Annotated in this window: 54 protein-coding genes and 1 riboswitch (1 of these 55 running past the window's edge); of the genes, 26 read left to right on the forward strand and 28 right to left on the reverse strand. The window is 72.6% G+C overall.

Annotation, left to right across the window (positions count from 1 at the left end; translation table 11 throughout):
• From ALMP_RS24575 to ALMP_RS24590, 4 genes are all read left to right on the forward strand, one after another.
• On the forward strand, positions 1-1,112 hold a 1,112-nt coding region (locus ALMP_RS24575; protein ID WP_264931814.1), incomplete at its 5' end, for a pectinesterase family protein.
• Positions 1,112-2,137 carry a pectinesterase family protein gene (locus ALMP_RS24580; protein WP_264931816.1) on the forward strand — a complete coding sequence of 342 codons (1,026 nt, stop codon included), beginning with the start codon at positions 1,112-1,114 and terminating at the stop codon, positions 2,135-2,137. The genes ALMP_RS24575 and ALMP_RS24580, both read left to right, overlap by 1 nt.
• Entirely contained in the window at positions 2,124-3,281 is a 1,158-nt protein-coding gene (locus tag ALMP_RS24585) for a dienelactone hydrolase family protein (protein WP_264931818.1), read from the forward strand. Before ALMP_RS24580 ends, ALMP_RS24585 begins: the two co-directional genes overlap by 14 nt.
• 84 nt (positions 3,282-3,365) lie before the next feature.
• A complete protein-coding gene (locus ALMP_RS24590) occupies positions 3,366-4,478 on the forward strand; it encodes a chondroitinase-B domain-containing protein (RefSeq protein WP_264931820.1) in 1,113 nt (370 codons plus the stop codon).
• A 5-nt stretch (positions 4,479-4,483) separates the two neighbouring features.
• Here ALMP_RS24590 and ALMP_RS24595 read toward each other — a convergent pair whose 3' ends face one another.
• Entirely contained in the window at positions 4,484-6,703 is a 2,220-nt protein-coding gene (locus tag ALMP_RS24595; protein ID WP_264931822.1) for a family 43 glycosylhydrolase, read from the reverse strand.
• 229 nt (positions 6,704-6,932) lie between these two features.
• On the opposite strand from ALMP_RS24595, the gene ALMP_RS24600 reads away from it, so the two are divergent.
• A complete protein-coding gene (locus tag ALMP_RS24600) occupies positions 6,933-8,087 on the forward strand; it encodes a right-handed parallel beta-helix repeat-containing protein (RefSeq protein WP_264931824.1) in 1,155 nt (384 codons plus the stop codon).
• 54 nt (positions 8,088-8,141) lie between these two features.
• On the opposite strand, the gene ALMP_RS24605 is transcribed toward ALMP_RS24600, so the two are convergent.
• Both ALMP_RS24605 and ALMP_RS24610 read right to left on the reverse strand, forming a co-directional pair.
• The gene (locus ALMP_RS24605) at positions 8,142-9,002 is read right to left on the reverse strand and encodes a hypothetical protein (RefSeq protein WP_264931825.1); all 861 of its coding nucleotides are present in this window, start codon (positions 9,000-9,002) and stop codon (positions 8,142-8,144) included.
• A complete protein-coding gene (locus ALMP_RS24610; protein ID WP_264931826.1) occupies positions 8,999-9,568 on the reverse strand; it encodes a SigE family RNA polymerase sigma factor in 570 nt (189 codons plus the stop codon). Before ALMP_RS24610 ends, ALMP_RS24605 begins: the two co-directional genes overlap by 4 nt.
• 296 nt (positions 9,569-9,864) lie before the next feature.
• Here ALMP_RS24610 and ALMP_RS24615 point away from each other — a divergent pair, with 296 nt between their 5' ends.
• Positions 9,865-11,316, forward strand: coding sequence for an NCS2 family permease (locus ALMP_RS24615; RefSeq protein ID WP_264931827.1), 1,452 nt, complete (start codon positions 9,865-9,867; stop codon positions 11,314-11,316).
• Between the two features lie 48 nt (positions 11,317-11,364).
• On the opposite strand, the gene ALMP_RS24620 is transcribed toward ALMP_RS24615, so the two are convergent.
• The 3 genes from ALMP_RS24620 to ALMP_RS24630 all read right to left on the reverse strand — a co-directional run bounded on the left by ALMP_RS24620 (position 11,365) and on the right by ALMP_RS24630 (position 14,141).
• The gene (locus ALMP_RS24620) at positions 11,365-12,813 is read right to left on the reverse strand and encodes a penicillin-binding protein 2 (protein WP_264931829.1); all 1,449 of its coding nucleotides are present in this window, start codon (positions 12,811-12,813) and stop codon (positions 11,365-11,367) included.
• An 81-nt stretch (positions 12,814-12,894) separates the two neighbouring features.
• On the reverse strand, positions 12,895-13,365 hold the full coding sequence (locus ALMP_RS24625; protein WP_264931831.1) for a GNAT family N-acetyltransferase: 471 nt from the start codon (positions 13,363-13,365) through the stop codon (positions 12,895-12,897).
• A 2-nt stretch (positions 13,366-13,367) separates the two neighbouring features.
• Positions 13,368-14,141, reverse strand: a complete 774-nt coding sequence (locus ALMP_RS24630) for an IclR family transcriptional regulator (RefSeq protein WP_264931833.1) — start codon at positions 14,139-14,141, stop codon at positions 13,368-13,370.
• A gap of 110 nt (positions 14,142-14,251) precedes the next feature.
• On the opposite strand from ALMP_RS24630, the gene ALMP_RS24635 reads away from it, so the two are divergent.
• From ALMP_RS24635 to ALMP_RS24650, 4 genes are all read left to right on the forward strand, one after another.
• A complete protein-coding gene (locus ALMP_RS24635; protein ID WP_264931835.1) occupies positions 14,252-15,781 on the forward strand; it encodes an aldehyde dehydrogenase (NADP(+)) in 1,530 nt (509 codons plus the stop codon).
• 2 nt (positions 15,782-15,783) lie between these two features.
• A complete protein-coding gene (locus ALMP_RS24640; protein WP_264931837.1) occupies positions 15,784-16,401 on the forward strand; it encodes a DUF1349 domain-containing protein in 618 nt (205 codons plus the stop codon).
• 147 nt (positions 16,402-16,548) lie between these two features.
• The gene (locus ALMP_RS24645; RefSeq protein WP_264931838.1) at positions 16,549-17,265 is read left to right on the forward strand and encodes a DsbA family oxidoreductase; all 717 of its coding nucleotides are present in this window, start codon (positions 16,549-16,551) and stop codon (positions 17,263-17,265) included.
• Positions 17,266-17,363: 98 nt separating this feature from the next.
• Positions 17,364-18,425: an aminotransferase class V-fold PLP-dependent enzyme gene (locus ALMP_RS24650; RefSeq protein WP_264931841.1), complete on the forward strand. Its 1,062-nt coding sequence runs from the start codon at positions 17,364-17,366 to the stop codon at positions 18,423-18,425.
• 51 nt (positions 18,426-18,476) lie between these two features.
• Here the strand turns inward: ALMP_RS24650 and thpD are convergent, their stop codons facing one another.
• The 5 genes from thpD to ALMP_RS24675 all read right to left on the reverse strand — a co-directional run bounded on the left by thpD (position 18,477) and on the right by ALMP_RS24675 (position 23,184).
• Entirely contained in the window at positions 18,477-19,379 is a 903-nt protein-coding gene (gene thpD / locus ALMP_RS24655; RefSeq protein WP_264931842.1) for an ectoine hydroxylase, read from the reverse strand.
• A gap of 7 nt (positions 19,380-19,386) precedes the next feature.
• On the reverse strand, positions 19,387-19,821 hold the full coding sequence (locus ALMP_RS24660) for an ectoine synthase (RefSeq protein ID WP_264931844.1): 435 nt from the start codon (positions 19,819-19,821) through the stop codon (positions 19,387-19,389).
• A gap of 40 nt (positions 19,822-19,861) precedes the next feature.
• A complete protein-coding gene (gene ectB / locus ALMP_RS24665) occupies positions 19,862-21,133 on the reverse strand; it encodes a diaminobutyrate--2-oxoglutarate transaminase (RefSeq protein WP_264931845.1) in 1,272 nt (423 codons plus the stop codon).
• Between the two features lie 73 nt (positions 21,134-21,206).
• Entirely contained in the window at positions 21,207-21,722 is a 516-nt protein-coding gene (gene ectA / locus ALMP_RS24670) for a diaminobutyrate acetyltransferase (RefSeq protein ID WP_264931847.1), read from the reverse strand.
• A gap of 361 nt (positions 21,723-22,083) precedes the next feature.
• A complete protein-coding gene (locus ALMP_RS24675) occupies positions 22,084-23,184 on the reverse strand; it encodes an alanine--glyoxylate aminotransferase family protein (RefSeq protein WP_264931849.1) in 1,101 nt (366 codons plus the stop codon).
• Between the two features lie 176 nt (positions 23,185-23,360).
• Between ALMP_RS24675 and ALMP_RS24680 the strand changes: the two genes are divergently transcribed.
• The 4 genes from ALMP_RS24680 to ALMP_RS24695 are packed head-to-tail and all read left to right on the forward strand — an operon-like array spanning position 23,361 to position 26,939.
• On the forward strand, positions 23,361-24,212 hold the full coding sequence (locus tag ALMP_RS24680; protein WP_264931852.1) for a transporter substrate-binding domain-containing protein: 852 nt from the start codon (positions 23,361-23,363) through the stop codon (positions 24,210-24,212).
• Positions 24,209-25,045: an amino acid ABC transporter permease gene (locus ALMP_RS24685; protein ID WP_264931854.1), complete on the forward strand. Its 837-nt coding sequence runs from the start codon at positions 24,209-24,211 to the stop codon at positions 25,043-25,045. The genes ALMP_RS24680 and ALMP_RS24685 overlap by 4 nt, the downstream gene beginning before the upstream one ends.
• Entirely contained in the window at positions 25,042-25,833 is a 792-nt protein-coding gene (locus ALMP_RS24690) for an amino acid ABC transporter ATP-binding protein (RefSeq protein ID WP_264931856.1), read from the forward strand. Before ALMP_RS24685 ends, ALMP_RS24690 begins: the two co-directional genes overlap by 4 nt.
• 14 nt (positions 25,834-25,847) lie before the next feature.
• Positions 25,848-26,939 carry an amidohydrolase family protein gene (locus ALMP_RS24695; protein ID WP_264931857.1) on the forward strand — a complete coding sequence of 364 codons (1,092 nt, stop codon included), beginning with the start codon at positions 25,848-25,850 and terminating at the stop codon, positions 26,937-26,939.
• A 49-nt stretch (positions 26,940-26,988) separates the two neighbouring features.
• On the opposite strand, the gene cobC is transcribed toward ALMP_RS24695, so the two are convergent.
• Genes cobC through cobM form a run of 6 tightly spaced genes read right to left on the reverse strand, consistent with a single transcriptional unit; the run spans position 26,989 to position 33,327 of the window.
• Positions 26,989-28,050 carry an Rv2231c family pyridoxal phosphate-dependent protein CobC gene (gene cobC / locus ALMP_RS24700; protein ID WP_264931966.1) on the reverse strand — a complete coding sequence of 354 codons (1,062 nt, stop codon included), beginning with the start codon at positions 28,048-28,050 and terminating at the stop codon, positions 26,989-26,991.
• Positions 28,040-28,972 (reverse strand): sirohydrochlorin chelatase, encoded by a 933-nt coding sequence (locus ALMP_RS24705; RefSeq protein WP_264931858.1) that lies wholly within the window; start codon positions 28,970-28,972, stop codon positions 28,040-28,042. Before ALMP_RS24705 ends, cobC begins: the two co-directional genes overlap by 11 nt.
• Entirely contained in the window at positions 28,969-29,559 is a 591-nt protein-coding gene (locus ALMP_RS24710) for a precorrin-8X methylmutase (protein ID WP_264931860.1), read from the reverse strand. Before ALMP_RS24710 ends, ALMP_RS24705 begins: the two co-directional genes overlap by 4 nt.
• The gene (gene cobJ / locus ALMP_RS24715; RefSeq protein WP_264931862.1) at positions 29,556-31,253 is read right to left on the reverse strand and encodes a precorrin-3B C(17)-methyltransferase; all 1,698 of its coding nucleotides are present in this window, start codon (positions 31,251-31,253) and stop codon (positions 29,556-29,558) included. Before cobJ ends, ALMP_RS24710 begins: the two co-directional genes overlap by 4 nt.
• Positions 31,250-32,512: a precorrin-6y C5,15-methyltransferase (decarboxylating) subunit CbiE gene (cbiE, locus tag ALMP_RS24720; RefSeq protein ID WP_264931864.1), complete on the reverse strand. Its 1,263-nt coding sequence runs from the start codon at positions 32,510-32,512 to the stop codon at positions 31,250-31,252. The genes cobJ and cbiE overlap by 4 nt, the downstream gene beginning before the upstream one ends.
• Complete coding sequence (gene cobM / locus ALMP_RS24725; RefSeq protein WP_264931866.1) at positions 32,509-33,327, reverse strand: precorrin-4 C(11)-methyltransferase; 819 nt, start codon at positions 33,325-33,327, stop codon at positions 32,509-32,511. Before cobM ends, cbiE begins: the two co-directional genes overlap by 4 nt.
• Positions 33,328-33,412: 85 nt before the next feature.
• Between cobM and ALMP_RS24730 the strand changes: the two genes are divergently transcribed.
• Positions 33,413-33,763, forward strand: coding sequence for a hypothetical protein (locus ALMP_RS24730; protein WP_264931868.1), 351 nt, complete (start codon positions 33,413-33,415; stop codon positions 33,761-33,763).
• On the opposite strand, the gene cobI is transcribed toward ALMP_RS24730, so the two are convergent.
• The 9 genes from cobI to ALMP_RS24775 all read right to left on the reverse strand — a co-directional run bounded on the left by cobI (position 33,703) and on the right by ALMP_RS24775 (position 46,364).
• On the reverse strand, positions 33,703-34,434 hold the full coding sequence (gene cobI, locus ALMP_RS24735; RefSeq protein WP_264931869.1) for a precorrin-2 C(20)-methyltransferase: 732 nt from the start codon (positions 34,432-34,434) through the stop codon (positions 33,703-33,705). The two genes, ALMP_RS24730 and cobI, sit on opposite strands and share 61 nt — an antisense overlap.
• Positions 34,431-35,798 (reverse strand): cobyrinate a,c-diamide synthase, encoded by a 1,368-nt coding sequence (locus tag ALMP_RS24740; protein ID WP_264931870.1) that lies wholly within the window; start codon positions 35,796-35,798, stop codon positions 34,431-34,433. The genes cobI and ALMP_RS24740 overlap by 4 nt, the downstream gene beginning before the upstream one ends.
• Positions 35,795-36,394 (reverse strand): cob(I)yrinic acid a,c-diamide adenosyltransferase, encoded by a 600-nt coding sequence (gene cobO / locus ALMP_RS24745; protein ID WP_264931872.1) that lies wholly within the window; start codon positions 36,392-36,394, stop codon positions 35,795-35,797. Before cobO ends, ALMP_RS24740 begins: the two co-directional genes overlap by 4 nt.
• Entirely contained in the window at positions 36,394-38,394 is a 2,001-nt protein-coding gene (locus ALMP_RS24750; protein WP_264931873.1) for a putative cobaltochelatase, read from the reverse strand. Before ALMP_RS24750 ends, cobO begins: the two co-directional genes overlap by 1 nt.
• Positions 38,391-42,044, reverse strand: a complete 3,654-nt coding sequence (gene cobN, locus ALMP_RS24755) for a cobaltochelatase subunit CobN (RefSeq protein ID WP_264931874.1) — start codon at positions 42,042-42,044, stop codon at positions 38,391-38,393. The genes ALMP_RS24750 and cobN overlap by 4 nt, the downstream gene beginning before the upstream one ends.
• Complete coding sequence (locus tag ALMP_RS24760) at positions 42,041-43,552, reverse strand: cobyric acid synthase (protein ID WP_264931875.1); 1,512 nt, start codon at positions 43,550-43,552, stop codon at positions 42,041-42,043. Before ALMP_RS24760 ends, cobN begins: the two co-directional genes overlap by 4 nt.
• Positions 43,549-44,493 carry a cobalamin biosynthesis protein gene (locus tag ALMP_RS24765; RefSeq protein WP_264931876.1) on the reverse strand — a complete coding sequence of 315 codons (945 nt, stop codon included), beginning with the start codon at positions 44,491-44,493 and terminating at the stop codon, positions 43,549-43,551. Before ALMP_RS24765 ends, ALMP_RS24760 begins: the two co-directional genes overlap by 4 nt.
• A 102-nt stretch (positions 44,494-44,595) precedes the next feature.
• Positions 44,596-44,737, reverse strand: a riboswitch (cobalamin riboswitch).
• 129 nt (positions 44,738-44,866) lie between these two features.
• The gene (locus tag ALMP_RS24770; RefSeq protein WP_264931877.1) at positions 44,867-45,088 is read right to left on the reverse strand and encodes a hypothetical protein; all 222 of its coding nucleotides are present in this window, start codon (positions 45,086-45,088) and stop codon (positions 44,867-44,869) included.
• A gap of 34 nt (positions 45,089-45,122) precedes the next feature.
• Positions 45,123-46,364, reverse strand: a complete 1,242-nt coding sequence (locus ALMP_RS24775) for an inorganic phosphate transporter (RefSeq protein WP_264931878.1) — start codon at positions 46,362-46,364, stop codon at positions 45,123-45,125.
• Between the two features lie 204 nt (positions 46,365-46,568).
• Here ALMP_RS24775 and ALMP_RS24780 point away from each other — a divergent pair, with 204 nt between their 5' ends.
• From ALMP_RS24780 to ALMP_RS24790, 3 genes are all read left to right on the forward strand, one after another.
• Positions 46,569-47,315 (forward strand): class II aldolase/adducin family protein, encoded by a 747-nt coding sequence (locus ALMP_RS24780; protein ID WP_264931880.1) that lies wholly within the window; start codon positions 46,569-46,571, stop codon positions 47,313-47,315.
• A 113-nt stretch (positions 47,316-47,428) separates the two neighbouring features.
• Complete coding sequence (locus ALMP_RS24785) at positions 47,429-48,556, forward strand: alpha/beta hydrolase (protein ID WP_264931882.1); 1,128 nt, start codon at positions 47,429-47,431, stop codon at positions 48,554-48,556.
• A gap of 162 nt (positions 48,557-48,718) precedes the next feature.
• Positions 48,719-50,149: a hypothetical protein gene (locus ALMP_RS24790; RefSeq protein WP_264931883.1), complete on the forward strand. Its 1,431-nt coding sequence runs from the start codon at positions 48,719-48,721 to the stop codon at positions 50,147-50,149.
• Between the two features lie 16 nt (positions 50,150-50,165).
• On the opposite strand, the gene ALMP_RS24795 is transcribed toward ALMP_RS24790, so the two are convergent.
• Positions 50,166-50,579, reverse strand: coding sequence for a VOC family protein (locus tag ALMP_RS24795; protein WP_264931885.1), 414 nt, complete (start codon positions 50,577-50,579; stop codon positions 50,166-50,168).
• 272 nt (positions 50,580-50,851) lie between these two features.
• On the opposite strand from ALMP_RS24795, the gene ALMP_RS24800 reads away from it, so the two are divergent.
• From ALMP_RS24800 to ALMP_RS24810, 3 genes are all read left to right on the forward strand, one after another.
• Positions 50,852-52,450 (forward strand): ABC-F family ATP-binding cassette domain-containing protein, encoded by a 1,599-nt coding sequence (locus ALMP_RS24800; RefSeq protein WP_309299530.1) that lies wholly within the window; start codon positions 50,852-50,854, stop codon positions 52,448-52,450.
• A gap of 335 nt (positions 52,451-52,785) precedes the next feature.
• A complete protein-coding gene (locus ALMP_RS24805; protein ID WP_004002281.1) occupies positions 52,786-53,007 on the forward strand; it encodes a helix-turn-helix domain-containing protein in 222 nt (73 codons plus the stop codon).
• 124 nt (positions 53,008-53,131) lie between these two features.
• The gene (locus ALMP_RS24810) at positions 53,132-53,935 is read left to right on the forward strand and encodes an enoyl-CoA hydratase/isomerase family protein (RefSeq protein ID WP_264931917.1); all 804 of its coding nucleotides are present in this window, start codon (positions 53,132-53,134) and stop codon (positions 53,933-53,935) included.
• Positions 53,936-53,945: 10 nt separating this feature from the next.
• On the opposite strand, the gene ALMP_RS24815 is transcribed toward ALMP_RS24810, so the two are convergent.
• Complete coding sequence (locus ALMP_RS24815; protein WP_264931918.1) at positions 53,946-54,662, reverse strand: nucleopolyhedrovirus P10 family protein; 717 nt, start codon at positions 54,660-54,662, stop codon at positions 53,946-53,948.
• Positions 54,663-54,749: 87 nt separating this feature from the next.
• Between ALMP_RS24815 and ALMP_RS24820 the strand changes: the two genes are divergently transcribed.
• The 5 genes in view from ALMP_RS24820 to amaP are tightly spaced (at most 43 nt apart) and all read left to right on the forward strand, a layout consistent with a single transcriptional unit that may run on beyond the window.
• Entirely contained in the window at positions 54,750-55,232 is a 483-nt protein-coding gene (locus ALMP_RS24820) for an Asp23/Gls24 family envelope stress response protein (protein ID WP_264931919.1), read from the forward strand.
• 33 nt (positions 55,233-55,265) lie between these two features.
• Positions 55,266-55,451, forward strand: coding sequence for a hypothetical protein (locus ALMP_RS24825; RefSeq protein WP_264931920.1), 186 nt, complete (start codon positions 55,266-55,268; stop codon positions 55,449-55,451).
• A gap of 43 nt (positions 55,452-55,494) precedes the next feature.
• Entirely contained in the window at positions 55,495-55,866 is a 372-nt protein-coding gene (locus ALMP_RS24830; protein WP_264931969.1) for an Asp23/Gls24 family envelope stress response protein, read from the forward strand.
• Entirely contained in the window at positions 55,863-56,498 is a 636-nt protein-coding gene (locus ALMP_RS24835; RefSeq protein ID WP_264931921.1) for a DUF6286 domain-containing protein, read from the forward strand. The genes ALMP_RS24830 and ALMP_RS24835 overlap by 4 nt, the downstream gene beginning before the upstream one ends.
• A 5-nt stretch (positions 56,499-56,503) precedes the next feature.
• A protein-coding gene (gene amaP, locus ALMP_RS24840; RefSeq protein ID WP_375803526.1) for an alkaline shock response membrane anchor protein AmaP crosses the window boundary here: on the forward strand, positions 56,504-56,762 show its start. 320 nt of this gene lie beyond the right edge of the window; 259 of the gene's 579 nt are visible here — the first part of the coding sequence; the start codon lies at positions 56,504-56,506; its stop codon lies off the right edge, out of view.

Below are 56,762 nucleotides of genomic sequence, written 5' to 3' on the forward strand. Positions count from 1 at the left end.
CCCGACTTCCCCTGTCCCGAAGGGGATTCCTCACGGCGAGCGCCGGCGCGGGCGCCGCGCTGGGCCTCCTGGCCGGCCCCGCCCGCGCGGCCACCCGCCGGCCGTTCGGCCGCTTCGGCTCCCCGTCCGCCCGCCTCACCCCGCAGACCCTGTACGTCGACCCGCGGGGACGCGGCGACCACACCTCCGTCCGGGACGCCGTGACCGCGGCGACCGGCAGCGGCCGGACCCTCGTCCTCGCCCCCGGCACCTACCGGGAGACGGTCGCCGTCGACGTCACCCGCACGGACGCGACCTGGATCGGCGCCTCCGAGAACCCGCGTGACGTGGTGATCGTGTACGACAACGCGGCCGGCACCCCCAAGCCCGGCGGCGGCACATACGGCACCACCGGGTCGGCCACCACCACCGTGCAGGCCGACGGCTTCACCGCCCGCTGGATCACCTTCGCCAACGACTGGCTGCGCGCCGACCACCCCGACATCACCGGCACCCAGGCCGTCGCCATCAAGGTGCAGGGCGACCGCTCGGCCTTCCACCACTGCCGCTTCCTCGGCCACCAGGACACCCTCTACGCCGACTCGATCGCCCTCGGCACCTTCGCCCGCCAGTACTTCTCCCACTGCTACGCCGAGGGAGACGTCGACTTCGTCTTCGGCCGGGCCACCGCCGTCTTCGAGCACTGCCACTTCCGCACCCTGACCCGCACCGACCTGGCGGGCGCCCCGTACGGCTTCGTCTTCGCGCCCTCCACGGCCGGCGCCAACCCGCGCGGCTACCTGGTGACCGGGAGCCGGATCACGAGCGAGGCCCCGGACGCCTACTACAAGCTGGCCCGCCCCTGGGTGCCCAGCTCCGACACCACCGCCCGCCCGATGCTCACCGTCCGCGACACCCACCTCGGCCCCGGTATCGACGCGGTCGCCCCCTACACCAACATGTCGGCGTCCTTCCCGTGGCAGAACCAGCGCTTCGCCGAGTACCGCAACACCGGGCCCGGCGCGCGGATCACCGTCCCGGAGAACCGCCCCCAGCTCACCGCCGAGCAGGCCGAGTCCGCCACCCGCGAGGCCCACCTCGGTGCCTGGACGCCCTGGAAGGGGGCGTGCTGATGCGCAGGCGCACCCTCCTCGCGGCGGGCCTGGCCGGCGCCCTGGCCACCGCGACCCCCGCGCACGCCCACTCCCGCCGCGTGCTGCACGTGCGCCCCGGCGACTCGGTCCAGGCGGCCGTGGACGCGGTCGACGGCCCCGGCTGGACGATCGTCGTGCACCCGGGCACCTACCGCGAAGTCGTCGGCATCCCCGCCCACAAGGCCGAGCTGACCCTGCGCGGCGCCACCCGCGACGCCCGCGCCGCCGTCATCGTGTACGACAACGCCAACGGCACGAAGAAACCCGACGGCACCACCTACGGCACCGCCGGCTCCGCCACCTTCAGCTCCGCCGCCCCCGGCCTCACCGTCCGCGACCTCACCCTGGCCAACGACTGGCTGCGCGCCGACCACCCCGACATCACGGGCACCCAGGCGGTCGCCGCGTACATCACCGGCGACCGCTCGTCCTTCGACAACGTCCGCTTCCTCGCCCACCAGGACACCCTGTTCGCCGACACCACCGCGCTGGACGCCTTCGACCGGCAGTACTACCGCCGCTGCCACATCGAGGGCGACGTCGACTTCGTCTTCGGGCGGGCGCGGGCCGTCTTCGACACCTGCCGCTTCCACACCCTCCAGCGGGAGGTGACCTTCACCCCCAAGGGCATGGTCTTCGCCCCCGCCACCGCCCGCGCCAACCCCTACGGCTTCCTCGCCGTGCGCGGCCGGATCACCTCCGGCGCGGAGGACGGGGCGTACAAGCTGGCCCGGCCGTGGGTGCCGTCGTACGAGACGACCGCCTGGCCCGCGCTGGTCGTGCGTGACACCTGGATCGGGCCCGGCATCGACGCGGTCGCCCCCTACACCAACATGCGGGAGGCCCACCCCTGGCAGACCATGCGGTTCCGGGAGCACGGCAACCGGGGCCCCGGCGCGGTGATCTCCGATCCGGCCGAGCGGCCGCAGCTGACGGCGGCCGAGGCGAAGCTGCACACCCCGCGCACCTATCTCGGGGACTGGCGGCCGTATGCCCGCCCGTGAGCCGGTCGGACGGCGGGCGTTCGTGGCCGGGTCGGGGGCGGCCCTGCTGGCCGGGGGAGCCGCACCCGGCGCCCGGGCCGCGGTCGTCGACGGGCCGCTGCCCGACTTCCACCCGGCGCTCAAGGACGCCCTGACCTTCCCGCTCGCCTGGGGCAACTCCCCGATCCGCGACTTCCGCGCCTGGCGCCGGGCCGCCCGCGCCGCGGTCGAGGAGGCCCTGATCGTCGACCGGGAGGACGGGACCCCGTACGACCCCGAGTTCGGCCACCGCCACGAGCAGGACGGCTGCACGAGGGAGTCGGTCACCCTCTCCCTCACCCGTCACGAGCGGGTCCGCGCCGCCCTGCTCACCCCGCACGGCCCCGGCCCCTTCCCGGCGGTGCTGCTCCTGCACGACCACGGGGCGAAGTTCGACATCGGCAAGGAGAAGCTGGTCCGGCCCTGGTACGACACCGCGCGGCTCGCCTCCGCCCAGGCGTGGACGGAGAAGTACTTCAGCGGCCGGTTCGTCGGCGACGAGCTGGCCCGGCGGGGCTATGTGGTGCTGGCCGCCGACGCCCTCGGCTGGGGCGACCGCGGACCCGTCACCTACGACCAGCAGCAGGCCCTGGCCTCCAACTTCTACCACCTGGGCTCCTCCCTCGCCGGTCTGATGGCCCGCGAGGACGCCCGCGCCGCCGGTTTCCTCGCCCGGCTCGACCGGGTGGACCGGCGGCGGATCGCGGCCGTCGGCTTCTCCATGGGCGCCTTCCGCGCCTGGCAGACCGCCGCGCTCAGCGACGACATCGCGGCCGCCGCGAGCGTCTGCTGGATGACCGGCCTGAAGGAAATGATGGTGCCCGGCAACAACACCCTGCGCGGGCAGTCGTCCTACTACATGCTCCATCCGGGGCTGCCCCGCCATCTCGACTTCCCCGACGTGGCGAGCATCGCCGCACCCAGGCCGATGCTCTTCCTCAACGGCGCGCTGGACCCGCTCTTCCCCGCCGACGGCGTCCGGGTGGCCCACGACAAGCTGCGGGCCGTCTGGCGCTCCCGCCACGCCGAGGAGCGGTTGACCCTCCAGACCTGGCCCGACCTCGGCCATGTCTTCGTCGACCGCATGCAGGACGAGGTCTTCACCTGGCTCGACCGCGTCCTGTGAACACCCCATGCGAACACCCCGGTGAACACCCCCGTGTGAACACCCCCCACTCCCCACCCTGAACGGCGAAAGGACCCGCACTCCATGTCCCGTCGTACCGCTCTCACGGCCCTCACCACCCTCGCCCTCGGCGCCGGCCTGGCCGTCCTCCCCACCCAGGCGCAGGCCGCCACCGTGGTCGTCAGCAACTCCACGGACCTGTCCAACGCCCTGAAGAACGCCACCGCCGGCACCGTCATCCAGGTCCGCGGCGGCACCTACTACCCGACGGCCACCCTGGAAACCACGAAGAACGGCACCTCCTCCAGCCCGATCACCCTCACCGCGTACGGCTCGGAGACGGTGAAGATCGACGGCTCGAACCTCCCCGACGGCGACTGGATCTTCAAGCTGACCGCCGACTACTGGAACGTCTCCCACATCACCTTCCAGAACTCCCCGGACAGCGCGGTCGTCTGCCAGTCCTGCGCCGGCACCAACTGGAACAACATCAAGACCATCAACGGCGGCGACTCCGGCTTCACGCTCACCGGCGACGGAACCGTGAACAACACGGTCAGGAACATCGACTCCTACGGCCACTACGACCCCGCCAACCACGGCGAGAACGCCGACGGCATCGCGGTGAAGTACGGCTCCGGCACCGGCAACCTGATCACCGGCGCCCGCCTCTACAACAACTCCGACGACGGCCTGGACTTCTGGTCCTTCTCCTCGCCCGTCACCGTCGAGCACACCTGGGCCATGGGCAACGGCAAGAACCGCTGGGGCGACTCCGCGTTCGCGGGCGACGGCAACGGCTACAAGCTGGGCGGCGACGGCGAGGTCGTCGCGCACGTCGTCAACAACTCGGCCGCCTGGGACAACGCGGGCAACGGCTTCACCGAGAACTCCAACAAGGGTGCCATCGTCATCAACCGCACCACCGCCTACAAGAACGCCAAGTGGGGCTACTACTTCGCCACCGGCGCCGCCCGCCTCGGCAGGAACCTCGCCGTGGGCAACGGCGGCGGCCTGGTCAACAAGGGCTCCTCGGTGGTCTCGTCCGGCAACAACTGGGACTCGGGGATCGCCACCCCCGCCTTCCGGTCGACCGACGCCACCAGCACCTACAACGCCCGGCAGCCGGGCGGCGCGCTGCCCGTGACCACGTTCCTGACCACGGGCAGCACGACCATCGGCGCGACGATGGACTGACCCGGTCAGCGCCGCCGTACCGGCCGGATCGACTCCAGGGTCGGCACCACCGGCACGATCGTGCCGTCGGCGGCGAACCACAGGCGGTCGATCGTGGTCTCCCGGTGCATGCCGTCACCGCCCGGCCGGCCGGGGCCGTTCAGCGCGAACCGGTGGTAGACGGCGTACCACTCGTCGGTGCCGGGCACCCGCACCACGGAGTGGTGGCCGGTGGCGAGGATGCCGTACTCCGGGCGCTTGGACAGGATGGTGCCCCGCTTGGTCCACGGGCCGAGCGGGGACGGTCCCGTCGCGTAGGCCACGTGGTAGTTCTCGCTGCGGGTGTCGTCCTCCGACCACATGAAGTAGTAGGTGCCCTTGCGCTTCACGACGAAGGACCCCTCGCGGAAGTTGTCGGGGGTGATGTCCTTCACCTTCGCCGCGTCGAACGACACCATGTCGTCGTTCAGCGGGACGACGTACCCACGCCCGTTGCCCCAGTAGAGGTACGAGGTGCCGTCGTCGTCCGTGAAGACGGCCGGGTCGATCATCTGGCCGCTGAGGGCACCGCCCTTGGCGACCAGCGGTTTGCCGAGCGCGTCCTTGAAGGGGCCGGCCGGGGAGTCCGCGACCGCCACGCCGATCTGCTGTTCGGCGCAGAAGTAGAAGTAGTACCTGCCGTCCCGCTCGGCGATCGCGGGCGCCCACGCGTACGTGTCCGCCCAGGACACGTCGGGCCCCAGGTCGAGGATGACGCCGTGGTCCTTCCAGTGGACGAGGTCCTTCGAGGAGTACGCCTTGAACCGCGTCCCGCTCCAGCCCTGGAAGCCGTCGGTCGTCGGGTAGATCCAGTACTCGCCGTTCAGATAGTGCACGTCCGGGTCGGCGTTGAGGCCGGGCAGGACCGGGCTGCGGGTGGGCACGGCCTCCACGGTCCAGGTGCGCCGGGTCCCGTCGGCGGCGGTCACCGTGTACCGCTGCGGCGTGCGGAAGTCGCGGCGGGTGCCGGAGCGCGGGCTCACGGACGCGCCCTCGGCGAGCCACAGCTTCGGCGCGAGCCGGGACAGGTCGGCGCCGGGCTCCATCGGCAGGACGACCTTCGACGCCGACTCGGTGACGATCGCGTATCCCTTCTGGCCCTTCGCCGTCGCGTCCACGACCGAGGCGGGCGTCGTGGCGTACGTGGCCAGCAGCCGGTCGTACTCCGCCTGCGTCACCGGCAGGACCGTGCCGTGCCGGGGACTGGCCGGGAGCTGGTAGTCGGTGGACATCGTCCAGCGGCCCGAGTCGAGGTCGGTGGTCTCGAAGGGGACGTACCCGCGGCCGCCGTACTCGTCGATGAACAGGTACCACTTCTCCTCGGTGTTCGACTTGAACACCGTGGGCCCCTCTCCGCGGCTGATCGACCCGCTGCCGATGCAGTCGGCGACGAAGTCGTACGACGTGTCGGTCAGGGTCGTCGACTTCTCCGCGGTGATGAACTTCGAGCACGGCGAGCCGGACGTCGGGTCGCGCTCGTCCTTGGTGTAGCGGTAGTAGGTGTCCCGGTGCTCGACGACCGTCGAGTCGATGACGGAGTAGCCCGGGTCGTCCCAGACCTTCGGCTCACTGAAGGTGCGGAAGTCCTTCGTCGTCGCGTACAGCATCCTGTTGTACGTCGAGCCGGTGTGACCGGGGTCGTCGTCGGCGTACAGCTTGGACGCCCAGAAGACGACGTACGCGTCGAGGCTGTCGTCCCAGTAGGCCTCCGGCGCCCAGGTGTTGCCCGCGTTGTCGGGGGACACCTTCACCAGGCGCTGGTCGGTCCAGTGGACCAGGTCGGTGGACTCCCAGACCATGATCGACTTGCTGCCGTGGCGCTGGACCTCGTCCCAGCTGCCGCTGCTGTTCTGGTACATGCGCAGGTCGGTGGCGATGAGGTAGAACCTGTCGCCCTCGGGGGAGCGGATCACGAACGGGTCGCGCAGGCCCTTCTCGCCGATGGTGGACGTCAGCACCGGCTTGCCGCCGTTCAGCTCCCGCCAGTGCAGCGGGTCGTTGCCGCGGCTGAGGGCGTAGCGGATCTGCTCGCCGTCGGCGGTGCCCTCACCGGTGAAGTAGGCGAAGAGATAGCCGGCGTACTTCGGCTGGGTCACGGGGGGTGCTCCGGAGGTCGCGGTACTGGGAGGCGCGGTCAGCAGGGCCAGGAGGAGGGCGAAAAGGGGGAGGAGGGGGATCAGGAGCGTGCGGGCGGAGTGGGGGCGCATGACACTTCCTGTGTGAGTGTGGGGGTTTCTGTTGGAGGTGTGGTGCCCTCGGAGTGTTACCAGCGGGGATGCCGACGAGGGAGGGGCCGGAGGGGACCGAAACTTTCGATGCTCTTTCGCCGGAACCCGGCAACCTTTCTCCGGCCAGGCGGCGACTGCTGTGCGCAGACGGGCCGGGGCGGCCCCTCCGGCCCGTCTCCTTCCATCCCCTTCAGGAAAGGAACGCCCCGTGCGTTTGAGCACCGGACGTCACCGCAGGACGCGCACCCTCTCCATCGCCGCCTCGGTGGCCGTCGCCTCCGGGGCGGGCGGTGTCTACCTCGGCCTGACGGACGACGGCGCCCGGGCCGCCTCCCCGACGGTCACCGTCTCCACGACCGCCCAGCTGGAGTCGGCCGTGAAGAGCGCGACCGCCGGCACGGTCATCAAGGTGCGCGGCGGCACCTACCACCCGACGGCCACCCTGAAGTCGACGGCCAGCGGCACCCCCGCCCACCGGATCGTGCTCCAGGCGTACGGCGGTGAGAAGGTCAGGATCGACGGGTCGAAGCTGCCCGCCGGGTCCTGGCTCGCCGCGATCCACGGCAGTTACTGGACCGTGCAGAACCTGACCTTCCAGAAGTCCCCGGCCCAGGGACTGGTGGTGACCTCGTCGACGGGCGGCGTCTTCAAGAACCTCGTCACCGCGGACAACGGTGACTCCGGGTTCACACTGCGCGGCGACAACACCGTGAACAACCTCGTGCAGAACCTCGACAGCCACGGCAACTACGACGCCGCCGGGCACGGGCAGAACGCGGACGGGATCGCCGTGAAGTTCGGCTCCGGCACCGGCAACCGGATCACCGGGGCGCGCCTGTACGACAACTCCGACGACGGCCTCGACCTGTGGCAGTTCTCCACGCCGGTCACCGTCGAGCGCTCCTGGGCCTTCGGCAACGGCGAGAACCGGTGGAGCGACCCGGCCTTCGAGGGCAACGGCAACGGGTTCAAGCTGGGCGGCGGGGGTGTCGCGGTGGCGCACGTCGTCCGCTCCAACGCGGCCTGGGACAACACGCTGAACGGCTTCACCGAGAACTCCAACACCGGGGCCGTCGTCCTGCACCGCAACACCGCGTACGCCAACGCGGAGGCGGGCTTCTACTTCGCCACGGGCAAGGCCCGGCTGGCCCGCAATCTGGCGGTGGGCAACAAGGGCGGGCTGTCGAAGCTGGGACCGTCCACGGTGTCCACGGCGAACAACTGGGACAGCGGGGTGGCGACACCGGCCCTCAGGTCGACGGACACCACCACGGCGTACGGCGCCCGTGAGCCGGACGGATCGCTGCCCGCGACGACGTTCCTCACGACCGGCTCCACGGCCGTCGGTTCCCCGATGGACTGACTGCCGCCGCCGCCCACGCCCGCGGCGGGCGCGGGGAACGTCCCGCCGGCGTCCCTACGAGTCGCCCTCGCCGTCGCCGCGCGCCGCGAAGTCGCCGCCCACGGAGCTCTTCCCGCCGTCCGCCCGGCCGACGATCGTATAGCGGTCGTCCTTGGCGTCCCGGCCGCCGCGGTCGTGGTCGTACTGCCCGGCGAACACCCAGTCGCCCTTCGGCACCGTACGGCCCTCCTTGAGCACCCAGGTGTAGACCAGGAAGCCGTCCTCCTCGGCGACCGTGAAGGCGAAGTCGTCCTCGGGCAGCGAGCGCCAGGCGCCCGCCGAGGACACCCCGCCGGTCTGCGCGACCTTCAACTGCACGGTCAGCTCGGTGAGTTGCTCCGACGTCTTCAGCGTGACGTTGCTCTGCGCCCAGAAGTCGTTGCTGTGCGGGTCGACCGAGCCGTCCGACCACAGCGGGCCGTCCTCGCGGTCGTCGGTCTCCGGCAGCAGATCCGCGGCCGACGCCGACGGCGACTCCTCGGGGGACGCCGTCGGGGAGGCGCTCGGCTCGGGCGGTTCCGGTGCGTCGCCGCCGGCCGTCGCCTTCGGGGAGGCCGGCGGGCGGCTCGTGGCGTCCGGGGACTCCACCGGCGGGGGCGAGACGCTGACCGTCTGCCGCTGCGGCGGGTCGTCCTTCACCGCGGACGCCACCGCGTAACCGCCGACCGCGAGCATGCCCGCGACCGCCGCCGTGGCGCTCACGATCCGCGTCCAGCCCCACAGCGCCGGGCGGGTGGCCCGGTGGCTCTGCCGTTCCTCGCCCGCCATGCCCCGCTCGATCCGGGCCAGGATGCGCGCGCGGTCGGGCTGGTGCGCCTCGGCCGCCTCGTGCAGCCGGGCGCGCAGCTCGTCGTGCACGTCCCGCTGCATCGTCATCGGTCCCTTCCTCCGGCTTGGCCGGTGCGCGCCGCCATCACGGCGTGCACCTTCTGCGGGGCTCCCTTGGCGCCGAGCAGCTTCTGCAACTCGGCCATTCCCTTGGAGGTCTGGCTCTTCACCGTACCCACCGAGATCCCCAGGGCGAGCGCGGTGTCCTTCTCCGAGAGGTCGAAGGCGTGCCGGAGCACCACACAGGCCCGTTTGCGGAAGGGGAGTCTACGCAGCGCCGACTGGACGTCCACAACGCCCGCCACGTCCGGGTTCTCCGTCTTCTCCTCGCGCTGCGACCAGAACAGGGAGATCCTGCGGCGTTCACGGACGGTGCTGCGGATGCGGGTGCGAGCCAGGTTGGCGACGACGCCCCGGGCGTACGCCACCGGGTGGTCGGCCGCGCGCACCCGGTCCCAGCGGTGCCACAGCGCCAGCAGCGCGTCCGCCGCCAGATCGTCGGCTGCGTCCGCCTCACCCGTCAACAGATGGGCCAGACGGGAGAGTTCGGCGTAGTGGCGCTCGAAGAAGGCATGGAACTCCACGGAGGCGGCGTCGTCGACGACTGTGCCCACGGGTGAAACCTCTTCTCGGTGCGACGTCGGGCCCCCGACGGGGAGGGACGGTGTGTGTCACGTGAATGACATGGGGATCCCGGGGAGGTGGTCGGGACGAGATCGGGAAGCGTAGCAGTGATCGACAAGCCGGTTTGGTACGGGGGTTCGAGCGCATCGGTGCGGGGGGAGCGAACGCCGTAGGGCATCGTGAACCCGATTCCGTAACACGGTGAAAACCTGAAGCGGGTTCGACAAGGGAACAATCCAGCCAGCATCCGCACACTGAGCAACACAGGTCACGAGGAGTGTCCGCCATGTCCGAACCGCAGAAGGTGGCCGATCGGCCGATCCCTGCGCCCACCGCGGTGAACAGCGTCGACCGGTTCTTCAAGATCTCCGAACGGGGGTCGACCTTCGGCCGGGAGATACGCGGCGGCTTCGCCACGTTCTTCACCATGGCCTACATCCTTGTCCTGAATCCCATCATCCTGGGCAGCGCGAAGGACAAGTTCGGGGAGTCCCTGGACCCCGTCCAACTCACCACGGCCACCGCCCTCGTGGCCGCCGTCATGACGATCGTCATGGGCGTCGGCGGCAACCTGCCGCTGGCGCTCGCCGCGGGGCTCGGCCTGAACGCCGTCGTCGCCTTCCAGATCGCCCCGCTGATGAGCTGGGACGACGCGATGGGACTCATCGTCCTGGAAGGCCTGCTGATCTGCGTCCTGGTGCTGACCGGTCTGCGCGAGGCCGTCATGCACGCGATCCCGCAGCCGCTGAAGCAGGCGATCAGCGTCGGCATCGGCCTGTTCATCGCGTTCATCGGCTTCGTCGACGCCGGCTTCGTCAGCCGTATCCCCGACGCCGCCAACACCACCGTGCCGGTGCAGCTCGGCGGCTCCGGCACCCTCACCGGCTGGCCGATGCTCGTCTTCTGCCTCGGCGTGCTGCTGACCATCGGACTGCTCGCCCGCAAGGTCAAGGGCGCCATCCTGATCAGCATCGTGGCGATGACACTGCTCGCGCTCGTCATCAACTCGGTCGCGGACATCAAGTCCTGGGGCCTGACCACGCCCGAGTGGCCCGACAAGCTCGTCGACACCCCCGACTTCGGCCTGGTGGGTCAGTTCGACCTGTTCGGCGCGTTCGGCGAGACCACCGTCATCACGGTCGTCCTGCTCGTCTTCACACTGATCCTGTCCGACTTCTTCGACACCATGGGCACGGTCGTCGGCATCAGCGCCGAGGCGAACCTGCTCGACGAGGACGGCAAGGTGCCCAACCTGGGCCGGGTGCTGCTCATCGACGGCGCCGCGGCGGTGGCGGGCGGTGCGGCCTCGTCGTCCTCCGCGACCTCCTACATCGAGTCGGCGGCCGGCGTCGGCGAGGGCGCGCGCACCGGCTTCTCCAACCTGGTCACCGGCGGCCTGTTCGCCCTCGCCCTGTTCCTGACGCCGCTGCTGACGATCGTCCCGCTCCAGGCGGCGGCGCCCGCGCTGGTCGCGGTCGGCTTCCTGATGATGACCCAGGTCAAGCACATCGACTGGGACAGGTACGAGATCGCCATCCCCGCGTTCCTGACGATCGCCGTGATGCCGTTCACCTACTCCATCACCAACGGCATCGGCGCCGGCTTCCTCGCCTACGTCGTCATCAAGACCGTCCTGGGCAGGGCCAAGGAGGTCCACTGGCTGCTGTGGGGCGCCTCGGCGCTGTTCGTGGTGTACTTCGCGATCGACCCGATCGAGCAGATCCTGGGCGTGAAGTGAGGCCGGGGGCGGCCCCCCTCGGGGAGCCGCCCGCCCGTGGGGGCCCCGCTACTTCTCCAGCGCGGCCTCCATCATCGCCTTGGCCACCGGCGCCGCCAGCCCGTTGCCGCTGACCTCGGAGCGCGCCGCGTCCGACTGCTCCACCACCACCGCCACGGCGACCTGTTCGCCACCGGCCTCGCCGTACGAGGTGAACCAGGCGTACGGCGTCTTGCTGTTGTTCTCGCCGTGCTGGGCCGTGCCGGTCTTGCCGCCCACGGTGACGCCGTCGATGCGCGCGTTGCTGCCGGTGCCCTGCTCCACCACGGTCCGCATCGCCGACCGCAACTGCTCGGCGGTGCCGGAACCGACGACCTGGGTGGTGGACGCCTCCTCGTCGTAGTTCTTCAGGACGTCGCCGCCGCTGTTCGTGATCTGGGAGACCATGTGCGGCGACACCAGCTTGCCGCCGTTGGCCAGGGCGGCCGACACCATGGCCATCTGGAGCGGGGTCGCGGTGACGTCGAACTGGCCGATGCCGGTCAGACCGGTCTGCGCCTCGTCCATGTTCGACGGGTAGACGCTCGGATACGCCCGCACCGGCACGTCCTGCTCGTCGTCGAAGCCGAACTTCTCCGCCATCGCCCGCACCTTGTCCTGCCCGAGCTGCACGGCCATGCGCGCGAAGACGTTGTTGCAGGAGTACTGCAACGCGACCCGGATCGTGGCGTCCTCACAGGGCGCCGACGCGCTCTCGTTGCGCAGGACGGTCGTGGTGCCGGGCAGCGTGTACGGGTTCGGGCTGTCGGTGGCCTCGTCCACCGACGCGTACAGCCCGTCCTCCAGCGCGGCCGCCGCCACGACCAGCTTGAACGTCGAGCCCGGCGGCAGCGGCTGGCGCAGCGCGCGGTTGGTGAGCGGCTTGTCGGGGTCCGCGTTCAGCTTCTTCCAGGCCGCGCCCGCGGTGTTGGCGTCGGTCAGCGCGGACGGGTCGTACGACGGCGTCGAGACCACCGCGAGGATCTTCCCGGTCGCCGGGTCGATCGCGACGGCCGCGCCCTTCTTGTCGCCGAGCGCGTCGTACGCCGCCTTCTGCACGTCCGGGTCGATCGTGGTGATCACGTCGCCCGGGGCCGCCCGCTGGTTGGTGACCGTGTCCATCACGGTCGTGAGCCGGCTGTCCGTGCCGTTCAGCAGATCCCGGTAGACGCCCTCCAGCTGGGTCGGGGCGTAGGCCTGCGAGGCGTAGCCGGTCACCGCCGCGTACAGCGCGCCGTCGGTGTAGGTGCGCTTGTACGCCAGGTCGCTGTCCTTCGTCACCGCCGAGCCCGTGATCGCCTTGCCGGCCACGATGATGTTCCCGAGCGGTGCCGCGTACGTCCGTATCGCGTTGCGCCGGTTGTCCTGGTCGTCCGCGAGCGCCCGGCCCTCGTAGACCTGCACCCAGGTAGCCCTGATCAGCAGGGCGAACACCAGCAGCAGGGCGAAGACGGAGGCGCGCCTGATCGTCTTGTTCATGACGTCCGGGAAGACGAGCGGGCGGAAGGCGATCGTTCCCCTCCGCCCGGTTTTCTCATCGTCTGTTCATGTACGGCCCGTTCAGGCCTCCAGCAGCAGCACGACCTCGTCGATCTCCCGGCCGCGCGCGTTGGCGTACCCCCTGGCCCGCGCGGTGGCCCGGAACCCGCACTTCTCCAGCACGCGCAGGGAACCCGTGTTGTCCGCGGCCGCCCGGGCGTACAGCGGGCGCTCGGGCACCTCGGCCAGCAGCGCCCGCAGCGCGGCCGTGGCGATCCCGCGCCCCCAGTAGGCGCGGTCCACCCAGTAGGTGACCTCGCGTTCGCCGGGCTCCCCGTAGACCGCGGCGTTCCCGACCACGTCACCGTCGGCGAGGATCGTCCGCAGGACGACCGAGGAGGTGCGGATCTTCTTCCAGTGGGCCTCGAAGGCGCCGTGGTCCGCCGGGTCGGGCGGGGTGAACGCGGCCATCCGGAGCGCCTCCGGATCGTTCAGCTGCCGGTAGAAGACCGGCAGGTCGCTGTCGTGGACCTCGCGGAGCACCACCTGCACGGTCAGAGCCTCCGGGTCGCCAGGGTCAGCCGGTCACGCGCGTCGAACAGCGCGTCCTTCACCATCTGCTCGTGCGCGGGCGTCAGTCTCGCCACCGGCACCGAGCAGCTGATCGCGTCGCGCGCCGGCGTGCGGTACGGGATCGCCACCCCGAAGCAGCGCAGACCGAGGGTGTTCTCCTCGCGGTCCACGGCGAAGCCCTGTTCGCGGACCTGGTGCAGCTCCTCGATGAGCTTCTCGCGGTCGGTGATGGTGTGCTCGGTGAGCGCGGGCAGCGTCTCGGGGAGCAGCTTGCGGACCTGCTCGTCGGTGCAGGTGCTCAGCAGCGCCTTGCCCAGGGAGGTGGAGTGGGCGGGCAGCCGGCGGCCGACGCGGGTGAAGGGGCGCAGGTAGTGCTGGGACTGGCGGGTGGCGAGGTAGACCACGTTGGTGCCGTCCAGCCGGGCCAGGTGGATGGTCTCGGTGGTGTCGTCGGAGAGCCGGTCCAGCGTCGGGCGGGCGGCCGCGACCACCTCGTCGCCGTCGATGTAGGAGGTGCCCACCAGCAGGGCCCGTACGCCGATGCCGTACCTTGTGCCCGTGGCGTCGGTCTCGACCCAGCCCAGCTCCACGAGCGTGCGCAGCAGCATGTACAGGCTGGATTTGGGATAGCCGACGGCCTCCTGGACCGACGCGAGGGAGTGCATGCCGGGGCGGCCGGCGAAGTACTCGAGCAGTTCAACCGTCCGTACGGCGGACTTGACCTGCGCTCCGCCCCCCGTCTCGCCAGCCGACATCGCCCTTGACCCCTTCGTTCGACGGGAAATAGTCTCCAGCATATTCACCATCAGAGACAACGTTCAGCATATCGAACGACCCTGATACAGAGCGCGTGGAGGGACCCGCGGTGGCAGCAGCACCAGTCTGGAGTGTCGACCCCCGAACCGGGAAGCAGCGTGAACAGGTTGCGGTGGAAGCCACGGCCCAGGAGGTGGACTCCGTCGTCCGCGCGGCGCACGCCACGCGCGAGGCTCTCGCCGACCGCGCCGTCCGCGCCGCCTTCCTGCGCACCGCCGCCGACCGCCTGGAGGGCGCCAGGGACCACCTCGTCGAGGTGGCCGACGCCGAGACCGCGCTCGGCCCGGTCCGGCTGACCGGCGAGCTCGCCCGCACCTGCTACCAGCTGCGCGCGTTCGCCGGCATCGTCGAGGAGGGCGCCTTCCTCGACGTCGTCATCAACCACCCCGACGACACCGCGACCCCGCCCGTCCCGGACCTGCGCCGCTACAAGGTGCCCCTGGGCGTCGTCGCCGTGTACTCGGCCTCCAACTTCCCCTTCGCCTTCTCCGTCGCCGGCGGTGACACCGCGAGCGCGCTGGGCGCGGGCTGCCCGGTCGTCGTCAAGGCCCACCCCGACCACCCGGCGCTGTCCGAGCTGGTCGCCAAGGTGCTGCGGGACGCCGCCGCCGAGCACGGCATCGACAAGGCCGTCGTGGGTCTCGTGCACGGCTTCGAGGCGGGCGTCGAGCTGATCAAGCACCCGCTGGTCGCCGCCGCCGGCTTCACCGGGTCCATCCGGGGCGGCCGCGCGCTGTTCGACGCGGCGGCGGCCCGTCCGGTGCCGATCCCCTTCCACGGCGAGCTGGGCTCGCTGAACCCCGTCGTCGTCACCGAGGAGGCCGCCGCCGAGCGCGCCGAGGCCATCGGCACCGGGCTCGCCGGATCCATGACGCTGGGCGTCGGGCAGTTCTGCGTGAAGCCGGGTCTGGTGCTGGTGCCGTCCGGCGCGGCCGGTGACGGGCTGGTCAAGTCCCTCACGGACGCGGTCAGCGACACCGACGCCGGTGTGCTGCTCGACCACCGCATGCGGGACAACTTCATCGCCGGGGTCGCCGAGCGGGCCGAGCTGCCCGAGGTGCAGACGCCGGTGACGCCGGGCGCGGGCGGCGAGCACACCGTCAGCGCCGGGTTCCTGACCGTGCCGGCGGCGCGGCTGGCGGCGGAGGGCGAGCACGACCTGCTGCTGGAGGAGTGCTTCGGGCCGGTCACCGTCGTGGCCCGCTACGAGGACGAGGGCGAGGTCAAGGCCGTCCTGTCGCGGCTGCCGGGGAACCTCACCGCGACCGTCCAGCTGTCCGAGCGGGAGGCCGCGGGTGAGGGCCGGGGCACGGAGATCCTCGCCGAGCTGACGCCGCTCGCCGGGCGGGTCCTGGTGAACGGCTGGCCCACCGGGGTCGCCGTCGCTCCGGCCCAGCACCACGGCGGGCCCTACCCGGCCACCACGTCCACGTCCACCTCGGTCGGCGGCACCGCGATCGAGCGGTGGCTGCGGCCGGTCGTGTACCAGAACGCCCCCGAGGCGCTGCTGCCGCCGGAGCTGCGGGACGACAACCCGCTCGGCCTGCCCCGGCGCTTCAACAACACCCTGGAGCGCTGAACGTGAGCACGGACGTCGTCGGCGTTCCCGAACTGCCGTTCCCGCTCCGTGCCCATGGGCCGGAGGGGAACTGGTCCTACGCCGACGGCGTGCTCACCGGCCGGGCCGGCCCCCGTCAGGACCGGTTCGTGCCGCCCACCGGCGAGGCGCTGGACACGGCCACCGACGCGCCCCGGCTGCTCGGGGCGCCCGAGGGCGACTTCCAGCTCATCGCCCGGGTCACCGTCGGGTTCACCGGGGCCTATGACGCGGGGGTGCTCTACGTCCACGTCGGGGAGCGGGCCTGGGCCAAGCTCTGCCTGGAGTACTCCCCGGACGTGCCCACCGTCTGCACGGTGGTCACCCGGGGGCACTCCGACGACGCCAACTCCTTCCACGTCGACGGCGACTCGGTCTGGCTGCGGGTGAGCCGGACCGGGCGGGCCTTCGCCTTCCACGCCTCGCGGGACGGCGAGCGCTGGACCTTCGTGAGGCTGTTCACCCTGGGTGACGAGCAGGAGACCGGCGCGGCCCTGGTCGGCTTCATGACACAGGCCCCGATGGGTGAGGGGTGCACCGTCACCTACGACCATCTGGAGTTCCGGCCGACCTGCCCGGCCGACCTGCGCGACGGAAGCTGACGCCCGCCGCCGTCGCGGCGGGGACGCCCACCGCACGGCGGGCGGGCGCGGTCGATTCCGCGCCCCGGGAATGACCACAGGCTCTTGAACGTTCACATACCAGTCGGAGGGAGTCTCCGTACCCGTACGAGCTGGAGAGAGCCGAGTATGCGCGTCGAGATCTGGAGCGACATCGCCTGCCCCTGGTGCTACGTGGGCAAGGCCCGCTTCGAGAAGGCGCTGGAGGCCTTCCCGCACCGCGACCAGGTCGAGGTGGTGCACCGGTCGTTCGAGCTGGACCCCGGGCGCGCCAAGGGCGACGTACAGCCCGTGATCAGCATGCTCACCAAGAAGTACGGCATGAGCGCGGCGCAGGCCCGGGCCGGTGAGGAGAACCTGGGCGCGCAGGCCGCCGCCGAGGGCCTGGCGTACCGCACCGAGGGCCGCGACCACGGCAGCACCTTCGACATGCACCGGCTGCTGCACCTCGCCAAGGAGCGGGGCCGCCAGGACGAGCTGATCCAGATCCTGTACCGGGCGAACTTCGCCGAGGAGCGGTCCGTGTTCACCGAAGGTGACGAGCGGCTCGTGGAGCTGGCCGTGGAGGCCGGAATCGACGCCGACGACGCCCGCCGGGTCCTCGCCGACCCGACGGCCTACGCCGACGACGTCCGCGCCGACGAGCGCGAGGCCGCCCAGCTCGGCGCGAACGGCGTGCCCTTCTTCGTCCTCGACCGCGCCTACGGCGTCTCCGGAGCCCAGCCCGCCGAGGTCTTCGCACAGGCGCTCACCCAGGCCTGGGGCGACCGCTCGCCCCTGACGCTCCTCGACAGCGGCGACGCCGACGCCTGCGGCCCGGACGGGTGCGCGGTGCCGCAGCACTGACAAAACCGCAGCTCGGCGCGGATGTATAAGCGTTCCTGAGGGAAGCCACGCAGAAATTCGCAATGGACCGTGACCTCCGTGGGCCGCACAGTGGAGCCATGGAGACCACGGAGACGTTCGAGAGCCTCGTCCGCGCCGAGTTCACCCCGAAGAGCATCTACCTCAACACCGCGAGCAACGGCCTGCTGCCCGCCCGCACCGTCACCGCCCTGCACGAGGCGGCGCTGCTGCGGGCCGAGGGCAGGCCGCTCGCGCCGCTGCACGCGGACGTGGAGGCCTGCCGGGCCGCCTTCGCGCGGCTGGCCGGCGTCCCGGCCGACCGGGTGGCGGTGGGCGCCTCCGTCGCCGCGCACACCGGACTGATCGCCGCCTCCCTGCCCGCCGGCGCCGAAGTCCTCACCGCGGAGGGAGACTTCAGCTCCGTGGTGAACCCGTTCCACGTCCGTGGCGACCTCAAGGTCCGCACGGTCCCGCTGGAGCGGATCGCGGAGTCCGTCCGCCCCGGCACCGCACTCGTCGCGGTCAGCGCCGTCCAGTCCGCCGACGGGCGGATCGCCGACCTGCCCGCCCTGCGCGAGGCGGCCCGCGCCCACGGGGCGCGCACCTACGTCGACTGCTCCCAGGCCGCCGGCTGGCTGCCGATGGAGGCCGACGCCGACGACTTCCGCGCCTCCGTCTCCTTCAAATGGCTGCTCGGCCCGCACGGCACGGCCTTCCTCGTCCTCCCGGAGGACTTCGGCGGGCTGAGCCCGCTGCTGGCGGGATGGGTCGCGGGCGAGAAGCCGTGGGACAGCTGTTACGGGCCGGTGGCCGAACTCGCCCACAGCGCGCGGCGGTTCGACCTCACCCACGCCCTGTTCACCTTCGCCGGCCTGCGCCGCTCCCTCGAACTGATCGAGGAACTCGGCGTGGCCGCCGTCCAGGCCCACGACCTGGCGCTGGCGGACCGGTTCCGGGCCGGGCTCGAGGCGCTCGGCCACGAGCCCGTGCCCGCTCCCGGCTCGGCGATCGTCTCGGTGCCCCGACTCGGCTCCCGGCAGCCGGAGCTGAGCGAGGCGGGCATCGAGGTGTCCGACCGCGCGGGCAACCTGCGCGCGGCCTTCCACCTGTACAACACGGCCGCCGACGTGGACCGCCTGCTGGACGTGCTGGCGGCCTGAGGAAGTCAGGGCACCGGGGGAGCAACCCCCGGACCCCCGGCCGGGCTCAGGTCACCGCACGGGAGTGAAGTCCCGCGCTCCGATGAACTCCGGCCGCCGCACCGGTGCCGCGAACGGTTCGACCGCGGCGTTCTCCACGCTGTTGAACACGATGAAGACGTTGCTGCGCGGGAACGGCGTGATGTTGTCGCCCGACCCGTGCATGCAGTTGCAGTCGAACCAGGTCGCGGAACCGGCCCGCCCGGTGAACAGCTTGATGCCGTACGCGGAGGCCATCTCGGTCAGCGCCTGGTCGGAGGGCGTGCCCGCGTCCTGCATCTGGAGCGACTTCTTGTAGTTGTCCTTCGGCGTGGCGCCGGCACAGCCGAGGAACGTCTTGTGCGAGCCCGGCATGATCATCAGGCCGCCGTTGGTGTCGTGATTCTCGGTCAGCGCGATCGAGACCGACACCGTCCGCATCCGGGGCAGGCCGTCCTCGGCGTGCCACGTCTCGAAGTCGGAGTGCCAGTAGAAGCCGGAGGCGCCGAAGCCCGGCTTGACGTTGATCCGCGACTGGTGGACGTACACGTCCGAGCCGAGGATCTGCCGGGCCCGGCCGACGACCCGCTCGTCGCGCACCAGGTTCGCGAAGACCTGGCTGATCCGGTGCACCTCGAAGACGGACCGGATCTCCTTCGACTGCGGCTCCACGATGGACCGCTCGTCGGCCCGGATCTCCGGGTCGGTCACCAGCCGCTCCAGCTCCTGCCGGTAGACGGCGACCTCGTCGTCGGTGATGAGCTGGTCGACGGTGACGAAGCCGTCGTGCTCGAACGACTGGAGATCCATCGGCTCGAACGGGCCGGGCGCGTCCGGGGCGCCCCAGACGACCGGGTCCTGGCGGGGGACGGTCACCTCGGTGGCGCCGCGGCTGGGATACAGATCGGTGACGGTGGTGTCGGTGACGGTGGCCATGCGGGTGTCACACCTCCTCGGGCTCGGTGGGATGGGGGTCCTCCCAGGCATCTGGCTCTGGGGGAGGGTAGGTGCCGTTCTCGTCGTGGTCCTCCCGGCCCGTCACGGGCGGGTTGAACACGCAGAGGCAGCGGAAGTCCTCCTTGACGCGCAGCGTGTGCCGCTCGTGGCCGTCGAGGAGGTACATGGTGCCGGGCGTGACGGTGTAGGTCCGCCCGGTCTCGTGGTCGGTGAGGTCGGCCTCGCCCTCGACGCAGACGACGGCCTCGACGTGGTTGGCGTACCACATCGACGTCTCCGTGCCCGCGTAGAGGACCGTCTCGTGCAGCGAGAAGCCGACCCTCTCCTTGGCGAGGACGATGCGTTTGCTCTCCCAGGTGCCGGACGCCGCCTTCACGTGCCGGTCGGTGCCTTCGATGTCCTTGAACGATCGGACGATCACGGTGGTGCGCTTCCTCCTGGTCGGACGGTTTCCGGACTGGTCAGACGGTTTCCCGGACGGCGCGGGCGAGGACGCCCAGGCCCTCGTCCAGCTCCTCGGGCGTGATGGTGAGGGCCGGCAGCAGCTTGACGACCTCGCTCTCGGGGCCGGACGTCTCGACCAGCAGCCCGAGCTCGAAGGCGCGCCGCGCGACCCGCGCGGCCCGTGCCTTGTCGTGGAACTCCAGGCCCCACACCAGGCCGCGGCCGCGGTACTCCTTGACGTCGGCGAGGTTCTCCTCGCAGATCGCGATGAGCCCCTGCTCGACCTGCTCGCCGCGCGCCCGGGTCTGCTTCTCCATCGCCGAGCCGTCGGCCCAGTACGTCTCCAGAGCGGCGGTGGCCGTCACGAAAGCCGGGTTGTTGCCGCGGAAGGTGCCGTTGTGCTCGCCGGGCTCCCACACGTCCAGCTCGGGCTTGAACAGGCACAGCGACATGGGCAGGCCGTAGCCGCTGATGGACTTGGACACGGTGACGATGTCCGGGACGATGCCGGCCTCCTCGAAGGAGAAGAAGGCGCCGGTACGGCCGCAGCCCATCTGGATGTCGTCGACGATCAGCAGCATGTCCTGCCGCTCGCACAGCCCGGCGAGCGCCCGCAGCCACTCCGGGCGGGCGACGTTGATGCCGCCTTCGCCCTGCACGGTCTCGACGATCACGGCGGCGGGCTTGTTCAGCCCGGAGCCCTGGTCCTCCAGGAGCCGCTCGAACCACAGGAAGTCCGGGACCGTGCCGTCGAAGTAGTTGTCGAACGGCATCGGGGTGCCGTGCACCAGGGGGATGCCGGCGCCCGCCCGCTTGAAGGCGTTGCCGGTGACGGCGAGGGAGCCCAGCGACATCCCGTGGAAGGCGTTGGTGAACGACACGATCGCCTCGCGCCCCTTCACCTTCCGCGCCAGCTTCAGCGCGGACTCCACGGCGTTGGTGCCCGTCGGGCCCGGGAACATGACCTTGTACGGCAGATCACGCGGCCTGAGCACCAGGTCCTGGAAGGTCTCCAGGAACGACCGCTTGGCGACGGTGGACATGTCGAGCCCGTGGGTGACACCGTCCCGCAGCAGGTAGTCGATCAACGCCCGTTTCAGCACGGGGTTGTTGTGGCCGTAGTTGAGCGAGCCGGCGCCGGCGAAGAAGTCGAGGTACCGGTGGCCGTCCTCGTCCTCCATACGGCTGCCCTGCGCGCGGTCGAAGACGACGGGCCAGCCGCGGCAGTAGCTGCGCACCTCCGACTCGAGGGTCTCGAAGACACTGAGGTCGGGCTGGGTGATGGTCACGGCGAAACGCTCCTCGAAGCGATGGTGGGGGGAGTGGGGATCGGGGAGATGGGGGGAGGGGAGAGAGGGGAGGTCAGGCGGGGGCGCTCGTCAACGGCCCGATGCGGTAGAGCACTTCGGGGTCGTGCGGGCCGTCCGGGAACAGGCCCGAGCCGAACAGCACCTCCCGGGTGACGCTCGCCCCGTGCCGGGCGGCGTAGGAGGTGAACAGCCGCTCGGAGGCGGTGTTGCCCGGCGTGATGGTGGTCTCGACGGTGGTGATCGGGTGCTCGGCGGCGATCCGTGCGGTCAGCGCGTCGAGCAGCGCGGCGGCGAGGCCGCGGCCGCGGTGGGCGGCGTCGACCGCCACCTGCCACACCAGCAGGGTGTCCGGGGCCTCGGGCCGTACGTAGCCGGTGACGAACCCGACGGGCTCCCCGCCCTCCGCACGCGCCACCGCCGAGGTGCCGGCGAAGTCACGGCACCACAGCAGATAGCTGTAGGAGGAGTTCAGGTCGAGCGTCTTGGATTCCTTGGCTATACGCCAGAGCGCGGCCCCGTCGGCCACCGACGGGCGGTCGATCCGCAGGTCTGCTTGTGTGGCAGTCATGCGGATTGAATTTACCGATGGAAATTAAAAAATGCATGGGGGGACGGGGTTACGTGGAGCGTGCTCCTGTGTTATTCGCGCGAGCGGGTGGGCGTGCGCGAGAAGAGGACGGTATGTCCTGCTTTGTCTGGAGCATAAGGGGCAGAACAGCCGCTCTGTGGAACGTGTCACACGAGTGAAACCCTCACGAGATCTACCCGGAACACGCCGCTCGACGTTCGCGAAATCTTTGCGTTTAGCGCCGGAGAAAGCGGGCAGAAGAACAACGGAAATCCACCCGCTGGAATTGCCCGCCAATTACGCTGAATTCAAGTTCCGGTAACTCCGCCGATGCGCTCACGAAGAAAGTCCGCGCGGCGCCTCAGCGCCAGGCGGTCTCCGCCGCCCGCAGCGCCCCCGTCAGATCCACGTCCAGGCCCTTCTCCGCGAGGGCCGTGCCCAGGGCCGTCAGGCAGGTGCGGACCGTGCCCGGGGTGGCGTCGGGGCCGTAGTGGTTGACGCGGATCATCTCCTTGGCCAGGGCTCCTCCGCCCGCGGCCAGCGGCAGCGCGGGGTCCGCCGCCAGGGCGCGGGCCACCAGTTCCGAGGCGACGACGCCGGAGGGCGAGCGCAGGGTCGTGGCGACGGGCGCCGCCTCCTTCGCCTCGTACACATACGGCTCCAGGCCGCCGCCCAGGGCCGCCGCGCCCGCGCGGGTCGCCGCCGCGGCGGACGCGTGCCGGGCCATCAGCCTGTCCAGGCCCTCCGCCTCGATCCGCGCCACGCACGCCTCCAGCGCCAGCATCTCCAGCTGGGCCGGCGCGTGCAGCAGCGCCTTGCGGCCGCCGTCCACCCACCGCTCCTTCCAGTCCAGCAGCGAGAGGTAGGAGCGGCGCGGCGCCTTGGGGTTCGCGGCCATCCGCGCCCACGCCCGCTCGCTCACCGACACCGCCGACACACCCGCCGGACCACCCATCGCCTTCTGCGCGCCGATCACGCACAGGTCCACGCCCCACGCGTCCGGCAGCACCGGCTCCGCCCCGACCGAGGCGACCGCGTCCAGGTAGAACAGCGCGCCCCGCTCCTTCACCACCTCCCCGATCTCCGCGACCGGGTTGGTGTTGCCGGTGGCCGCCTCCGCGTGCACCAGGGACACGAAGTCGATCTCCGGGTGCTCGGCGAACGCCTCCCGGATCTGCTCGGCGGTGACCGCCGTGTGGAAGGGGACCGCGAGATCGATCACCGTGGCGCCGCAGTCCCGCAGCCAGTCGCCGAAGGTCTGCCCGTAGGGGCCGGTGATCACGTTCAGCGCGGTCGTGCCGGGTCCGGCCGTCGCCCGGATCGCGCCCTCCAGCGGCAGCAGCGCCTCGCCCTGCATGATCACGACGTCCTGTTCGGTGCTCAGCAGGCGTGCCACGCGGTCCTCGATCGACGCGAAGCGGGCGGCACTCAGCGGGGTCAGGTCCAGGAACGGGTGTGTCACGGCGGTGCTCTCTCTTCACTCACGGGGTAGAGGTGACGAGAGTAACCGGCACCCAACCCGCCCCTCCGACTGGCGACTTCTTAGGCCTGACCGCCCCATGACCAACGGTTTGGTTTGAGAGCCTCAAACATCTCCTTATAATCAGAACCTACAGTTCTCTTACAGGAAGGCCCGCCGTGAACACCCTCCCCGGGCGACGGACCCGCATCCTGGCCGCCACCACCGCTACGGCCGGGCTGATGCTCGTGGCTGCCTGCACCTCCAGCGACGACGGGGGCAGCGGCTCCAAGACCGCCGCCGGTGGTGTCCAGCTGGTCAAGGGCGGACAGCTCACCACCTGCACCCACCTGCCGTACCCGCCGTTCCAGTCGGAGATCGACGGCAAGGTGCAGGGGTTCGACGTGTCCCTCATCGACCTGGTCGCCGAGGACCTCGGGGTGAAGCAGGAGATCCTCGACACGCCCTTCGAGAACTTCAAGACCGGCGCCTTCCTCAACTCCGGCGAGTGCGACCTGGCCGCGGCCGGCATGACCATCACCGAGGAGCGCAAGAAGAACGTCGACTTCTCCGACCCGTACTTCGACGCCACGCAGGCCGTCCTCGTCGACAAGAAGGCCGGCGTGAACTCCCTCGCCGACGTCAAGTCCAAGAACGTCAAGCTCGGCGCCCAGGCGCAGACCACCGGCGAGGACTACGCCAAGAAGCAGGGCTTCGACCCGGTCTCCTTCGAGTCCTCCGACGCCGTCCTCAACGGCCTGCGCACCGGCCAGGTCAAGGCCGTCATCATCGACTACCCGGTCGTCCAGGGCTGGCTGAAGGACAAGGCCACCGCCGGCGCCTTCGAGGTCGTCGACAACCTCAACACCGGTGAGCAGTACGGCTTCACGGTGAAGAAGGGCAACGCCGAGCTCGTCGCCGCCCTCAACAAGGCGATCGCCGAGGCGAAGGCCGACGGCACCTACAAGAAGCTGTACGAGCAGTGGATCGGCCCGTACGACGCGTCCGTCGCCTCACCGTCCGCCTCATGAGTGCCGACACCGAGCCGAAAGCGACACCCCGCCGCAAGGGGCTGACCCGCCGCCGGAAGCGCGCCCTGTCGCGCGGCGTCCAGTACGCCGTCTTCGTCGCCGCCGTGATCGCCTTCGCGGTCTCGGCGGACTGGGACCGGCTGCAGAACCAGTTCGCGCAGGCCGACGTCGCCGAGCGGATGTTCCCGGACGTCATCACGCTGGCGCTGAAGAACACCGTGCTCTACACGGTGTCCGGCTTCGCCGTCGGACTGGCCCTCGGCATGGTCATCGCCCTGATGCGGCTGTCGTCCGTGGGCCCCTACCGCTGGCTGGCCGGCGTCTACATCGAGATCTTCCGCGGCCTGCCCGCCCTGCTGATCTTCATCTTCATCGGTGTCGCGGTGCCGCTGGCCTTCCCCGGCACGGAGATCGTCGGCGGGACGTACGGCAAGGTCGCCCTGGCCCTCGGCCTGGTGGCCGCCGCGTACATGGCGGAGACGATCCGCGCGGGCATCCAGGCGGTCCCCAAGGGCCAGATGGAAGCGGCCCGCTCGCTGGGCTTCTCCCCGGCCCGCGCCATGGTCTCGATCATCATCCCGCAGGCCTTCCGCATCATCCTCCCGCCGCTGACCAACGAACTGGTCCTGCTGTTCAAGGACTCCTCCCTCGTGCTGTTCCTCGGTGTCACGCTGGCTGAGCGGGAACTGTCCAAGTACGGCCGTGACCTGGCCAGTACCACCGCCAACTCCACGCCGATCCTCGTCGCCGGCCTGTGCTACCTGCTGGTCACGATCCCGCTCGGCTTCGTCGTGCGCCGCATGGAGGCGAAGGCCCAGGAGGCCGTGAAATGAGCCGACCGGAGATCGACGTCCGTGCACTGCACAAGTCCTTCGGCGCCAACGAGGTGCTGCGCGGCATCGACCTGGAGATCGGCCAGGGCGAGGTCGTGTGCGTCATCGGCCCGTCGGGTTCGGGCAAGTCGACGCTGCTGAGGTGCGTCAACCTCCTGGAGGAGCCCACCAGGGGCCAGGTCTTCGTCGGCGGCACCGAGCTGACCGACCCCGACGTCGACATCGACGCCGCCCGCCGCCGGATCGGCATGGTCTTCCAGCAGTTCAACCTCTTCCCGCACCTGACGGTGACCGAGAACCTGACCCTGCCGCAGCGCCGGGTGCTCAGGCGGGACAAGGCGCGGGCCGCGGAGGTGGCCGCGGAGAACCTGGAGCGGGTCGGCCTGTCCGAGAAGGCGGACGCCTACCCGTCCTCCCTCTCCGGCGGCCAGCAGCAGCGGGTCGCGATCGCCCGCGCGCTGGCGATGGGCCCCGAGGTGATGCTGTTCGACGAGCCGACCTCGGCGCTCGACCCGGAGCTGGTGGGCGACGTCCTCGCTGTCATGCGCAGGCTCGCGAACGAGGGCATGACGATGATGGTGGTCACCCACGAGATGACCTTCGCCCGTGAGGTCGCCGACCGGGTCGTCTTCATGGACGGCGGCGTGATCGTCGAGGACGGCACCCCCGAGCAGGTCATCGGCGCCCCCCGCCACGAACGCACCCGCCACTTCCTCTCCCGCCTCCTCGACCCGGCGATGGCCGAGGTGGAGGAGGAGACGTCCGACCAGGTGGGCGACGGCACCTGACTAAGGTGCGGTACATGAGCGATGAGCCGGTGCTGCACGTGAAGGGCCGGGTCCTGGTGGGCCCGCAGGACATCCGCGACGACCTCTGGGTCGTCGACGGCCGGATCACCTACGACCGGCCGGCCGCCGCCCGTGACGTCCGCACGGTGGCGGGCTGGGCGCTGCCCGGCCTGGTCGACGCCCACTGCCACGTGGGCCTCGGCGCCCACGGGCCGGTCGACACGGACGTGGCGGAGAAGCAGGCGCTGTCGGACCGGGACGCCGGGACCCTGTTGATCCGCGACGCGGGCTCGCCCTCCGACACCCGCTGGATCGACGACCGCGAGGACCTCCCGAAGATCATCCGGGCCGGTCGGCACATCGCCCGCACCCGCCGCTACATCCGTGGCTACGCCCACGAGATCGAACCGGAGGACCTGGTCGCCTACGTCGCCCGCGAGGCGCGGCGCGGCGACGGCTGGGTGAAGCTGGTGGGCGACTGGATCGACCGCGAGGTCGGCGACCTGGCGGCGTGCTGGCCCCGCGACGCCGTGGAGGCGGCGATCGCGCAGGCCCACCGCCTGGGCGCGCGGGTCACCGCCCACTGCTTCGCGGAGGACTCCCTCCGGGACCTGGTCGAGGCCGGCATCGACTGCGTCGAACACGCGACGGGCCTGACGGACGACCTGATCCCGCTGTTCGCCACGCACGGCGTCGCGATCGTCCCCACCCTGGTCAACATCGCCACCTTCCCGAAACTGGCCGCCGGCGGCGAGAGCAAGTACCCGCAGTGGTCGGCCCACATGCGCCGCCTGCACGCCCGCCGCTACGACACCGTCCGCAACGCCCACGACGCCGGCATCCCCGTGTACGTGGGCACGGACGCGGGCGGCGCGCTCCCGCACGGCCTGGTGGCCGAGGAGGTCGCGGAACTGGTCACCGCCGGCATCCCCCCGGTCCAGGCCCTCGCGGCGACGACCTGGTCCGCCCGCCGGTGGCTCGGCCGCCCCGGCCTGGACGAGGGCGCCCCGGCCGACCTGGTGGTGTACGAACAGGACCCCCGTACGGACGTCCGCGTGCTGGGCGCCCCGCTGCGGGTGGTGGTGAACGGACGAGTCGTCGGCTGACCCTCTCCTCAGCGGGGCCTGCCCGGTCCGGGCCGAGCTTCGGGAAGGTCTAGCGGGCGGTCAGTGCCAGGGCGCGGTCCAGGGTCTGCAGGAAGCCGTTCACCGTTGCCCGGTCCCGCACCGCCAGTCGCAGCCACTTCTCGTCCAGGCCCGGGAAGGTGTCCCCGCGGCGGACCGCGTAGCCCAGGGTGCGCAGATGCCCGCGGACGGCTGCCGCCCGGTCCAGCCGGACCAGGACGAACGGTCCCTCCGCCGGCTCGACCACCCGCAGCCCGTCGGAGGCGAACTCGGCGAGACCGGCGACGAGATGGGCCCGGTCGGCGGCGACGCGGTGCGCCGCGTGTGCCGCCTCGGCCAGCGCCCGCGGCGACACACACGCCTCCGCCGCCGCCAGCGCCGGCGTGGACACCGGCCACAGCGGCTGGGCCCGCTCCAGCTCCGCGATCGTCTCCGCGGCGGCGAGGACGTAACCGATGCGCAGCCCCGCCAGACCCCAAGTCTTGGTCAGGCTGCGCAGCACGACCAGGCCGGGCACGTCCGTGCGGTCCGCCAGCGCCTCCCGCTCACCCGGCACCGCGTCCATGAACGCCTCGTCCACCACCAGCGTCCGCCCCGGCCGGGCCAGCCGGGCCACCGTCTCCGCCGGATGCAGCACCGACGTGGGGTTCGTCGGGTTGCCGATCACCACCAGGTCGGCGTCCTCCGGGACGGCCGCCGGGTCCAGCCGGAAACCGTCCTCGGCCCGCAGCAGCACCCGGCCGACGTCGTGCCCCGCGTCCCGCAGCGCCGCCTCCGGCTCCGTGAACTGCGGATGCACCACCACCGGCCGACGGACCTTCAGGGCGCGCGCCAGCAGCACGAACGCCTCCGCCGCACCCGCCGTCAGCAGCACCCGCTCGGCCGGCAGCCCGTGCCGCGCCGCCACCGCCGCCCGCGCGGCCCGCCCGTCCGGGTAGGCCGCGAGGCCGGTCAGCGACGCGGCGATGTGCGCGCGCAGCCACGCGGGGGGCGTGTCCGCGCGGACGTTGACGGCGAGGTCGACGAGCGCCGAGCCGTCGTCGCGCACCTCGGCGTCGCCGTGGTGCCGCAGATCGTGCCCGTCAGTGTGCATGGGCATGTCCGCCATGGTGGTGGTGCCCATGACCGTGGTGGTGGCCGTCGTCGTCCGGGTGGAAGTGCGGCTGCTGCGGCATGCCCACCTTGTCCTCGAAGCCCGGCAGCGCGATGCGGTACACGCACGAGTCGCAGTTCATCCGCAGATCACCCTTGACGGCCTCCTGGTACCGCTCCATCACCAGGTCCAGCAGCTCCGGCTCGGGCCCGATGACGTCCGCCGACCGCACCTCGACCTCCGGGTGCGCGGCCGCCCAGCCCTCCGTCTGCTGCCGCACCCGGTCCGGCAGGATCCCGGTGAACAGGAAGTAGGGCAGCACGACGATCCGCTTCGCGCCCAGCTGCCGGCACCGGTCGAGCCCGCTCGGCACGTCCGGCGCCGCCAGCGACACGAACGCCGTCTCCACGCCCGCGTACCCGCGCCCCTCCCACAGCAGCCGCGCCGCCTTGTGCACCTCGGCGTTGGCGTCCGGGTCGGTCGACCCGCGCCCCACCAGCAGCACCGTCACATCGGCCCGGTCCTCGGGAGCGCGCCCAGACTCGACGCCCAGCGCCTCGTCCAGCCGCCGCTCCAGCACGTTCAACAGTGCCGGGTGCGGGCCCAGCGGACGGCCGTAGGAGTACGAGATCCCCGGGTGCCGCTCCTTCTCCCGGGCCAGCGCCGCCGGGATGTCCCCCTTGGCGTGCCCGGCGGACACCAGCATCAGCGGCACGGCGGCGAACCGCCGCACCCCCCGCTCCACCAGCTCGGTGACGGCCTCGCCCAGCGGTGGCGGGGACAGTTCGATGAAGCCGCCCGCCACGGGCAGGTCGGGGTTGCGGCGCCCCAACTCCCGTACGAAGTCGCGGAACGCCTCGGCTCCGGCGTCGTCCCGGGTGCCATGGCCGGCGATGAGCAGGGCGGGCGGCGGGGTGGTCACGGTTTCTCCTTCGAGTGGGAAAGGGGGTGGTACAGCAGGGCGTTGAGCGCGGCGGCGGCCACCGCCGACCCGCCCTTCTCGGACACGTTGCTCACGGCGGGCAGCCCGCTCTCGCGCAGCGCGGCCTTCGACTCGGCCGCCCCGACGAAACCGACGGGCAGCCCGATGACGAGCGCGGGGGAGGCGTCCAGGGTCAGCAGCTCCTCCAGCGCGGTCGGCGCGCAGCCGATCACCCACAGGGCGCCGGGCCCGACCTGCTCGTGGGCGAGCCGCATCGCGTGCGCGGAACGGGTGAGCCCCGGCCCGGAAACGGCGTCCTTCAGCCGGCAGACGGTCTCCCGGCGCGTGATGCCGGCCGCGACCATCTCCACGTCCACGACCACGGGCGCCCCGGCGTGCAGCGCGGCGTGCGCCCGCTCCAGGTCGCCCTCGTCCATGACGAGGTCGCTCGCGTACTCCAGGTCGGCGGCGGAGTGGATGACCCGCTCCACCACCGCCCGGGTCAGCGGAGCGAAGTGCGAGGTGTCCAGGCGGGCGCGCAGCCGCCGGAAGGACTCCTGCTCGATGGGGTGGACCACGCGGTTCACTCGGTTCCCTCCTGCCAGCGGTAGCCGCGCGGTGTCACCATGCGGCCGGCGATGTTCCGGGTCGCCGTGTTGCCCACGGTCACGACCGTCATCATGTCGACCGTCGCCGGATCGAGGTCGGCGAGGGTCGTCACCCGGCTCGTCCCGTCCGGCCGCGAGGCGTTGCGCACGACCCCGACCGGCGTGGCCGGATCCCGGTGCCCGGCGAGGATCGCGAGCGCCTTCGGCAGCTGCCAGTCGCGGCCCCGGCTGCGCGGGTTGTAGAAGGTCACGACGATGTCCGCCTCGGCCGCCGCCCGCACCCGCCGCTCGATGACCTCCCACGGCGTGTGCAGATCGGACAGGCTGATCGACACGTGGTCGTGCCCCAGCGGCGCGCCCAGCAGCGCGGCGGCGGCCAGCGCCGCGGTCACCCCCGGCACCCCGACGACGTCGATGTCGTCGGACGCCTCGGCGAGCGCCGGCGAGGCCATGGCGTACACGCCCGCGTCGCCGCTGCCGATCAGCGCGACGGCCTGCCCGGCACGCGCCTCGGCGACGGCGGTGCGCGCCCGCTCCTCCTCCGCGCCGAGCCCCGACTCCAGGATCCGGGTGCCGGGCCGCAGCAGGTCACGGATCTGGTCGACGTACTGGTCGAGGCCGACGAGCACCGCGGCACGCTCCAGCTCCGCCTTCGCGCGCGGCGTCAGCAGGTCCCGCGCGCCCGGCCCCAGCCCGACCACCGCGAGCCGCCCGCGCCCCGGACGCCGTACGACCGCGCAGGTCGCCATGGCGGGCAGCCCGTCGGCGCGCTCCGACTTCCGCTTGGGCACGAGGAGTTCACCGCCGCGCACCAGCGCCGCCGCCTCCGCGACGGAAGGGGTGCCGACGGCGGCGAGGGGCGCGTCCGACGGGTTCGGCACCTGGACGGCGGCCAGTTCCTCGGCGGAGTACGTCACCACGGGCACCCCGAGCCGCGCGGCGGCCTCACGGATGCCCGGCTCCCGCGACTTGGCGTCGACGGTGGCGAGCTCGGCGACGGAGCGCACCGACAGGCCCGCCTCCCGCACCGCGTCCTCCACCAGCCCGAGGACCTCCTCGGCCGGGGCCCCCTTGGACGCGCCGACCCCCACCACGAGCGTCGGCGGCCGCAGCAGGACCTCCCGCTCACCGGGCTGCACCGCCCGGTCCGTCACCCGCACGGTGTACGCGCACCCGCCCCGCCGGGCGAACGGCAGTGGCGGCAGCGGCCACGCCACCTCCGTGTCCAGCGCGACCGGCTCCCCGTCCAGCAGGGCACGTGTCACCCCGGCGACGTCCCCCTCGACCGGCAGCCCCAGGGTGTCCAGACCGGCGATCCCCACGGCGTCGGTGGCCGTGGTCACGACGGGCTCGGCCCCCAGCACCGCGCCGACCTCCCGGGCCAGCCCGTTCGCGCCGCCCGCGTGCCCGCCGACCAGCGAGACCGCGAACCGGCCCGCCTCGTCGACGCACACCACACCCGGGTCGGACGCCTTGTCGGCGAGCAGCGGCGCGAGCAGCCGTACGACGGCTCCCGTGGCCAGGAAGCACACGAGCTGCTCGCACTCCGCGAACGCCCGCCGCACGGCGTCCCCGACGGGACCCTCGTACACGCGCGTGCGCTCCGGCCACGCCGCGGCCAGCCGGTCGCGCGCCGCCGCTCCCGCCGCGGTGGCGGAAATGAGGCCGATCACTGAGCAACTCCTTCTCCGTCGGAAGGGGTTCGCGAACCGTTCCGGGAACCCCACAGCAGAAAAACGGGATTGGTGGCGGCGAGCCGGGTCACGTCCCCCGGCAGCGGCGCCAGCCGCGACGACTGCAACAGCACGCCGTCGCAGTCGAACCCGGCGCCGGTGAGCGCGGCCCGCGCCGCCGGCACCCGGTCCAGCGCGGCCATCGCGACGACCACCGTCCGCCGCGCCCGCCGCGCACACGCCGCCACGATGCCGGGCAGCTCACGCCCGCCGCCGCCGACGAACACCGCGTCCGGATCGTCCAGCGCGTCCAGCACGTCCGGCGCCGTCCCGTGCACCACGTGCACATCGACCCCGTGCAGGGCGGCGTTGGCGCGGATCCGCCCGACGCCGTCCTCGGCCTTCTCGACGGCGCTGACGGCCGCCCCCAGCCGCGCGCACTCCACGGCCACCGACCCCGACCCGGAACCGACGTCCCACACCAGGTCACCGACGCGCGGGCCGAGCCGGGCCAGCGCCAGCGCCCGCACCTCGAACTTGGTGATCATCGAGTCGCGGTGGGCGAAGTCGCCCTCGTCCAGCGCCCATCCGGCGGGCCGGACCACCGGCCCCGCGAGCGTGCGGGCCGGCCCGAGCGCCCGCGCCTCGTCCAGGCACAGCACGACACTCACCGCCGCACCCCAGTCCCGGTCCGCGGCCTCGGCGGGCGTCACCCGCTCCACCCGCTCACGCACCGGGTCGCCCAGCGCCGACGCGACGACCAGGACCCGCCCCGGCGCGGTCCGGGCGAGCGCGGCGCCCAGCTCGGCCGGGCCGGCGCCCGGACCGGTGAGGACCGCGACCTTCGGATGCGCCCGGCACACCCGCACGGCCGTCCGGGCGTCCCGCCCGTGCGCGCTGACCACCACGGCGTCGTCCCAGGCCAGCCCGAGCCGGGCGAAGGCGGTGGCGACGGAGGAGACCCCGGGCCGGACATCGAGACGGTCGGAGCCGAACCGCTCGGCCAGCGCCCGCACGATCCCGAAGAACCCCGGGTCACCGGAGGCCAGCACCACCACCCGCCGGTCCGCGCCGACATACTCGGCCACCGTGTCCAGGGCGGGCGCCAGCGGCCCGAGCACCACCCGCTCGGCGCCCGCCGGGAGCCGTACGGCGTCCAGGTGCCGCCGCCCGCCGACGACGAGGTCCGCCCCCACGAGAACGTCCTCGGCGACCGGCGCCCCGGTTCCCGCGCCCGCCACCGTGATCGGGCGGCTCACGTACTCGCACCCCGCTCGCGGAGCGCCCTGCGGGCGGCCGGGTCGGCCTTGCGGTACCCGTGGAAGTGGCCCGGGTGGTACAGGTGCGAGCGGGTGCCGTGCGCGTCGAGGGCCGGGCCGACCAGGAACAGCGTGTGCTTCCACAGCTTGTGCTCCTTGACCGTCTCCTCCAGCGTGCCCACCGTGCACCGCACGACCAGCTCCTCCGGCCAGGTCGCCTGGTAGGCGATCACGACCGGGGTGGAGGTCGGGTAGCCGCCCTCCAGCAGCTCCCGCACGAGCTGCCCGCTGCGGGCGGCCGACAGGAAGACGGCCATGGTCGTGCCGTGCCGGGCGAACTCCCGCACCTCCTCCCCGGGCGGCATCGGCGTCTTGCCGCCGCCGAGCCGGGTGAGGATCACCGACTGCGCCACCTCGGGGATCGTCAGCTCGCGCTGCGCCAGGGCGGCGACGGCGGAGAACGACGAGACCCCCGGCACCACCTCGGTCGCGATGCCGATCTCGGCACACCGGTCGAGCTGCTCCTGCGTGCCGCCCCACAGCGCGGGGTCCCCGGAGTGGATCCGGGCGACCCGCAGGCCCTCGTCCAGGGCCCGCTGGTACACGGCGACGACGTCCTCCAGGGACATGGTCGCCGAGTCGAGGACCTCCGCGTCCTCCCGCGCGTGCTCCAGCACCTCGGCCTGGACCAGGCTCGCGGCCCAGATCACCACATCGGCGTCGGCGATGGCACGCGCGGCCCGGAACGTCAGCAGATCGGCGGCGCCGGGACCGGCACCGACGAAGGTCACCTTGCCGGCGGGGGCGTCAGCCATGGATCGGGGTCCTCTCGTCACGGAGCTGGATACGGGGGGTGTGCGCGGCCGGGCCCGACACGGGCGTCCGCGCCGGGGACCGTGGGTGATCGGGGGGACCCCCCTGGCCGCGCACGGCACCGGGGGGCACGACGGCCGCGCACCCGAGGCGGGCCCGACGGCGGCCGCGGCGACGGCCGCCTTCGGGCAGAGCTGCGCGCACGACCTCGCGCCCTCCTTCGGGCAGGACTGCGCGCACGACGTCGCGGACGGCGGCACCACGTGGCTGCCCGAGGCCCACCACGACCACCCCGCCCGCGTGACCGTGCCGTGCACGGTCACCGGCGTGGTGCTCGTCCGGCCGGCGGTGGGCCTGCCGGGCCGACGGGCACGGTCTCACAGCTTGCCGCCCCGCCCGCCGTCACGCCGCGCGGGCGCGATGAGCGTGGAGAGGTAGGGGAGGGGCTCCCCGTCCAGGTCGGCGGCCGGCCGGACGGACTCCTCGGGCAGCCCGAGCGCCGACCCCCACACCGCGTCCCCGATCCGCCCGGTCTCCCGCAGCGCCTCGGCCACCTCGGCGGCCTGCCGGCCGAACTTGTAGGCGACGACCGTGCCCGGCCCGGCGAGCGCGTCCTTCAGCACCGCGGAACCGGCGGTGACCGGCACCAGCGTCAACGGTTCGGTCCCCTCCGTCAGCACGGCTCCCGAGCGTGCCGCGAGGTCCTGCATGGCGGTGATCCCGGGCACGGTCTCCACGACGGTGCCCGGCACCAGCTCCACGATCGTCTGCGCGAGATACGTGAACGTCGAGTAGACGTTCGGGTCGCCGATGGTCGCGAAGGCCACGCTGCCGTGCCGGCCGAGCAGCTCGGCCACCCGCTGCCCGGCCGCGTCCCAGGCGGCCTCCCGCCGCGCCCGGTCGCTGCGCTCGTTCAGCGCGAACACGACCCGCACGACCTTCTCCACCGGCACGTAGTGCAGCACGGTGGCCTCCGCCCGCCCGCGCTCCCCGGTGTCCATCACCGGGACGACCACGACGTCGGCCGCCCGCAGCGCGTTGACGCCCTTGACGGTCACCAGCTCGGGATCCCCGGGCCCTACCCCGACTCCGACCAGCCTGCTGCTCATGACGTCCGGCACCTCTCCACGAACCGACGGGCCACACCGGGCTCGGCCGCCCAGTGTGTGTGCAGATAACTCGCGTGCACCCCGCGCTGTACAAAACCTTCGACCCGCCGGCGCGGGATCCGCACCCCCCAGGCGGGGGCCGCCCCCGCCTCCGGCTCCACCACGGTCCGGTGGAACTCGTGCCCCCGCACCCGCGTCCCCGCCGCGGCCAGCACACTGTCGCTCACGGCGACCGCGTCCCGGTACCCGAGCGTCAGCCGCTCCGACATCCGCGCGCCGGCGTCCAGCACCCCGCACATCGGCAGCCCGTCCAGCTCACGGCACAGGTACAGCAGCCCGGCGCACTCGGCGGCGACCGGCGCCCCGCCCGCCGCCAGCTCGGCGACGGCCTTGCGCAGGGGTTCGTTGGCGGACAGCTCGCCGGCGTACACCTCCGGGAAACCGCCCCCGATCACCAGCCCGGCCGTCCCCTCCGGCAGCTCCTCGTCCCGCAACGGATCGAAGGAGACGACCTCGGCACCCGCGGCGGTGAGCAACTCGGCATGCTCGGCATAGGAAAAGGTGAACGCGGGCCCACCGGCGACGGCGACCACGGGCGCGCCAGGACGTGCCGGCCCGTCCGGCCCCACGGCCCCGGCCGCGTCCCACGCAGCGCACGGCAGCGCACCGGCGCCACGCGCCAACGCCGCCAACCCGTCCAGATCGCACCCCGCGGCAACCTGCGCCGCCATCGCGGCGACGGCCTCCAACGCCTTCTCCCGCCGCTCCGCGACCGGCACCAGTCCCAGATGCCGCGACGGCGTGTCCACCTGGGCCACCCGCCGCAGCACCCCCAGCACCGGCACCCCCGAGGCCTCCAACGCCTCCCGCAGCAGCTCCTCGTGCCGGTCCGACCCGACCTTGTTCAGGATCACGCCCCCGACCCGCACCTCCGGGTCCCAGGAGGCGAACCCGTGCACCAGCGCCGCCACCGACCGCGACTGCGACGAGGCGTCCACGACAAGCACCACCGGCGCGCGCAGCAGCTTCGCTACATGAGCCGTGGACGCCAGTTCACCCTGCCCCGCGGCCCCGTCGTACAGCCCCATCACCCCCTCCACGACGGCGATGTCACACCCCCGCGCCCCGTGCAGGAACAGCGGAGCGACCAGCTCCGGCCCGCACAGGTACGCGTCGAGGTTCCGCCCCACCCGCCCGGTCGCGAGCGCGTGGTACCCGGGGTCGATGTAGTCCGGCCCGACCTTGTGCGCGGACACGGCGAGCCCCCGCGCGGCGAACGCGGCCATCAGCCCCGTGGCGACGGTGGTCTTGCCGCTCCCGGAGGAGGGAGCGGCGACGACCAGCCGAGGGACGGAACCACTCACCACTCGATGCCCCTCTGGCCCTTCTGGCCGGCGTCCATGGGGTGCTTGACCTTGGACATGTCGGTCACCAGGTCGGCGAACTCCACCAGCTTCTCCGGCGCGTTCCGCCCGGTGATCACGACGTGCTGGGTCCCGGGCCGGTCGCGCAGCACCTCGACGACCTCGTCGGTGTCCACCCAGCCCCAGTGCATCGGGTACGCGAACTCGTCCAGCACGTACAGCCGGTACGTCTCGGCCGCGAGGTCCCGCTTGACCTGCTCCCAGCCCTCGCGGGCCTTCTCCTCGTTGTCCAGCTGTTCGTCACGCTGGACCCACGACCAGCCCTCGCCCATCTTGTGCCAGTCGACCGTGCCGCCCTGCCCCGAGGCGCCGAGCACCTTGAGGGCGTTCTCCTCGCCGACCTTCCACTTCGCCGACTTGACGAACTGGAACACCCCGATCGGCCACCCCTGGTTCCAGGCCCGCAGCGCGAGCCCGAACGCGGCGGTCGACTTGCCCTTGCCGACCCCGGTGTGCACGACCACCAGCGGCCGATGACGACGCTGACGGGTGGTCAGGCCGTCGTCCGGCACCACACTCGGCTGTCCCTGCGGCATTACGCTGCCCTCCTCGAAGTCCCTTGCACATCACGCACCAGCCCGGCGATGGAATCCGCCCGCAGCGCCTCCAGCGTCACCGCCGCACCGCCCAGCTCGTCCGCGAGCCGCCCCGCGAGCCCGAGCCGCACCGGCCCCGACTCGCAGTCGACGACCACGGACGCGACGCCGTCGGCCGCGAACAGCCGGGCCGCCCGCCCCGCGAGGGCGACGGGCTCGGCCCCACCCGTCGCCCGCCCGTCCGTCACCACCACGACGAGCGCCCGCCGCGCCGGATCCCGCAGCCGCTCCACCCGCAGCACGTCGTGCGCCCTGAGCAGCCCGGCGGCCAGCGGCGTCCGCCCTCCGGTCGGCAGCGACTCCAGCCGGGCGGCGGCCGCGTCCACGGACGAGGTCGGCGGCAGGGCCACCTCCGCGGCCGACCCCCGGAACGTCACCAGCCCCACCTTGTCCCGCCGCTGGTAGGCGTCCAGCAGCAGCGACAGCACAGCCCCCTTGACGGCACTCATCCGCTGCCGGGCCGCCATCGACCCCGAGGCGTCGACCACGAACAGCACGAGATTGCCCTCGCGCCCCTCCCGAGTCGCCTGCCGCAGATCGTCACGGCGCACGACCAGTCCCGGCCCCGAACGCCCCCGCGCCCGCTGATGCGGCGCCGCCGCCTGCACGGTCGCCGCCAAATGCAGCTTGGTCAGCGACCCCTGCGGCCGGCGCGCGCCCGTCGTCCGCCCGTGCTCGGTCCGCGCCCGCGACCGCCGCCCGGCGGCACCCTCGCCGACCCCGGGAACGCTCAGCACCTTGGTGCGGAACGGCTCGGCGGAGCGCGCCGGAGACTGCTCCCCGGATCCCGCGGCCTGGGGCTCACCGCCCTCACCGGCCTCGGGCCGCGCGCCCGTGTCACCGCCCTGCGGCCCCTCGTCGGGCGACGGCCGGCCACCGCCCCCACCACCGGGTCCGTCGGGATCGGCATCGGGATCGGGCTCGTCGTCCCCGGAGAACTCCTCCAGGGTCTCGTCGAGCTTGTCCTCGTCCAGCCCCGGCGCGTCGAAGGGGTTACGGCGCCTGCGGTGCGGCAGCGCCAGCAACGCCGCCTGCCGCACATCCTCCGCGAGCACCTCCGTCCGCCCGGCCCACGCCGCCAGCGCGGTGGCCGTCCGCGCCATCACGATGTCGGCCCGCATGCCGTCAACCTCGAACGCGGCGCAGGTCGCCGCGATCTGCCGCAACGCCCCGTCGCCGAGCCGCACCGACGGCAACAGCTCCCGGGCGGCCACGATCCGCTGCCGGACGGCGGCCTCCTCGTCCGCCCACCGCGCGGCGAAGCCGGCCGGGTCGTCGTCGTACGCGAGCCGCCGCCGGACGACCTCCACCCGCTGCTCGGGCTCCCGCGAGGCCGCGACCTCGACGGTCAGCCCGAACCGGTCCAGCAGCTGCGGCCGCAGCTCGCCCTCCTCGGGGTTCATGGTCCCGACGAGCAGGAAACGGGCCGCGTGCCGTACCGACACCCCCTCGCGCTCGACGTACGACGCGCCCATCGCCGCCGCGTCCAGCAGCAGGTCGACCAGGTGGTCGTGGAGGAGGTTGACCTCGTCGACGTAGAGGATGCCGCGGTGCGCGTCGGCCAGCAGGCCCGGTTCGAACGCCTTCACGCCCTCCGCCAGCGCCCGCTCGATGTCCAGTGCGCCGACCAGCCGGTCCTCGGAGGCACCGACGGGCAGCTCGACCATCCGCGCGGGACGCTCGGTGCCGTTGCCCGGCTCGTGCGGCCCGTCCGGGCACGCCGGGTCCGGCTTCGCGGGGTCACAGGAGAAACGACACCCGGCGACGACCGGCACCTGAGGCAGCAGCGCCGACAGCGCCCGCACGGCCGTCGACTTGGCGGTGCCCTTCTCGCCGCGCACCAGCACACCGCCGACGGCGGGGCTCACCGCGTTCAGCAGCAGCGCCAGCCGCAGATCGTCCTGGCCGACAACGGCCGTGAAAGGGAAGGGAGTCGTCACTTCTCGTCGCCCTCCAGGTCGCCTTCCAGCTCCAGGTAGGTGGCACGCAGCCGCTCCAGCGTGTCGGCGTCCGGCTCCGCCCACAGCCCTCGGTCGGCGGCCTCCAGCAGACGCTCGGTGATGCCCCGCAGCGCCCACGGGTTGGACTTCTTCATGAAGTCCCGGTTCTCCGGGTCGAAGACGTACTCGGCGCTGAGCTTCTCGTACATCCAGTCGTCCACGACTCCGGCGGTGGCGTCGTACCCGAAGAGGTAGTCGACGGTCGCCGCCATCTCGAAGGCGCCCTTGTAGCCGTGGCGTCGCATCGCCGCCATCCAGCGCGGGTTGACCACGCGGGCGCGGAAGACGCGGTGGGTCTCCTCGCCGAGCGTGCGGGTCTTCACCTGGTCCGGCGTCGCCGAATCGCCCACATACGCCTCGGGGTTGGCGCCCGTGAGGTGGCGGACCATGGCGACCATGCCGCCGTGGTACTGGAAGTAGTCGTCGGCGTCGACGAGGTCGTGCTCGCGCGTGTCGACGTTCTTGGCGGCGACGTTGATCCGCTTGAACGCCGTCTCCATGTCCCCGCGTGCCGCGCGCCCGTCCAGCCCGCGCCCGTAGGCGTAGCCGCCCCAGACGGCGTACACCTCGGCGAGGTCGGCGTCGGAGCGCCAGTTGCGGGCGTCGATCAGCGGCAGCAGACCGGCGCCGTACGCGCCCGGCTTGGAGCCGAAGATACGGGCCGTCGCGCGCCGCCGGTCGCCGTGCTCGGCGGTGTCCTCGTCGGCGTGCGCCTTGACGTAGTTCCGCTCGGCGGGCTCGTCCAGCTCGGCGACCTTGCGGACCGCGTCGTCGATCAGCCCGACGACGTGCGGGAAGGCGTCCCGGAAGAAGCCGGAGATCCGGACGGTGACGTCGATGCGCGGCCGGCCCAGCTCCTCCAGGGAGATCACCTCGAAGCCGGTCACCCGCCGCGAGGCCTCGTCCCACACCGGACGGCAGCCCAGCAGCGCCAGGATCTCGGCGATGTCGTCACCCTGGGTGCGCATCGCGGACGTGCCCCAGACCGTGAGGCCCACGGACTTCGGGTACTCGCCGGTGTCGGCCAGATACCGCTGCACCAGCGAGTCCGCGAGCGCCTGCCCGACCTCCCAGCTCAGCCGGGACGGGATCGCCTTGGGGTCCACGGAGTAGAAGTTGCGGCCGGTCGGCAGGACGTTCACCAGGCCGCGGGTCGGGGAGCCCGACGGGCCCGCCGGGACGTAACCGCCGTCGAGCGCCTTGAGGATGTGCCCGATCTCGTCCGTCGTGCGGGCGAGCCGCGGCACGACCTCGTCGCAGGCGAACTCCAGCACCGCGACGGCGTCGGGAAGCTCGACACCGACGACCTCCCGCACCAGCGCCGGGACCGAGGCCACCGCCCAGTCGCGCGCCTCCATCCCCTCCGCGATCCGCCGGCACAGCTGCTCCAGCAGGTCGATCGCGTCGGCGGCCGTACGAGAAGGACCCTCCACCAGGTCCGTCAGCTCCACCGGCACCTTCACCGGAGCGCCCGGCTCGGCCAGCAGCTCCTTCTCCACCAGGCCGAAATGCGAAGCCAGGCACGCCCGCAGCCCCGGCAGCGCGTTCGCCTGCCCACCCCACACCTGCGAGGCGCGCAGCACGGCGAGCACCAGGTTCACGCGCGGCTCGCCGACCGGGCCGCCGCCCAGGATGTGCAGGCCGTCGCGGATCTGGACGTCCTTGATCTCGCACAGATAGCCGTCGATGTGCATGACGAACTCGTCGAACTCGTCGTCGTCCGGCTGCTCGTCGACATGCAGGTCGTGGTGCAGCTCGGCGGCCTTCACCAGCGTCCAGATCTGCGCCCGCACGGCCGGAGCCTTCGCCGGGTCCAGGTCGCTGACCAGGGCGTACTCGTCGAGCAGCTGCTCCAGCTTGGCGAGGTCGCCGTAGGTGTCGGCGCGGGCCATCGGCGGCACCAGGTGGTCGACGACCGTGGCGTGACCGCGGCGCTTGGCCTGGGTGCCCTCGCCGGGGTCGTTGACGATGAACGGGTAGATCAGCGGCAGATCACCGAGGACGGCGTCCGGAGCGCAGCCGCCGCTGAGCCCGAGCCCCTTGCCGGGCAGCCACTCCATCGTGCCGTGCTTGCCCATGTGCACGATCGCGTCGGCGCCGAAGCTGTTCTCCAGCCAGCGGTAGGCCGCCATGTAGTGGTGCGACGGCGGCATGTCCGGGTCGTGGTAGATCGCGATCGGGTTCTCGCCGAAGCCGCGCGGCGGCTGGATCATGACGACGACGTTCCCGAACTGGAGGGAGGCCAGCACGATGTCGTCCCCGTCCACGTACAGCGAGCCCGGCGGCTCGCCCCACGCCTCCAGCATCGCGTCTCGCAGCTCCGGGTCGAGCTTCTCGAACCACGCCCGGTAGTCCGCCAGCGGCACCCGCGCGGGCGCGGCGGCCAGCTGCTCCTCGGTGAGCCACTCCACGTCGTGGCCACCGGCGTTGATGAGCCGGTGGATCAGCTCGTCACCCCCGGAGGGGTATTCGGTGAGGCTGTAACCCGCCTGCTCGAGGGCGTCCAGCACCCGCACCGCCGAAGCGGGCGTGTCCAGACCCACCGCGTTGCCGACCCGGGAGTGCTTGGTCGGGTACGCCGTGAAGACCAGCGCGAGCCGCTTCTCCGCGTTCGGCTTGTGCTTCAACCGCGCATGGCGTACGGCGATCCCGGCCACCCGCGCGGCGCGCTCGGGGTCGGCCACGTACACCGGGACGTCGTCCGGGCCCTGCTCCTTGAAGGAGAACGGCACGGTGATGAGTCGCCCGTCGAACTCCGGGATCGCGACCTGCATCGCCGCGTCCATGGGGGACAGGGCGGCGTCCGACTCGTCCCAGGCCTGCCTCGACGAGGTCAGGCAAAGGCCTTGCAGCACAGGGACGTTCAGATCGGCGAGGGCCCCGATGTCCCACGCCTCCTCGTCGCCGCCCGCCGAGGCCTGCGAGGCATGGGTGCCGCCCGCCGCGAGGACGGTGGCGACCAGGGCGTCGGCCCGCCCGAGGATCTCGTACAGCCCGGCGTCCGCACCGCGCAGCGAACCGCAGTACACCGGCAGGGCGTTGGCGCCGCGGGCCTCGATCGCGTCACAGAGGGTGTCGACGAAGGCGGTGTTGCCGCTGAGTTCGTGGGCGCGGTAGAAGAGCACGCCCACGGTCGGGCGGCCCTCCTGCAAGGCACGCTCACCGTGGACGCCGTACTCCGGCATCTTCCGCGGCGCTTCGAAGCCCTCACCGGTCAGCAGCACCGTGTCGGACAGAAAGCGGGACAGCTCCACGAGGTTCTCGGGCCCGCCCTCGACCAGGTACTTCAGCGCCTCCGCCACCACACCCGCGGGCACGCTGGACTCGGCCATCAGTTCCGCGTCCGGCACGGCCTCGCCGCCCAGCAGCACGGTCGGGGTGCCGGACGCCTTCAGCGCGGCGAGCCCGTCCTCCCAGGCGCGCTTGCCGCCCAGCAGCCGTACGACGGCGATGTCCGCGCCCTGGAGCAGCGCGGGCAGCTCCTCGGCGACGTCCACCCGGGTCGGGTTGCCGATCCGGTAGGGCGCACCCGAGGCACGGGCCGCCAGCAGATCCGTGTCGGCGGTCGACAACAACAACACTGTGCTCATGCGGGCGCTCCCGGTGGAATGAAGGGCAGTCCTTGCGGCGCGCCGGACTCGATGAGCCGCCACAGCGCGTCCGTGTCCGCGTGCTGTTCGATCAGGTCGCCGAGCCGGTCGAGCTGCTCCTCGCGCAGCGCGGCGAAGGAGGTGTCGGGCGCCGGCACGAACCGGCGGCCCGCGGCGGCGGCCACCTCGCGCAGGAAGGCCCGCCGGAAACCGTCCGACTCCAGCGAGCCGTGCCAGTGGGTGCCCCAGGTCTGGCCGACCCGGCAGCCGTCGAGAAAGGGTTCGCCCCCTTCGACGGAGGCCACGCCGTGGTGGATCTCGTAGCCCTCGACCCGCTCGCCGAGAGCCTCACCCTCCGGCCGGGTGAGGGTCTTCTCGCGGGCGAACCGCACCCGCACGGGCAGGATGCCGAGGCCGTCGACGTGTCCCTTGCGGCTCTCCACCTCGTCCTCGATGTGCCCGCCGAGGATCTGGAAGCCGCCGCAGACGCCGAGCACGGGCCGTCCCTCGGCCGCCCTCTTCTGTATGGCTGTCGCCAGCCCCCGCTCCCGCAGCCACTCCAGCGCCCGTACGGTCCCCCGGGTGCCAGGGACGACCACCAGGTCCGCGTCGGCCAGCTCCTCCGGCCGATCCACGAACCGCACCACCACGCCCGGTTCGGCGGCGAGGGCGTCCACGTCCGTGAAGTTGGACATCAGCGGGATCGCGCACACGGCGACGCGCAGCACGTCCTCGCCGTGCGGCGGGGCGACGTTCGACTCCCGGACCGTCCCGCGCAGGGAGACCCGCAGTCCGTCCTCCTCGTCGATGCCGAGCCCGTGCCGGAAGGGCAACACGCCGTACGTCCGCCGTCCGGTGAGGCCGAGCAGCATGTCCAGGCCGGGCTCCAGCAGGGAGACATCGCCGCGGAACTTGTTCACGAGGAACCCGGCGACGAGCTTCTGGTCCTCTTCGGACAGCAGTGCCACGGTCCCGAAGAAGGACGCGAAGACGCCACCACGGTCGATGTCACCGACGACAAGCACCGGGAGCCCGGCATTGCGGGCGATCCCCATGTTCACGATGTCGGTCCGTCTGAGGTTGATCTCAGCCGGACTGCCCGCCCCCTCACAGATCACCGCGTCATACGTGCCCCGCAACTCGGCGAGGCAGTCCAGCACGGTCCCCAGCAGTTTCCGCTGCCGCCCGCCGTGGTACCCGCGCGCGCTCAGCTCACCGACCGGCTTGCCGAGCAGCACGACCTGACTGCTCTGCTCGCCACCGGGCTTGAGCAGCACCGGGTTCATCAGCGCGGTCGGCTCGACGCGGCAGGCCTGGGCCTGCATGGCCTGTGCCCGGCCGATCTCCGCCCCCTCGCGGGTGACGAAGGAGTTGAGGGACATGTTCTGCGCCTTGAACGGCGCGACCTTGACCCCCTGCCGCACCAGCCACCGGCAGATCCCGGCGGTGACGACGCTCTTGCCGGCGTCGGAGGTGGTGCCGGCGACGAGGAGACCCCCACCGGTCATCGCGTACGCCCCCTTGTCAGTAGCCGCCCGGCGACGGTGACGCCGAGCGCGAGCAGGCCGACGCGGCGGGAGAGCCGTGCGGCGCGTTCGATGTCCCCTGTGACGACGGGCCGTCCCGCCGCCCCGTTGAGCACGGGCCGGTGTTCGACGCGGCCCCCGTAGGACAGCGTCCCGCCCAGCCGCACGCCGAGGGCGCCCGCGAAGGACGCCTCCACCGGCCCGGCGTTGGGGCTGGGATGCCGGCCGGCGTCGGCCCGCCACGCCCGTACGGCGCCTCGAGGATCGTCCCCCGCGACGGCGGCGAGGACGGCGGTCAGCCGCGCCCCCGGCCAGCCCGCGAGATCGTCGAGCCGGGCCGAGGCCCAGCCGAAGCGCCGGTGGCGGGGCGACTTGTGACCGACCATGGCGTCGAGGGTGTTGACGGCCCGGAACCCGAGCAGCCCCGGCACCCCGCCGACGGCACCCCACACCAGGGCCCCCACGACCGCGTCCGAGGTGTTCTCGGCGACGGACTCGACGACCGCGCGGGCGATCCCGTCGGCGTCCAGGGCCTGCGGGTCCCGCCCGCACAGATGGGGCAGCCGGGCCCGCGCGGCCTCCACGTCCCCGGCCTCCAGCGCCCGCCCGACGGCCCGGGCCTCGCCCACCAGCGACGACCCGCCGACAACGGCCCAGGTGGCGGCGCCGGTCAGGGCGACGGAGGCGGCGGGACAGGGGCGTACGGCGCGCGCGGCGGCGGCTCCCAGGGCGACGGCGCCACCGGCGCACACGACGGTGTGCAGGGCGCCCCAGCCGCGGTGGTCACGCCACAGCACCCGTTCCACGGCACCGGCGGCCCGTCCGAACGCGGCGACCGGATGTCCCCGGCGGGGATCGCCGAGCAGCAGGTCGCCGAGGAGGCCGGCGGCGGCGCCGTACGCGAAGACGCGATCGGCCCGCATCGGCTCAGCCGGCCGCGGGGTGGCGGAGGGGAGTTCCGGCGCTGAACCTCGAACGGCAGCCGAGCATCGCGGTATGTCCTCACTCAGGGTGTCCACGCCCTGGTTCGACGAGACCGGCGGTGAGAGTTCCTGGCTCCCGAGGCTCGTGCCTCGGTGACAGTGGCGGGACCGCGCCGGACTCGCACCGGCTTCCTCTCTTGCCGCCGTACATGGCTCCGGCAGTCCACCATGGGCCCGGAAGGGCCGTCAACTTGCCGTTGACCTGCGTGCGGAGAGTGTGCAGAACCCCACACGGGGGCGTACGCCGGGCGCGAGAAGGCGGGGTGCGGGACAGTGGCCCGTCCGCACCCCGCGTATGCCCTGCGTTCGGGCGTCAGGCGACGATCAGTGAGATCCCGTACGCCACCGCCGCCGCGCAGGCCGCGAAGCACGCGTACGCGCCCGTGACCGCCAGCGCGGCCGACTCGCCCTGGGCGGCGGCGCGCTCACGGCGGGACAGGCCCGCGATGCCGAGGGTGAACAGGGCCACGAGGCCCACGGTCACCACGAGGCTGACGCCGAAGACGGAGCCGAGGGCAGCCCAGTCGATCTTCATGTTGCTTCTTCCTCCGTACCCGGGTGCGCGGGGCTCAGACGGTGGTGGTGGCGGCCGGCGGTACCGGCTCGGCGGTCGACGGGGCGGGGATGGTCGCCGCCAGGTCCTCGGTCACCGGGCCCGCCGGGGGCGGGGTCACGGCGGCGATCGCCGTGGTCACCACGCCGGCCGGCTCGTCGGTGTCGTTGACGTTGGTGTGGTCGACGACCTCCCGGCGGGAGATCTTCCAGATCGCCGCGCTGGAGCCGACGAGGAAGACCGCCACCAGGGCCGTGCCCCAGTCGCCGAAGCCGGTCACGTACTCGGCGAGCGCGCCCACCAGGGCCGCGGCCGGCAGCGTCAGGCCCCAGGCGACGAACATGCGGGTGGCGGTCGACCAGCGGACGACACCGCCCTTGCGGCCGAGGCCCGCGCCCATCACCGCACCGGAGACCGAGTGGGTGGTGGAGAGGGAGAAGCCGAGGTGGGAGGAGGCCAGGATGACGGTGGCCGCGCTGGTCTGGGCGGCGAAGCCCTGCTGCGGCTGGAGGTCGGTCAGGCCCTTGCCCATGGTGCGGATGATGCGCCAGCCACCGAGGTAGGTGCCGAGCGCGATCGCGATGCCCGCGGAGAGGATGACCCACATGGGCGGGTCGGAGTCGGGGGCGACGGCGCCGCCGGCGACCAGGGCGAGGGTGATGATGCCCATCGTCTTCTGCGCGTCGTTGGTGCCGTGGGCGAGGGAGACCAGGCCCGCGGAGGCGATCTGGCCGGCCCGGTAGCCCTTCGCGGCGGCCTGGCCGTCGGCCTTCTTGCCGAGCGTGTACGTCAGCCGGCTCGCCAGCATCGCGGCGATGCCCGCGACCAGCGGGGCGGCGATCGCCGGGATCAGGACCTTGGTGACCAGCACGTCGCCGTGGACCGCGCCGACGCCCGCCGAGGCGATGGTGGCGCCGATGAGACCGCCCATGAGGGCGTGCGAGGAGCTGGAGGGGAGTCCGACCAGCCAGGTGAGGAGGTTCCAGAGGATCGCGCCGACCAGCGCCGCGAAGATGACCTCGGGACGGATACCGGTCTCGTCGACGAGACCCTTGGAGATCGTGTTGGCGACCTCCACGGAGAGGAAAGCACCCACAAGGTTGAGGACGGCGGACATGGCCACCGCGACCTTGGGCTTGAGCGCACCGGTCGAGATGGTGGTGGCCATCGCATTGGCGGTGTCGTGGAAACCGTTCGTGAAATCGAACGCGAGTGCGGTTACCACCACAATCGCGAGGATCAGCGAGAAGCTTTCCATTTACCCAGGCAATCGTTCGAGGTCATTGGCTGGACGACCGTAGGCAACCTGGGTGAACGGAAGGTGAACTGAGGCGGGCATCGCGGTGTCTACGAGAGGGGTTGCCGCTCCGTTCCGGGGCGTCGGGCCGGGTGCCGCACGGCCCGCGGCGGCGGAAGGAGATTCTCGTCACCCGTGGCCCCTCGTCCTGGCAGGATCGACGGCATGGCTGAGCAGCGACACGACGCGGGAGACCGCCGCGACCTCCGGGACGCACGGGACGTCCGGGACGGCGCACGGGACGAGGACGAGGAGACGGCACGGGCCTGGGAGGCGCTCGTGGCCACGGCCCGCCGCACCGTCGCCGACGGGCTGGTCGTCGGCACCTCCGGCAACGTCTCCGTCCGGGTCGGCGACACCGTGCTGGTCACCCCGTCGGGAGTGCCCTACGACCGGCTCACCCCGGACGACCTCACCGGCGTCGACCTCGACGGACGCCAGGTGCGCGGCACGCTGGTCCCCACCAGCGAGCTGCCCATGCACCTCGCCGTCTACCGCACCACCGACGCGCGCGCCGTCGTCCACACCCACGCCGTGCACGCCACGGCCGTCTCCACGCTCGTCCCCGAACTGCCGACCGTCCACTACATGACGGCCGCCCTCGGCGGACCCGTCCGGGTCGCCCCCTACGCGACCTACGGCACCGAGGAACTGGCCCGGAACATGCTCCACGCCCTCGCCGACCGCACCGGCTGCCTCCTGCAGAACCACGGCACCATCACCTACGGCACCACCCTCGACCAGGCCTACGACCGCACCGCCCAACTCGAGTGGATGTGCCGCCTGTGGCTCACCGCGTCGTCGGTCCCCGGCCGCACCCCCACCCTCCTGACGGACGGCCAGCTGACGGAGGTGAGCGAACGCCTGCGCGGCTACGGCCAGAAGCCGTCCGCCCGCCACGACGGCTCCTGACCGGCCCGCCTGCCCGCGGCGGCCCCGGCCCCGCACCGCACGCCACGCCGCCGCGGGCCACCCCCGCCCCACCACCACTGGCCGCCGAGCGGGATGGCCAGGACACTGGACGGGTGCGCACTGTCACCGCGACGGCCGCCGCCGTCACCGCAGCCCTGGCCGCCGGCGCCGCCAGTGTCGCCGCCGGCCGCCTCGCCAGCGACGCCGCGCTCAAGGCGCCGCCCGGCCGCCCCCTGCCGACCGAACCCCGGCTGACCGTGCACGGCACGGCCGCCGGCCAGGTCACCCTGACCCGGGACCTCGCCGCCCTGCGCCCCGGCACCTACGGCCTCTCGGGCAACGGCTCGCACGCGGTCGTCGGCCCCGTCCTGCCCGACGCCCCGCACTCGGCCGACACCGTCGTACGCCGCCTGGAGCACGTCACGCGCGGCACCCTCAGCCGGGGCGACACCGTGTGGCTCACCCCGAACCTGCACATCGGCGACCCCGGCAGCGCCCTCGGCCTCGACCACACCGATGTCGACGTCCCCGGCGAGCTCGGCCCCCTGCCCGCCTGGTTCGTCCCCGGCGCCCGCCGCACCTGGGTGATCGCCGTGCACGGCCTGGGCGCCACCCGGGAACACGCCCTCAACCTCACCGGCTTCCTGCACCGCCGCCGCTTCCCGGTGCTCGCCCTCACCTACCGCGGCGACCGCGGCGCGCCCCGCTCCCCGGACGGCCTCAACCACTTCGGCGAGACCGAGTGGCGCGACCTGGACGCGGCGATGCGGTACGCCGTCCGCCGCGGCGCCGAACGTCTCGTCCTGCTCGGCTGGTCCACCGGCGCCACCATGGCCCTGCGCGCCGCCGCCCACTCCGGACTGAGCGACGTGATCTCCGGCCTGGTCCTGGACTCCCCGGTGCTGGACTGGCCCACGACACTGCGCGCCCTCGCCGCCGCCCGGCACACCCCGGGCCCCCTGCTGCCGCTGGCCGTCCGCGCCGCCCAGGGCCGCACCGGCCTGCGCACCGACCGCGCCGACGAGCCCACCGACCCCCACCGGCTGCGGGTACCGACCCTGATCTTCCACGGACCCGACGACACGGTGGCCCCCTGGGCGCTCACCCGCCGCCTGGCCTCCCTCCGCACCGACCTGGTCGCCCTGCACCCGGTCCCGCGGGCCCCGCACGCGGCGATGTGGAACGCCGACCCGGCCGCCTACGAGGAGGCGCTGCGGCGCTTCCTGATCCCGCTGATGTGAGAGCGGTCCCGACGGTTCCGTTTAGACGGTTCCGTTTAAGGGTGTACCACTGGCTTGATCATGCCTCCCGACCCCTCTTCCACCCCTGTGCGTTGGCCAGTCCCGTAGCCCGCGGTGACATTCCGTTTGGGTTTTCGGACCGTCAACCGGAAGACTGCACCCGTGACGTCCCGTATCCCGCGCGACTCCAGGCTTCGACTCGTCCGCCCGCGACCCCTGGCCGCCGCCCCCTCAGCTGTGAACCAGCGGCGCCCGCGCCGCCCCGCGCCCCGCCCCCCGGAGGGCACCCCGGCCCCGGCGGAGCTGGCCAGAATGGCGCGCTCAGGTCTCGCCGCCGCCGCCCGCGTCGCCCGCTGGGCCGACGCCGCCCTCGGCCCCGGCCGCGACGGAGCGACCCACGACGGCAAGGCCACCCTCTCCGACGCCACCGCCGAACGGGCCGCCGACGACCTCGGCGTGACCCCGGCTCAGATCCGCGCCGACTGGGACACCGCCCGCCTCGCCGGTCTCGTCGAGGTGCACGGCGACAGCGCCCGCCCCGGCTGGCGGCTGCGCGCCTGGGACCGCGACGACAGCGCCGTACTGCGCGGCTGGGTCGCCCTCTTCGACGCCTGGTCGCTCGCCACCCCGGAACCCGCCGACCAGGAGCCCGGAGCCGTCGCCGAGGTCGTCTCGGCGATGCCGCAGGTGCTCTCCTTCCTCCAGCTGTCCGCCGGCCCCGTGCCCGTGGAGCAGCTGCTGGACCTGCTGAGCCAGCGCGTCACCGAACTGCGCACCGAGCGCTGCGAGGTGTCCTACGGCCCCGACGCCGACACCGCGAGCCCCAAGGCCCCCGCCCCCGACGCCGACCCGGCGCAGCCCGCCCGGGACGCCGAACTCGCCCCCCTCCTCGACTGGGCCCTGCGCGCCCTCGCCTCCGTAGGCGCCCTCACCTGCGGCGAGGGCCAGGCGACGCTCACCCCGCTCGGCAACTGGGCGGTCTGGGTCAAGCTGGAGCAGATCTGCGTCGCCGCGCAGAGCCCCGCCGGCAACATCGAGGTCTCCGCCGAGGAGATGCTCCGCGGCTGCGCCCAGCTCCGGCCCAACGCGGCCCGCGCCGAGTACCGCGCCTGGCTCGCCGCCCGCCCCGTCGGCAGCGCCGTCACCGAGCTGCTGTCCGCCGCCCGCGGCGAGGACGCGCTGCTGCGCGGCCTCGCCTTCGAGGCGCTGCGCGTCGTCGGCGCCCCCGCCGAGCCCGACGTCCGCGCCGTCGTCGAGGAGCCGGCCCTCAGGCCGTACGCCCTGCTGTGGCTCGCGGAGCACGACGGCGTGGACCCCGAGGACGCGCACGAGGTGCTCACCCGGGAGGAGGCCACCTGGCTGTGGGTCGACACCGCCGCGGCCGTCGCCGACCACGGCGAGGCGCCGATGCTGGTGCGGCATCTGGAGTCCGCGCTCCAGCCGACCGTCCCCGCGCTGCTGGACGAGGTGCGCGCCGTCGGACACCCGCGCACCGTGCAGGTCCTGGTCGCGCTGGCCGCCGCCCACCCGGACCCGGCCCTGGCCAAGGCCGTCCGCCGGGCCGCCTTCCAGGTACACACCGGGGGCAGCTGACCCCGGGGAGCGGCCGTCAGCCCGGTATCTCGGGCGCGTACGTGCCGAAGCTCCAGACGTTGCCCTCGGCGTCCCGGGCCATGTAGTCGCGGGAGCCGTACTCCTGGTCCGTCGGGGGCATCAGGATCTCCGCGCCGTGCTCCACGGCCCGCCGGTGGTGGGCGTCGACGTCGTCCACGACGACGTACACCCCGGTGGTGCCCGCGTCCTTCATCGCGGTGGCGAAGACACCGCCGCCGCCCTTGGAGCCCACCATCACCGCGCCGTTGCCCTGCGCCAGCTCGGCGTGCAGCACCGAGCCGTCCTCGCCCTCGTACACGGAGAGTTCGGTGAAGCCGAAGGCCTCCGTGAGCTGCCGGATCGCCGCCTTGGCGTCCGCGTACAGCAGCGTCGGACAGATGCCCGGACGTCCATCGCTCGTACCGGCCATGCCGACCACTCCCTCACGATCCCTCGTGAATCCCTGTGAATCTCGTGTCCCCGCGGACATCTCCACCCGCCGTCCAGTCTCGCAGCGACCACTGACAACGGCTCGGGCACGAGGCGGCGCGGGGCACCGGCCGGTGATCGAACACCCGAACCAAGGAAAAGTGGTTGCACGACCCCGTTAGACTGGCCCCATGGCCATTCTCCTCGCGCATTAGACGGCGGGAACGTCCTCAGCCGCCCATCCCGCCAACGACCCCGCACTGGAGTCTGTCCGTGATCTCCGCCTCCGGCATCGAGCTGCGCGCCGGTGCCCGCATCCTCATCGAGAACGCCTCCTTCCGTATCGCCAAGGGCGACCGCATCGGCCTCGTCGGCCGCAACGGCGCGGGCAAGACCACCCTCACCAAGGTCCTGGCCGGTGAGGGCATCCCGGCCGGCGGCACCGTCACCCGGTCCGGAGAGGTCGGCTACCTCCCGCAGGACCCCCGCACCGGCGACCTCGACGTCTTCGCCCGCGACCGCATCCTCTCCGCGCGCGGCCTGGACGTCCTGATCCGCAAGATGCGCGACAACGAACAGCGCATCGCCAACGGCCAGGGCGCCACCCGCGAGAAGGCCATGAAGCAGTACGAGCGCCAGGAGACGGAGTTCCTCACCAAGGGCGGTTACGCCGCCGAGGCCGAGGCCGCCACCATCGCCGCCGCGCTCAACCTGCCCGACCGCGTCCTCGGCCAGCCGCTGCACACCCTCTCCGGCGGTCAGCGCCGCCGCGTGGAGCTGGCCCGCATCCTCTTCTCCGACGCGGACACGCTCCTGCTCGACGAGCCGACGAACCACCTCGACGCCGACTCGATCGTCTGGCTGCGCGACTACCTCAAGACCTACCGCGGCGGCTTCATCGTCATTTCCCACGACGTCGACCTGGTCGAGACGGTCGTCAACAAGGTGTTCTACCTGGACGCCAACCGCTCCCAGATCGACATCTACAACATGGGCTGGAAGCTCTACCAGCAGCAGCGCGAGGCCGACGAGAAGCGCCGCAAGCGCGAGCGCGCCAACGCCGAGAAGAAGGCCGCGGCGCTGAACGCGCAGGCCGACAAGATGCGCGCCAAGGCCACCAAGACGGTCGCCGCGCAGAACATGGCCCGCCGCGCCGAGAAGCTGCTCTCCGGTCTCGAAGAGGTCCGGATGTCCGACAAGGTCGCCAAGCTCCGCTTCCCCGAGCCCGCGCCCTGCGGCAGGACGCCCCTGATGGCCGAGGGCCTGTCGAAGTCGTACGGCTCGCTGGAGATCTTCACCGACGTCGACCTGGCCATCGACAAGGGCTCCCGGGTCGTCATCCTCGGTCTCAACGGCGCCGGCAAGACCACCCTGCTGCGGCTGCTCGGCGGGGTGGAGCAGCCCGACACCGGCAGGGTCGTCCCGGGGCACGGCCTCAAGCTCGGCTACTACGCCCAGGAGCACGAGACCCTCGACCCGGACCGCACGGTCCTGGAGAACATGCGCTCCGCCGCCCCCGACATGGACCTCGTGGAGGTCCGCAAGGTGCTCGGCTCGTTCCTGTTCTCCGGCGACGACGTGGACAAGCCGGCCGGGGTCCTCTCCGGCGGCGAGAAGACCCGGCTGGCCCTGGCCACCCTGGTCGTCTCCTCGGCGAACGTGCTGCTGCTCGACGAGCCCACCAACAACCTCGACCCGGCCAGCCGCGAGGAGATCCTCGGCGCGCTGCGCACCTACAAGGGCGCGGTCGTCCTCGTCACCCACGACGAGGGCGCCGTCGAGGCGCTCCAGCCGGAGCGGATCATCCTGCTCCCGGACGGCGTCGAGGACCTGTGGGGTTCCGACTACGCGGATCTCGTCGCCCTGGCTTGATCGACGGCGTGATCCCCGGCGTATGGATCATTCGGCCTACCGGTGATCCATCATCTGTGTGAGATCTCCTCGTATCGAGGTGTGTCCTACACGGATTTCGCGGCCGACCCCTCTGTCGACGAGGGGTCGGCCGTCGCGCGTCTCTGACCTGGGACTTCGCGGAACAACCCGTTCGGCCGTACGAACACCACCGTATGGAATGACGGATTCCATTTGTGGGGACGTGCTCCTGTCGTCACAACCATGTCGCACGGACCTTGCCGAATGGGTGGCCATCACGCCCCGGAGGGGTGATCATGAGGAGACCAGAGCGCACTTCCCATGAGGAGGCACGGGTGGCCGAGACTCTGAAGAAGGGCAGCCGGGTGACCGGCGCCGCGCGCGACAAGCTCGCGGCAGACCTGAAGAAGAAGTACGACTCCGGTGCGAGCATCCGGGCGCTGGCCGAGGAGACCGGCCGCTCGTATGGCTTCGTACACCGGATGCTCAGCGAGTCGGGCGTCACGCTGCGTGGGCGTGGCGGGGCGACGCGGGGCAAGAAGGCCGCCTCGTCCTGACCCCGGGCGGCCCACCGGCTTCGATGGTGCCACCCGGTCGGTCGTCCGGCCGGCCGGGTGGTTACTGTGCAGTCACTTAGCCTGCTCCCAGCATGCTGCTGACCGCACCCATCGGAGGCGCCCCATGGCTTCGCCCGACCAGGAACTCGCTCCTCTGCTCGACAAGGACGGCGTACGGCTCACCGTCGACGACGCGCTCGCCACGGTGACGCTGACCAACCCGGCCAAGCGCAACGCGCAGAGCCCCGCCCTGTGGCGTGCGCTCGCCGAAGCCGGGCGGCTGCTGCCGGGCTCCGTCCGTGTGGTCGTGCTGCGCGGCGAGGGCAAGTCCTTCTCCGCCGGCCTCGACCGGCAGATGTTCACGCCCGAGGGGATCGAGGGCGAACCCTCCTTCATCGATCTCGCGCGCAGTGACGACGCCGAACTCGACGCCGCCATCGCCGGGTTCCAGGAGGGCTTCACCTGGTGGCGACGGAGCGACGTCGTGTCGATCGCCGCCGTCCAGGGCCACGCCATCGGCGCCGGCTTCCAGCTCGCGCTCGCGTGTGACCTGCGCGTCGTCGCCGACGACGTGCAGTTCGCCATGCGCGAGACCAGCCTGGGCCTGGTGCCGGACCTCACCGGCACGCACCCCCTCGTCTCCCTCGTCGGCTACGGCCGTGCCGTCGAGATGTGCCTGACCGGCCGTTTCGTCCACGCCGAGGAGGCGGTCGCCGCCGGGCTCGCCAACCTCGCCGTACCCGTCCAAGAGCTGGACGCGACGGTCCGCGAGCTGGCCACCGCGATCCTCGCCGCGCCCCGCGACGCCGTCATCGAGACCAAGGCCCTGCTGCGCGGCGCGACCGGGCGCACCTACGACGAACAGCGGTCGGCCGAACGCGCCGCCCAGGCCCGCCGCCTGCGTGACCTGGCGGGCCTCGGCGAGTGACTCACCGGTCTCAGTCCACCGACGTCACCAGCACCGTCACCGTCGGCTGATCCGGCAGCGCCCGCGAGACGGCAGCGCGGACCTGGCGGGCGACGTCCAGCGCCCGGTGGGCCGCGCTCACCGTGATCTCCACACGCGCGTGCCGACGCGGCAGGGCGGCGGCCGTCGCGCCCTCGCGTTCCTCCAGGCGCACCGCCCGGCCGAGCACGTCGGTCATCCCGGTCACGCCCGGCACCGCGAGGGCGGCGGCGCCCGCCCGTGCCTCGTCACCCTCCGTCGCCGCCGCGGCCGACGCCGGCCGGGGCGGCCGTACGGGTTGCGGCTCCTCCTCCTGGTCCAGCAAGGCCGTCACCCGCAGGTCCACCTCGGCCACCACCAGCCCCAGCCGCTCCACCGCCGCCGTCGCCAGGGCCGTGCGCAGGCGGGACGCCGCCGTCGGCAGCGGCTCGGAGGGCACCGCCGCGAACTCCGCCGTCACCCGCAAGGGCCCCGGCGGCAGCCCGCTCGGCGGAGGCGGTACGACCGGCTCCGGTGCGCCGGCCGGGTCGGCCACCGCCAGCCGCACCGTGCCCAGCCGCACACCCCGCAGCTCCCGCGAGGCCTGCCGCAGCACCGCCTCGGCCGCGCCCTCCGCGATCCACACACCGTCCCGTGGCCCGCCCAGCGGCAGCAGCCTGCCGAGCCCCAGCTGTTCCCGCACCGCCCGCGTCCACCGATCCGCCGTCATTCCTCCAGCCTGCCGCATCCCCGGAGCGCGGCGCGGCAACCGCGCTTACCGTGGTCGAAGGGGAACGAACGAAAAGGACATATGGCGATGAGTGAGACGGCGGAGCAGAATCGGACACAGATCTCGGAGGGCGGCACGGAGGCGGCGCAGGGCCGCAAGGCCACCCGGCGAGGCGGAGGCGACCCGGCGAGCCGGGGGCGCACCACCATCGCCGACGGGGTCGTGGAGAAGATCGCCGGACTGGCGACGCGGGACGTCGTGGGCGTTCATGCGATGGGCAGCGGCATCAGCCGCACCTTCGGCGCCGTACGCGACCGGGTGCCCGGCGGGTCCAAGTCGGTGACCCGCGGCGTCAAGGCCGAGGTCGGAGAGGTGCAGACCGCGCTCGACCTGGAGATCGTCGTCGACTACGGCGTGTCGATCTCCGACGTCGCGCGGGACGTGCGGGAGAACGTGGTCGCGGCGGTGGAGCGGATGACCGGACTGGAGGTCGTCGAGGTCAACATCGCGGTGAGCGATGTGAAGCTGCCCGACGAGGAGGACGAGGAGCCGGAGCCCCGGATCCAGTGACGTGGCGGCGCGTTCCGCCGAGGGGAGTGAACCTTGAGCATGGCCGTGGTCGGCATGATCGCCGGCATGGCGCTGGGCTTCGCCGGATACTTCGGCGGGTTCGGGGCCTTTCTGCTGGTGGCGGCTCTGGGCGCCATCGGCCTCGTCGTCGGACGGTTCGTGGAGGGCGACATCGAACTCGGCGACTTCTTCCGCACGCGTGACGACCGGCGCCGGTGACGTCGTGAGCGAGGAGACCGGCGCCCTCGGCACCCGCCCGGCCATGGTCGCGCCGGGCGAGCGGGGCGCGACCCGGATCGCCGACCGGGTCGTGGCGAAGATCGCCGCGCAGGCCGCGCGCGAGGCCGTCGGCCCCTTGCCGCCGGACGCCGCGCGCCCGCACGCCACCGTCGTGGTCCGTCCGCACGCCCGGCTCCACGTCGACGGGCGAGGGCCCGTCGACGCCGCACACATCCGTGTCCATCTCGAACTCGACTATCCGAGCGACCTCGGCCCCCGCTGCCACGCGGTGCGTCGCCATGTCACCGAGCGGGTAGGCGCGTTGGTGGGAATGGAGGTGCCGGAAGTCGCCGTCCAGATCGAGCGACTGCATCTGGTGGCGGCCCACGGCGCGGTACACGGGAGGACGCGATGAGCGAGCCCCGCGGCACGGAGGGCACCACACAGCGCCTGCCGGTCCTGGAGAAACCCCCCGAGGAGACGGCGGGACCCGTCCCCGCGCGCGGCAGCGGCCGCTTCTGGTCCGCGCGCCGGGTCCCGGCGGCCGTCGTCGCCCTGCTGCTCCTGGCCCTCGCGGGCGCCTTCCTCTACGACATCGCCGCCGTGCGCGCCGACCGGCCCGCCCTGCACGCGCGGCGCGAACTCGCCCGGCAGCTCGCCGAGCGGCCCCTGGACGACATCTGGGTGCTGGTCGGCGCGGGCGTCGCCGCCGCCCTCGGCCTGTGGCTGATCGTCCTCGCCGTCACCCCGGGCCTGCGGGACGTCCTGCCCATGCACCGCACCCGCCCCGACGTGCGCGCCGGACTCCACCGGGGCGCCGCCGCGCTGGTGCTGCGCGACCGGGCCATGGAGGTCGCCGGCGTGCGGTCGGTCCGGGTACACGCGGGCCGCCGCCGGGCCGACGTGCACGCGGTGTCCCACTTCCGCGACCTGGACGACGTCCGCGCCGACCTGGACGCCGTGCTGGGCGACGCGGTGCGCGGCCTCGGGCTCACCCGGCCGCCGAGGCTGTCGGTGCACGTGCGCCGGCCCGGCAGGAAGGGGTGAGGGCCGTGATCAGGACCGTCAACCGTGTGCTGCTGGGGCTCGTCGGCCTCGTCCTGCTCGTCGTCGGCGGCGCCGTGCTCGCCGTCGGCCTGGGCGCCTCGCCGCCCTCCTGGTGGATCCACCACGGACGCCACGACGTGCTGCTGAGCACCGCCGAACGCACCCGCTGGCGCGACGACGCCTGGTGGTGGCCGACCGTCCTCGCCGTGCTCGCGGTCCTCGTGCTGCTCGCCCTGTGGTGGCTGGTCGCGGTCCTGCGCCGCC

The sequence above is a fragment of the Streptomyces sp. A012304 genome, assembly GCF_026008495.1.
GTDB lineage: Bacteria > Actinomycetota > Actinomycetes > Streptomycetales > Streptomycetaceae > Streptomyces.

Excerpts from the sequence above, each read along its gene's own strand:
- ALMP_RS24580 (WP_264931816.1), top strand. The coding sequence starts at position 1,112 with ATGCGCAGGCGCACCCTCCTCGCGGCGGGCCTGGCCGGCGCCCTGGCC.
- ALMP_RS24585 (WP_264931818.1), top strand. The coding sequence starts at position 2,124 with ATGCCCGCCCGTGAGCCGGTCGGACGGCGGGCGTTCGTGGCCGGGTCG.
- ALMP_RS24590 (WP_264931820.1), top strand. The coding sequence starts at position 3,366 with ATGTCCCGTCGTACCGCTCTCACGGCCCTCACCACCCTCGCCCTCGGC.
- ALMP_RS24595 (WP_264931822.1), bottom strand. The coding sequence starts at position 6,703 with ATGCGCCCCCACTCCGCCCGCACGCTCCTGATCCCCCTCCTCCCCCTT.
- ALMP_RS24605 (WP_264931825.1), bottom strand. The coding sequence starts at position 9,002 with ATGACGATGCAGCGGGACGTGCACGACGAGCTGCGCGCCCGGCTGCAC.
- ALMP_RS24615 (WP_264931827.1), top strand. The coding sequence starts at position 9,865 with ATGTCCGAACCGCAGAAGGTGGCCGATCGGCCGATCCCTGCGCCCACC.
- ALMP_RS24620 (WP_264931829.1), bottom strand. The coding sequence starts at position 12,813 with ATGAACAAGACGATCAGGCGCGCCTCCGTCTTCGCCCTGCTGCTGGTG.
- ALMP_RS24630 (WP_264931833.1), bottom strand. The coding sequence starts at position 14,141 with ATGTCGGCTGGCGAGACGGGGGGCGGAGCGCAGGTCAAGTCCGCCGTA.
- ALMP_RS24645 (WP_264931838.1), top strand. The coding sequence starts at position 16,549 with ATGCGCGTCGAGATCTGGAGCGACATCGCCTGCCCCTGGTGCTACGTG.
- ALMP_RS24650 (WP_264931841.1), top strand. The coding sequence starts at position 17,364 with ATGGAGACCACGGAGACGTTCGAGAGCCTCGTCCGCGCCGAGTTCACC.
- thpD (WP_264931842.1), bottom strand. The coding sequence starts at position 19,379 with ATGGCCACCGTCACCGACACCACCGTCACCGATCTGTATCCCAGCCGC.
- ectA (WP_264931847.1), bottom strand. The coding sequence starts at position 21,722 with ATGACTGCCACACAAGCAGACCTGCGGATCGACCGCCCGTCGGTGGCC.
- ALMP_RS24685 (WP_264931854.1), top strand. The coding sequence starts at position 24,209 with ATGAGTGCCGACACCGAGCCGAAAGCGACACCCCGCCGCAAGGGGCTG.
- ALMP_RS24690 (WP_264931856.1), top strand. The coding sequence starts at position 25,042 with ATGAGCCGACCGGAGATCGACGTCCGTGCACTGCACAAGTCCTTCGGC.
- ALMP_RS24695 (WP_264931857.1), top strand. The coding sequence starts at position 25,848 with ATGAGCGATGAGCCGGTGCTGCACGTGAAGGGCCGGGTCCTGGTGGGC.
- cobC (WP_264931966.1), bottom strand. The coding sequence starts at position 28,050 with ATGCACACTGACGGGCACGATCTGCGGCACCACGGCGACGCCGAGGTG.
- cobM (WP_264931866.1), bottom strand. The coding sequence starts at position 33,327 with ATGGCTGACGCCCCCGCCGGCAAGGTGACCTTCGTCGGTGCCGGTCCC.
- cobI (WP_264931869.1), bottom strand. The coding sequence starts at position 34,434 with ATGAGCAGCAGGCTGGTCGGAGTCGGGGTAGGGCCCGGGGATCCCGAG.
- cobO (WP_264931872.1), bottom strand. The coding sequence starts at position 36,394 with ATGCCGCAGGGACAGCCGAGTGTGGTGCCGGACGACGGCCTGACCACC.
- cobN (WP_264931874.1), bottom strand. The coding sequence starts at position 42,044 with ATGAGCACAGTGTTGTTGTTGTCGACCGCCGACACGGATCTGCTGGCG.
- ALMP_RS24760 (WP_264931875.1), bottom strand. The coding sequence starts at position 43,552 with ATGACCGGTGGGGGTCTCCTCGTCGCCGGCACCACCTCCGACGCCGGC.
- ALMP_RS24765 (WP_264931876.1), bottom strand. The coding sequence starts at position 44,493 with ATGCGGGCCGATCGCGTCTTCGCGTACGGCGCCGCCGCCGGCCTCCTC.
- ALMP_RS24770 (WP_264931877.1), bottom strand. The coding sequence starts at position 45,088 with ATGAAGATCGACTGGGCTGCCCTCGGCTCCGTCTTCGGCGTCAGCCTC.
- ALMP_RS24775 (WP_264931878.1), bottom strand. The coding sequence starts at position 46,364 with ATGGAAAGCTTCTCGCTGATCCTCGCGATTGTGGTGGTAACCGCACTC.
- ALMP_RS24780 (WP_264931880.1), top strand. The coding sequence starts at position 46,569 with ATGGCTGAGCAGCGACACGACGCGGGAGACCGCCGCGACCTCCGGGAC.
- ALMP_RS24795 (WP_264931885.1), bottom strand. The coding sequence starts at position 50,579 with ATGGCCGGTACGAGCGATGGACGTCCGGGCATCTGTCCGACGCTGCTG.
- ALMP_RS24810 (WP_264931917.1), top strand. The coding sequence starts at position 53,132 with ATGGCTTCGCCCGACCAGGAACTCGCTCCTCTGCTCGACAAGGACGGC.
- ALMP_RS24815 (WP_264931918.1), bottom strand. The coding sequence starts at position 54,662 with ATGACGGCGGATCGGTGGACGCGGGCGGTGCGGGAACAGCTGGGGCTC.
- ALMP_RS24820 (WP_264931919.1), top strand. The coding sequence starts at position 54,750 with ATGAGTGAGACGGCGGAGCAGAATCGGACACAGATCTCGGAGGGCGGC.
- ALMP_RS24830 (WP_264931969.1), top strand. The coding sequence starts at position 55,495 with ATGGTCGCGCCGGGCGAGCGGGGCGCGACCCGGATCGCCGACCGGGTC.
- ALMP_RS24835 (WP_264931921.1), top strand. The coding sequence starts at position 55,863 with ATGAGCGAGCCCCGCGGCACGGAGGGCACCACACAGCGCCTGCCGGTC.